The sequence below is a fragment of the Micromonospora sp. CPCC 206061 genome (assembly GCF_036906915.1).
Taxonomy (GTDB): Bacteria; Actinomycetota; Actinomycetes; order Mycobacteriales; family Micromonosporaceae; genus Phytohabitans.
This window is the reverse complement of record NZ_JBAKHX010000050.1, coordinates 1-57,671: the sequence shown is the minus strand read 5'-3', so window position 1 is coordinate 57,671 and position 57,671 is coordinate 1. Positions and strand designations below refer to the sequence as shown.

Genomic DNA, 57,671 nt, shown 5'->3' with positions numbered 1-57,671 from the left:
GTCCACCCGCCGGGTGGATTCCAGCACCTCCGGGCCCTTGATCAGGATACCGAGCTGTGCGCCGCGGCCGGTCCCGACCAGCAGCGCGGTGGGGGTAGCCAGACCCAGGGCGCACGGGCAGGCGATGATCAGCACGGCGACGGCGGCGGTGAAGGCGGCGCCGACCGCACCGCCGGTGCCGAGCCAGAAGCCGAGGGTGCCGACGGCGAGGGCGATGACGATGGGTACGAAGACGGCGGAGACCCGGTCGGCGAGGCGTTGTACGGCCGCCTTGCCGGTCTGGGCTTCCTCGACCAACTTCGCCATTTGCGCGAGCTGGGTATCGGCGCCGATCCGGGTGGCGCGCACGACCAGCCGGCCGCCGGCGTTGACGGTCGCGCCGATCACCGGGTCGCCGGATGCGACCTCGACCGGTACGGATTCGCCGGTGAGCATGCTGGCGTCCACCGCGGAGTTGCCCTCTTCGACGACGCCGTCGGTGGCGATCTTCTCGCCGGGACGGACGACGAACCGGTCGCCGACTGCGAGCCGGTCGGCCGGGATGCGTTCCTCCCGGCCGTCGCGCAGCACGGCGACGTCCTTGGCGCCCAACTCCAGCAGGGCGCGTAGGGCGGCGCCGGCGCGGCGTTTGGCGCGGGCTTCGAAGTAGCGGCCGGCCAGGATCGCGGCGGTGACCCCGGCGGCGACCTCCAGGTAGATGTTGTCGGTGCCGGCGGTGCGCTCGATGGTGAACCGGAACGAGTGCGTCATACCTGGCTCGCCGGCCGCGCCGAAAAACAGCGCGTACATCGACCAGGCGAACGCGGCCAGGGTGCCGATGGAGATCAGCGTGTCCATGGTGGCGGCGCCGTGGCGCAGGTTGGTCCAGGCCGCCTTGTGGAACGGCCATCCGGCGTACGCGACCACCGGAGCGGCGAGGATCGCGGTCAGCCACTGCCAGTTGGTGAACTGCAGCGCCGGGACCATCGACAGCGCGACGATCGGGACCGCGAGGGCGACGCTGATCCACAGTCGCAGGCGCAGCGCTCGCAGATGCTGTTCCTCGCCGTCCCCGGTAGTGGTCTGCGCCGCGGCGGTGGCCGGCGGTTCGGGGATCCGGGCGGTGTAGCCGGTCTTCTCCACGGTGGCGATCAGGTCCGCCGGCGACAAAGCAGCCGGGAACTCGACCCGGGCCTTCTCCGTGGCGTAGTTGACCGTGGCGGTCACGCCGTCAAGCTTGTTGAGCTTCTTCTCGATCCGCGCCGCGCACGAGGCACACGTCATCCCGCCGATCTGCAACTCGATGAGCCCCGTGGCCGTCGGCAGGGTCTGCCTGGGTGTCGGCGACGTCATGACATCTCCCGTCGAATGTTCGTTACGCGGCGGTGGCGGTGAAGGCGGCGGTGCGCACCACGCCGCCGTGCTGGAAGTCAAGGAAAAGCCGGTACGCCCCCGCCGTGGGGACCTCCACGTCGAAAGACACCTGCGGCCCGGCGCTGGTGCTCTCGTGCGGGTGGATGTGCAGGAAACCGAGGTCTCCGTCGCGCAGCGCGACGAGATGGCCGTAGGCGCCCAGATACGGCTGTAGGTCAGTCACCGCAACCCCGGCCTTCGACACGGTCAGGGTGAGTCTGCTGGTGTGCCCGGCACGCAGGTCACCGTGCACGGCGATCGTGTAGTCCTCGACCGTCACGGTGGTGGCCGGTGCGGGCAGCGGAGCCGGCTGGTAGAGCCCACCCACCGGCACGTCGACGCCGAGGATGACCTGCCGTTCGCGCCCGGTGGGCAGGAAGTCGGCGAACACCCGCCACTGTCCTGCCTGGGCCAGGGTCAGTGGGGTCCGCCAGGTGCCTTCCGGCGTCATCGTCGGGTGCAGGTGTTGGAAGCCGGTCAGGTCACGCCGCACCACGATCAGGTGCAGCTGCTTGTCGTGGCTGGTCTGGAAGCCGGTCACGGCGGCGTTGGAGGCGTCGAGGATGCGGAACGCGAACTCGCCGGACTGGCTGGCGACGGGACGCAATGTGTAGCCGTCCGCGGATACGGCGAGCCCACCCGGGCCAGAAGCCGACGCCTGGGCGGCGCTGCTGTCTGTCTCCTCGTGCTCCATGGTCGGCTCGGCGTCGGCCGTCTCGGTCGCGACCGGCCCGGCGAGGGCTCCGGCGGCATAGGTGCCGCCGAAGACCGCACCGAGCGTGAGCGCGAACGCGCTCAGCCTCACCGCTATGTTCACTGGGCCACGCCGGACAGCTCGTAGCCGGCCTCATCGACCGCGCCGCGCACCGCCTCGATGTCCAGCGGCTGCTCGCTGGTCACGGTGACCTGCCCGGTGGCCAGGTCGACCCGCACGTGGTTCACGCCCGCAAGCGCCCCGACCTCGGTTGAGACCGAGTTGGCGCAGTGTGCGCAGGTCATACCCGAAACCGTGTACGTGGTCGTGCTCATCACGTTTCCTCTCCTCGCGGCCGTCACGCTCAACACACTATACCCCCCTACGGTATGTCGTGGTGTGCGGTCCGCCACTCGGTGCATCCCTCAGGGCCGCTCGAGTCGTGCGGTGTAGCCGGCCTCTGCGATGGCCGCGATCACCTCTTCGGCGCCGCACCGAGACGGGTCCAGGTCGACCCTCGCCCTGCCGGTGCGCAGCGTGGTGGTCGACGCGGTCACGCCGTCGAGCTCTTCGAGCGCGTCGTCGATGAGCATGCCGCAGCTGGCACAATGCATGCCATCTACGGTGAACGTCAACGTGGCCACGGTCTGTCCCATGTAGATGCTCCTATGCGGTGATCGTGAGTTGGCCGCCGTACATGCCCATGGCGCAGGTGTAACTGAGCTTTCCCGGTTTGAGGACGCCGAGGTCGATGCTGGTGTCGCCGTTCTGCGGAAGGGTCCACTGCTTGTCCAGGGACGGAATGACAAACGCGCGGGTGCAGCCGTTGTTGTCCACCGAGCGCAGCACCAGTGTGGTGGGCACGCCAGCCTTGGCGGCGATGTTCTCCGGACTGTAGGAGTCGCTGCGGGCGGTGACGATGACTTCCTGCCGGCCGGCGGTGTCCTGGTGTACCACCGCGGGGTCGGCGACCGCCGGCGGCGGCTGGAAGCCCAAGGTCTGCGGCAGATTGCTGGCAGCCAGCGGCGAGTCGGCAAGTGTCAGGCCGCCATTGAAGGTGTAGACGCCCATGGCCAGCACGACCAGGCCGGTGGCCACCGCAAGCCGGCCGCGCCAGGCAGTGGCGGCCTTGCGGGCGGCATATCCGAGCACCGTGAACAGCGGACCGGTGCCGACGACGAACACGGCCATCACCGCGGCCCCGGACAGCGCCGATCCGGAACTCAGGGCGAGCGCCTCGACAGACAAGGTGATACCGCACGGCACCAAGAAGGTGAAGAAGCCAAGCACCGCGGGGGCGAAGGCGCCCCGGGAACGGGCTCGGCCACGCACGAAGCGCGACCAGGCCGCCGGCGGTTCGATCGCGAGGCGTTTGAACGGGCCAACCCCGAGTTGGGCGAGACCGAAGACGATGATCAAAGCTCCGGCCGCGAGCTGGGTCCACACCCGGACCGCGGGCGAGATCTGGACCGCCGCACCAACCGCACCCAGCAGGGCGCCGAGTAGGGCATGCGAAGCCAGCTTCCCCGCCAGAAACGCTCCTACGGGAGCCAGGTCGTCGGCGACCCGAGCGCGTCGGGACGCACTGGCCTGGACGGGCTCACCGGCGGGGGCCCGGTTGCCCTTGGCATGCGGCCCGCTGCTCGCCGTGCCGTGACGACGCGCCGCCGCGCCGGCCTTGACGACGGCCCGTTTCGGTGGGGCCGGTGCGGCTGCCCGTTGCCGGGTGATCAAGCCGGCCAGCAGACCGCCCTGCACGGCGGCGCACGAAACACCACCGGCGAACAGACCCGTCACGAGTACAGCACCGAGGTTCATCCACGATCCCTTCTGACGATGAGTAACGGCGAGCCGCAGTGCGACCGGTCCCGGCGGGTCAATCAAGCTGGGCCACGGTATCGCGAAGCTGCCGGGGAGGCTCGCGGCGGCGCTTGGGCGGCTCAGCGACCCGTTTGCGAGCAGCACAATGGGGAGGAGCATCAGCACCGCGGCACAGCGTCGACACCACACAGGCCCCTCTCGGCGCGGACGCTCGACATCTTACCTCCTAAGGTACTTAGGAGATTAGTTAGCCTGGCTCGTTCGTCCTGGAGTGTCGGCATCGCCAAGATGCGGTAACGCCACCGCGGCCGGTTCACGTCGGCAGCGGCGGACACATTCCCAACACCGGGTGGACAAACGTGGCCGCCACCAGAATTGCAGGGGCGATGGCCAGCGCCGCGATGACGCCCGCCAACGCCATTGCGTGAGCTCGGGCCAGTGGAGCGGGCGGCGTCAACAGCCGGTGCAGGCGCTCAGCGGCGTCGCCACCGACCGCCGCGACGCCCGCCAGCGCCGGGCTGGGCCGGGTGGCGGCGCTGGCCGTGGCCATCGCCACCAACGCGCGCGCCAGGCTGATCCGGGCGTGCTGCTGCGTGGCCACCTCATCCGCCCGGATCTCCACCAGCCTGGTCAGTTGGGCACGGGCCACCGCAAACAGCGACATCCGGGGAAAGGCCAGATTCAATAGGCGCACCCCGTCCAGCAACAGGTCGTGCCGCCCGGCCGCGTGCGCCCGTTCGTGGGCCAGCACCGCGGCCACCTCATCAGCGCGCAGCTGGTCCAGCGCACCGCTCGTGATCACCACAAGGCGCCCCGTCCCGGCGACCAGATAGGCAGCCGGCTGCGGATTCTCCACCACCGTGGCGCCCAACTCCGGCACCGTCCGGCCCGCCACGGCAAGCATCCGCCGGTGCGCGCCCCGCCGCACCGACGCCGCCCGCGTAAGGCGCACGCCCGTGATCACAAGCCGGGCCGCCATGGCAAGACCGACGACAAACGCCGCCATCCCGGCGATGCGGCCGATCACACCGAAGTCGCCGCGAGTGGCCTGTACGCACCACCGCCACACCGCGCAGATCGGCGCGTCTGCCGCCTGCCACGGTGCTACCACCGCCACCAGTGCGCCCGCCGCTGCTGTAAACACCGCCCCGACAACGGCGTACCACGCCGCGATCCCCAGGCGCGGAGACCGGTAGACCCACCCCGCATTTGCCAGCAACCGCGGTGCCATCGCCGAGACCGCTACGGCGAAAAGCAACAGGTGCGTCCCGGCCACTACGCCGCGCCCCGTTCATGCGCCTGCAGAGCCCGGCGCAGCGCCGCGGCCTCGTCCGCGGTCATCCGCCCCACGAACCTGACCAGGGCCTCGGCAGGATCACCCGCCTCGTCCAGAGCGTCACGCAACAGCCGTGCTCCGTACTCCTCCCGCGACGCGGTCGGCTGGAACCGGTGCGCCCGGCCGGCGCGCTCCCGGCGTAGCCAGCCCTTCTTGAACAAGTTGTCCACGACCGTCAGGACGGTGTTGTACGCCAGGTCCCGCTCCGGCCGCAGGTCATCGAGCACCTCCCGCACTGTTGTCGGCTCACCGCGCACCCACAACCGGTCCATGATCGCGGCCTCCAACTCGCCGAACCCCCGCATCCCCACCTCCCACCGCAACAACTAACCAGCATAGGAGCACGCCATCCGTGCCGTCACGCCGCCTGTACCTGTGGCTTACGCGCGGCCAGGCGCTCGACGATGCCGAGCTTGAACCGGTCATGCGCCTCCACGACCAGGCCCGCCTCCTGCACGTGCCGGATCGGACGGCGCCGGAAATGCTCGCCCCCCACCGGAACACTGACGACCTCGATCAGCCGCTGCACCGCACGGGCGAGCCGCGGACCCGCTTCGACGTGGTCAGCCAACAGCAGCAGGCCACCTGAGCGCAGCACCCTGACCATCTCCTGCACCGCACGCCGATCGTCGGGTATCGCGCACAGTCCGAACGTGCAGACCACCGCGTCGAAGGCGTCGTCCGGTAGCTCGAGCGCCTGCGCGTCGCCGAGGCGCAGGTCCGCCGGCCGGCGCAGGTCTTCCGCCCGCCGGCGCGCCCGGTCCAGCATCGCCGGGCTCCACTCCACCCCGGTCAGCCGCGCGGCGGCCGGGTAGTGCGGCAGGTTGAGGCCGGTCCCGATGGCCACCTCGAGTACGTCGCCCGTTGCCCGCGAGCACACCCACTCGCGGCTGTCGCCAAACAAGCGCCGGTCGAACATGGCGATCTGCCGGTCATAGGAAGGGGCGCTCTTGTCCCAGTAGCGACGCAGCCGTTCCTGCCGACCCGCCGACCCGGTCCCGCTCATCCCCGTCACCCCCGGCACCGCCGACTCCTATCCAGCTTAGGCGAAAGGACGAGCCGGCGGCGGATCCCGGGCAACGCACTGACCTGCGGATTCTCCACCAGGGTCACGCAACGCGCCTGTCCCGTAACGCCATTTGCCCTGATGGAGGGCTGGTCGGCCCATTCGATCTTGGGTAATCTGTCCCGCGGTCAATGACCCTCGGCGCATGGTTCGACATCGCCGGTGGTTCAGCTGCCTAATCGCCCGTTTCGCGGGTGAGCCGGGGAACCAGGTAAGTGGGGTGAATCCGCCAACGGCGGTAGGGGTTGTTCCGTCCCGAACCCGTCAGCTAAACCGGTCGGCACCGACGGGAGGAACACGTATGACGGCATCCCGCGCCGCTGGCGCATGTCTGCCGTTGCGCTGCTAACGGCTGCGGCCGTGCTGGCGGCACCGGTCACCCCGGCCTTCGCCCAACCAGGTGGCGGCTCCACCACCCCGCAAGAGGATGGCGACCCGCTGCTCGGCAAAGTCCTCGACGAGGCCGGCAAGGGCTATCTGAAGGCCAAGGCCGCCCTGCAGACCTCGCAACGCAAGCAACTACAGCTGCAGGTGGAGGCCAGTCAGGCGCAGGCTCGCATTGACGAACTCGCACCCGAGGTTGGGCAGATCGCCGCACAGGCGTACCGCAACGGCCGGGTCAGCGCCGCCGGCCTTCTGCTCAACAGCGCCTCCCCCGAGGCGTTTCCTGCGACGCGCCGCAGCGCTGGACGAGCTGAACATGGTCAACGACCAGAAACTCAAAGCGCTGTCCGAAGCGCGTGATCGGCTCACCCGCGCCCAGGGCGCCCTGACCGCCGAAGTGCGTCACCAGGAAAAGCACCTCGCCGTCATGGCCAAAGAAAAGCGAGAGGCAGAGAAAGCCCTCGCCGTGGTCGGCCGCCAAAGTCTCACCGGTGGCCTGGTGGCAGCGACCTCGCCGGTCGCGAAGGCAGCACCACGCACCGCCGACGGCGACTGGCCCGACGAGTCGTGCAGCAAGGACGACCCCACCACGTCCGGCTGCATCACCCCCCGCACTCCGAACGCCTACACCGAGGCCCGCAAAGCCGGGTTCACCCGGTACGTCTACTGCTACCGGCCCGGTGGCCCCTATGAGCACCCCAAGGGCCGCGCCTGCGACTGGTCGCTGCTCAACATTGGGTTCGCACCGGCCGCCAACCAGGACCAGAAGGTGTATGGCAACAACCTCTTCCTGGTCCGCAACGCCGACCGGCTCGGCATCCTCTACGTCATCTGGTATCGGCAGGTTTGGTTCCCCGCCGTTGGTTGGAGTGCCTACACCGGCCCGAAAAGCCACACCGACCACGTCCACATGTCGATGCTGTAGGCCGAGTGAGCGAGCGACCTCATGCTGTGGCGGACATTGTTTGCCGGCGGAGGCGCAGCAGCTGGGTCCTCGTCATCCTTCCGTATGCATCACGCGTGAATGCCAGACTGATCTACTCGGCGGTCTCATACTGGTCCTGCTGGCCAACGCGACGAGGGCCAACGCGCTTAAAGATTCTCGTGCGCGCCAGACGCGATCTCGAGCGTCAAGGAGGCGGCCGTGCGGTGTCGCAAAAACGTCAAGGACCTCACGCCGACGGAGATGGCAGAGTTCATCGCGGCGATCAACGGACTCAAGGCGCGCGACAGCGTCCTGCATCCGGGTGCGCAGAGCCGGTACGACGACTACGTCGAGATCCACCGGTCGGCGATGGATGAGGCGCAAATCAGCCCTACCGGCACGGTGCTCAATCCGGGCTGGGGACACTTCGACTCGGCGTTCTTCCCCTGGCACCGCGAGCTGCTGTATCGCTTCGAGGAGGACCTGCGCAGCATCCGGCCGAACGTGACCATCCCCTACTGGGATTGGACCCGCGCTCAGTCCGCCGGCTCGGTCGGCTGGCCGTTCATCCACGCCTTCATCGGCGTGGACGGCACCGACGCCTCCGGCGATCGTGTGCTACGCCAGTCCGGCGCGGCTACGCCGTATCCCCACCCGTTCGACCCGGAGGCATGGTCGATCGTCGTCACCGATACCCCGACCGAGCCGCGCGTCTTCCGGCGCGCCTTCGCCGAACGAACCGACGCGCCAGCACTACCCCAAAACAACACGGTCGTGACAGGCACCGGAACATCTTTCCGCCAAGCCCTCACCTCGGCCGCCTATACGACGCTGCGGGCACGCTCGGAGGACCTGCACAACCTCGTCCACCGATGGGCCGGCGGAAACATGATCACCGCCAGCTCGCCGAACGATCCGGTGTTCTGGATGCACCACGCCCAGATCGATCGCATGTGGACACTGTGGCAGGACATCAACCCAGCACTGCCGAAGTACGTACACAACAACGGCTTCGCCGGCCACGGCCCAAACGACACCCTCATCTACGCACGGCCCGGCGACCCAGCTCCATGGGTGGGCACCGCGACGCCGAACCAGCTCCTCAACGGGCACGCCATCCACGGCACCAGCGTCTGGTACCAGAGCGACCGGCCGGAAATCAGCCTCGCGACCGGCAGCGCCCTCGATTTCGGCAACGTGCCGCAAGGATTGACCCAGTACCGCGCCGTCCGCTTCGACATCCGCACCTGCCGGCAGGTCCGCTTCCGCGTCACCGCCCCACCGACCGGAAACTTCGGCCTCACACCATCCGGACCGCAACTGATCGTCGAGCCCGACCTGGTAGCCGACTCGGTCACCGGCCTGGTCTGGTTCCAGTTCGCCGCCAACGGCCCAGCCTCGCAAACCTCCAGCGCGACCATCGAGGCGTTCCTGATCGACCCAGAGGGCTACTACGCGCCGACCGAGGGCGGCGAGGTCATACTCGGCACCTGGACCATCTCGCTCACAGCCGCCGTCACCCCGCGCGACGAGAACACCGTGGTCCTCGTACTCGATCGGTCCGGAAGCATGATCGCCCCCGCTGGCGGCACCAGTACCCGCACCGGGCTACTCAAGGAAGCGGTGTCGGTGTTCCACAGCCTGCTGCGCCCGAGCGACGAGATCGGCGTCGTCAGCTTCGACGACGTCACCGAGATCCTGCTGCCATTGACCACCCAGTCCACTGGACTGGGAACGACCCTTACCGGCCCCGGCCTCGACCCACGCAACCTCACCGGTATCGGGCTCGGCATGCAAGACGGCGCAACGTTGCTCGCCGGCGCCTCCCATCCCAACCGCTCCCTGGTCGTGCTCACCGACGGCAACCAGAACGTGCATCCCTTTGTCGAGGAGTTGCCGGCGGGAACGATCACGAGCCGTACCTACGCGGTCGGCTTCGGCCTGCCCGGCCAGGTCAGCGACGAAACCCTGCTCGCGATCGCTCACAACACCCGCGGCTCGTTCGTCGTCACCGGCCTGCTCGGCAGTGCCCAGGAGCGCTACCTGCTGACGAAGTACTTCGTGCAGATCCTCGCGGGGGTGACAGCTGCCGACGTCATCCTGGATCCGCAGAACCTCCTGCTGATCGGCAGCGAAGACGTCACGCCGTTCCACGTCACTGAGGCCGACGTCTCGATCGACGTCATCATCCTCACGCCCATGTCCCCGTTCGTGGAAGTACTGGTGCGCACTCCCGACGGCACCGAGATCGACCCGGCGATGGCCGCCGCCGAGCCGAACATCGACTATCAGCTCCAGCCCTACGTCGCCTTCTACCGAATCGACCTACCGGCGCTGCCGGCCAGTCCGGACGGCTCGCACGCCGGTACGTGGCACATCATCACCCGCGTGCGCAGAGAGGAAGAGATCCGCAGGCTCCTGGCGCAACGCGAGGATCTCCTCGACGCCGAGGCCCTGGCGCTGCTCCACCAAACCAAGAAGCTGCCCTACTCCACCGTCGTCCACACCCGGTCAAACCTCCGCTTCGACGTCCTGACGAAGCAGGACTCCGCCGCTCCGGGCGCCCAGGTGTCGCTCGTGGCGCACCTTCGGGAGTACGACGTGCCCTTCGGCGGCAACGCCCGAGTCGGGGCCGACCTCACCCAACCCGACGGCACCACCGCCGTACTGTCCCTCTCAGACCAGGGCTCGGGCACATACGACGCCACGTTTGTCGCGTCGGACGCCGGCATCTACACCGCCCGGGTCCGGGCCGAAGGCGTCACGACCTACGGCTCGTACTTCACCCGAGAGAGCGTCCACACAGCCGGCACGTTCGTCGGACGCCCCTCCACCAACGAGGAAGAACCACGGCCGAAGGACGTCGACCGGGATAGGCTGCGTGGTATGGCAGCCGACCAGCCGGCGCCTGACGAATGGCGCCTGGACGACCTCGTGGAGCGGCGCCGTGACCCCGAGATCACCTGGCCCTCAGCGCAGGAGCGTGCGGACGCCGCCGCACGGGCCGAGCGGATGCGCCTGGAGATGACGGGCCACGACGACCCCGGCTGGATGATGTTCCCATCCATCGCCGACGACGGCCGCGTCATTCCCACCTCGCCCGCGGACGCACACGGGCCCGGACACGGGCACACGGACGAGCACCACGATGGCGACGAGCGCGAAGCCGAGGAACACGACCACGGCGGTGGCCGCGACTAGACCTTGAGGTCCACATCGGACAAGCTGTGGCGGGCCGCCGTTGGCGGCCCACAACGACAGCGCACTGCGTAGGTCTACCGCAACGAGAATGATTGGGTCTGCGGGTTTAGGTACGGCAACCGGATCGCGCTTGCCAGCGCACCGCTGCTGAACCGGTAGACGTTGACGCCTTCGGTGATCGAGCTTTCGTAGAGGAAGTTGTTGTACCAGTACGAGGACCAGGCACCACCCAAATCGGGTGGGGTAATGGCCGGCGGGTCAGACCAGCCGAGCGTTACCGGGCCGGCCGGATCGGTGAAGTCGGTAATCCATGTGCCGGCCTGGTAGTTGCCGCTTACCAGCACGTATCGGCCGCTGCGCAGCGGTACGACGTTGTAGTTGTGGATCGTGCAGTTCTCCGCTTCGCCGTCCTGCGGGCGAGGCAGGGTCCACTGGCCGAGCTTGGCGCCGGTGCGGGCGTCGTAGAAGAACGCGCTCTTGTCCACCGCCGGGTCGGTGCTCTGACACTCGGGCTCCGAGCCGCCGCCCGGCTCCCAGCCGGCGACGATGACCTTGCCATCCCAGGCGAACGACGCGGAATGCCACCGGCCATTGGTGCCCGCCTGGCCCACACCCGGTTCGCTGATCACATACAGGAAGCTCGGGTCGGCCAGGCTTCCACCAGGCGTCGCGTTGACGCCGACGTCGTACACGTTGATGGCGTCGGCGCTGGCGCAGGCCAGCAGGTTGACGCGGCCGAGGATCAGACCGGCGTCGTGGCAGCCGGTCCGCACATCCGTCAGCGGGCCGGCCAGGGGCTCGCGCCGCAGCAGGTTCGCAGCCGCCGGATTGACCAAAGGCACCTCAATGACGTCGATGAAGTCGCCGACCGGATCGTCGTTGGCGCGGGTGCCGTCCACACAGCCAGTGCTGCTGGAGTTGTTGCTGTAGACGATGAGCCGGCTGCCGTCGCGAGCGCCGGTGAGGGTGTGGGAGCCGCAGGGCAGGGACACCGCAGCGACCAGCTCCGGGTTCCTCAGGTTGCTGATGTCGAAGACATGGACCCCTTCCCAGCCGGCCGGGACGCTCTGCCCGTCGCAGTCCCGGGCGACGGTCTTCTTCGAGTTCCACGAGCGGACCAGGATGTCGTCCCACACGAAAATGTCGCCCTGGTCGCCGTTGCAGCGCTGGTGAACGATCTGCCATGGATGCCCTGGCAGGTTCTTGATGATGCGGAACCCGTCGTAGTTGCCGTGGAAAATCAGGTCACCCCAGAAGGCGAGATCGGAGTTGACGTGCCGCACACCGTCCGGCTCGCCGAGGAACGTGGCCGGGTGCGGGCTGTGGCCCAGGGCGTGCATGTTGCGGGTGTGCGGGTCGGTCGCGTGGTCGGCGTTCGCGGCCGGCGCTGCCGTAGCCACCAGGACGGCTGAAAACACCGCCGCGAGAACCGATCGGGACAGGAACCTCATGAGCGTCCTCCTTGGTTTGGGGATGCCCGGCCGCTGGGCTGGATCGCAGCCCCTGCAATGGGCGCCACCGCCCCGCAGTCTCACTCCACCCGATCATGACCAACGGCGAAAATGCGCAGCGACGCCGCAGCGCGGCACAGTAGGCGAACACCGGCACGGTACGCCCATCCTCCATAGCGAGAAAGACAAGTCGATCGTCGCCGACCGCCAGTATCAGCACGTTGCCGCAGTCGAGCAGGGATCGTATTTGTCCGTCGTGCCGAGGAACGATTGTTCAGTCTCCACCATGGACATTGGCCGCTGCCGGCGCCGCGTCTGGCACCGCAGACGGGCTGGCCGCCGCACCCGCGCCAGCTGGTCGCTGGTCAATTGCGGGGCCACACCCGGACCGGCATGCGGGGCAGGCAATAGTCAGGAAGTGTTCGGTGAGGCGGTCACGCAGGAGGCAGTCCGGCTAGGCGTCCAACGCGAGCCGCAGCGGGGGGTAACGGGGGTGACCTGCAGATTTCCTCTCACCATCGGCACGACGCGACTTCGGACCGAGGATCGTTGACACGCAATCAAGGGGTCCAGGTTGGTTTCGGCGGATCGGACGGCGGGCTGGGGGCGACAGCGGCATGCGGGCGGTGGCAGCCGTGCCGCGGTCAACCCGCTGCTGGCGGAACATCAACTGTTGGGTTGGCGAGTGGGTGTGGTTGGCCGGTCATAGCGGCCAGGGCGGTGGCCACGGCTTGCAGATCGGCCTTGATGTAGGTGGTGGTGGCGGGGCCGGTGCTGTCCGTGTGACCGGCGTAGGCGCGGGCGATGCCGTAGCCGAAGTGGCGTTCGACCCAGGTCAGCGTGGTGTGGCGCAGCCAGTGGGTACTGATCTGCTGGGCGGCGACCCACGGCAGGTGTGTGCCGATGCGCTGCCACAGGTGGTCGTAGCGTCGGTAGCTGATCGGTCGGCCGGTGCGATACCGCAGCAGGGCGTCGGTGGGCAGCACCGCGCCGCGCTGTCGGGCGTGGTCGGCCAGGCTGGCGGCCAGGTCCTGGGTGATCGGTTGCCAGCGCACCGTGCCACCCTTCTCGGTGAGCCGGACCAGGCCACGATCCGCGTCGAGGTCGATCAGCCGCAGGGCGAGCGCGCCGCCGCGGCGGCAGGCGGTCTCGGTGTGCAGCCGCAGCAGCAGCGCGTCGAGGACGACGTCGTTGCCGCTGCTGCGGGCCGCCACATTGATCTGTTCCAGCTCGTCGGGGGTCAGGGCGCGTCGGGTGCTGGGCAGCCGTCGGGGTTTGCCCACACGATGGGCAGGACTGTCGGCACGGTCGAGCAGACCGTCGGCGATGGCCCGGTTGTAGATCGCCCGAACCGCGGCAACGACGTGCTCGCCGGCATGTCGGCCGCCGCGAGCGTTGCGCCGTAGCCGTGCGGTGGCGGCGGCCTGATGTTGGAGCGCCTCGATGTCGCTGGCGGCGATGGCGTCCAGCGGCCGGTCGCCCCATAACGCCGCGATCCGGTCCCAGTAGCTGCCGTACGTACGGCGGGCGCCGGGCCCGGCCGCGGCCATCACCTGAGGCAGGTACTCCGCGACCGTCGGCACCGGTGGCCGCTGCGCGTCCCGCAGGTCCGCCACGCTGACGCCGAGATCGGCGAGCATCCGCAGCGCGACGGCGACGCGCTCCGGGTCAGCCATGATCGCCGTCGACGAGCTCGGTGTGGTACGCCGCAAGCAGTCCGGCCACGACTTTGACCGGGTGGATCACCAGCACGGCCTGGGCGGGCGAGGCCACCAGCAGCACCGGCACACCGCGTGGCAGGCCGCACATGCGGCGGGCCGCGGCTGGCACGCTCAGCTCGCCCCGGCCGCGTACGACGTGCAGTCCCGCGGTGGCTGAGGCGATCACCAACACGCCGGCAACCACGCCGATGTCGACCCGGTGACCCGGCCGCCAACCCAGCACGCCCAGCAGTTCCCGAGCGGACAGCCGCCCGGATCGGTCCAGCCGCGCCATCCCCAGCACCAAACCGTCCGGGTCGGTATCGGTCGGCAGGCTCAACCGCGGCAACGCCGGCAACGGCGCCGGAGCCCGGCCAGTCGGCCTCGTGACCTTCAGCGGTACCAGGGCGCCGATGAGCCGTTCACCCTCGGCTCTCGGCAACCCCGTCGAGCCCATGCCGTCATCGTTGCGGCCCGATCAGGACCGTGACACGGCTTCAAGAGAACATCCGCCACGGAAGGCCTGTCACGGGTATGGTGACCGGCCGCGTAAATGGTGAAGCTTCACCAAAAGTGGTGTCCGAGGGGGGACTTGAACCCCCACGCCCTATACGGGCACTAGCACCTCAAGCTAGCGCGTCTGCCATTCCGCCACCCGGACCTGTGCGTCCACTCTACCGGGACGCTCCGCGGCGGCGCACCGCTCGGTAGCTGCCCGGCGGGCCGCACGGGGCATCACTGTACACGCCTGCTGGCGGCCACGCACAGCAGGCCGGCGCGCGGCGCGCCCCGGCCCGAGGGTTGGCGGATGAAGCCCGGTCGGCAGACTGGCGAGCATGACGATCAGCCGGCTCAATCCGGACGGGCTGCACCATACTCCCGGATATCACCACGTCACCGTGGTCTCGGCGGGCCGTACCGCTTATCTGGCTGGCCAGTGTCCGCTCGACGCGGACGGCACGATCGTCGGATTGGGTGACTATGCGGCTCAGGTCGATCAGGTCGTGGCCAACACGGTGGCGGCGCTCGCCGCTGTCGATGCCGAGCCGGAGCATGTGGTGCGTACGGTGATTTACGTGGTCAGTCCGCGCCAGGAGGTGCTGTCGGCGGTGTGGGACCGGTTCCTGGTCTCGCCGCTGGCGCCGGCGTTCACTACGGCCAGCACGCTGCTGGGGGTGGCTCAACTCGGCTTTACGGGGCAGCTCGTGGAGCTGGACGTTACCGCGGCTCTACCCGACGAGACATAGCATGTCCGGCGTGTCCCAGCCGTCTCCCCTAGCCGCGGCGCAGCAGAAGGCCCATGAGCTGCGCGACGCCGGCGACCTCAACACCGGCCGCCTCATGCTCGACCACGCGCTCGAAACGTACAAGCCGGGGCTCGGTGATGATCATCCGGAGGTGCTGGCGACCGCGCAGGTGCTGGCTGGGCTGCATCGGGAGGCGGGTGATTCGGCGGCGGCGCGGCGGGTGCTGGAGGAGGCGTACGCCGCTGGGCAGTTGCGCTACGGGGATGGCGACCCGCTGATGCTGGCGATCTCGTTCGATCTGGGCGGGGTGGCGGAGGAGTTGGGGAACCGGCACGAGGCCAGGCGGGCGTTCGGCCGTGTCGCCAGCGGCGGGCCCGCCGTGCTCGGCGACGATCATTGGATGGTGCGGGCGGCGCGCGAGTATCTCGGTGACGCTCCGCAGTCGGCCGAGTTCACTGTGCCATCGGAGCCGATACATAATCCGCCGTCGATTACACATCTACAACTTTTCCAGTCGCCGGCGCCGCCCCAGCCGCAGCCGGTACCGCAGCCGGTCGCACCACCGCAGTACCAGAGCGCGCCGCCTCAATACCAGAGCGCGCCGCCCCAGTACCAGAGCGCCCCACCGCCGCCGCGGCCGCAACGGCGGGTCCGGGCCTCGACCGTCGCGGCGATGATCGCGTCCGCGGCGGCGGTGCTCGCCGCCGGCTTCGTGGGTATCCAGGTCTTCCTCGACAACAACGGTGGCACGCCGCGGGCCGAGCAGACCGAGGGGCCGAAGCTGGGTGGCGATCCCCCCACTGAACTGCGGCTTCGCGACGAAGGCAGCGCTATCACGATCACCTGGAAGGACCCGTCGGACGGCGCGGTGCCGTTCATCGTCGCGGGTGCGCAGGCGGGCAAGCCGCACCGTGCGATGGCCAACGTGAGCCCGGGTGAGACGTCCTACACGGTGAACGGATTGAACGCGCGGCTCGGCTACTGCTTCACGGTGGTCGCGTATTACAGCACCGACACGTTCGCCACTTCGGGCCAGGTGTGTACGGACCGGAGTTCTCCGACTCCGAAGTGAATCCATGGTCGCGAGAATCACTCGCACCTGGTGCCACCTGGGCGGATTCCTCGTTGGTGCGTTTATCCGCAGCTTGTCAGCAGCGGGTACCCGCATTGACAAGGAGGTCCTATGATGGCACGCGGTTCGGGCCTGTTGGTTGGCTGACAGGTCACAGGGGGATAAACGCCAACGACATCGCGGGCCGCCGGTCCGCGTACGGGGTGGGGAGGACGGCCGACTGTGGTCACCACAGGCAACGGCACGGCAGAGGTCGCAGCGACAAAACGGAGATCGCGGGGGCGCGGGGGGCTCGTCACGATCGGCACGGTCGTGACACTCGTGGCCGCGATGGGTCTCACGATTCTCGGCCTGGGGGCGGCCGACCACGCGGTGGCCAACTACGACGCGAGTTCCTGGCTGTGGAGCTCGCTGCGTAGTGAGATGGCCCGCGTCAACGGTGTGACCGGCAGGGTCGACACGCGGCTGCAGATCCCCAAGGGGCAGAACCACACGATGCAGGTCGCGCAGACCGACCGGTTCCTGATCCTGCGCGACCTCAACACGGGGCAGGTCAGCTCCCTCGACCTGGCCACCCTCCAGATCACCGCGACCACCAAGACCACTGCCGGCGTCGGCGTGAGCGTGGCGCTGCAGGAAGAGTCCGCGTTCGTGATCGACGCCGTCCAGGGCATCGTCCGCCAGCTCGACCCGCGCACGCTTGCCCCGATCGGCGAGCCGGTCAACTACCCGCCCGGCCTGACCGGCGGCCAGTTCGACGGCGACGGCAACCTGTGGCTCGCCGTGCCCAGCGAGGGCACGGTCTCGGCGGTCACGGCGGCGCCGCTGCCGGCTGAGCCGGTCGCGGCCGGTGGCCAGGGCGGCGGCGGGCTGAGCCCCAAGCGGGTGCGCACGGTCGACGTCGCCAACCCCAGCCACGACCTGACGATCTCCACGCTCGACCACGGCGTCGCGGTGCTCAACCGCACCATGAAGACGCTGACCACCATCGACGGCGACAAGCAGAGCAGCACCCCGCTGACCATGGACGGCCTGGGCTCGTTGCCGCCGCGCACCAACGGCTCGCAGGTGCCGGTCACCGTGCCCGAGCAGCGGCACGTCTGGGCAGTCGACAAGGGCCACGTCAAGGACTTCGGCGTACCGGGCAAGGGCTCCGGCCTGCAGCCGGCGGTGGCCTGGGCGGGCCGGTTCTACGCGGCCGACAACGACAGCGGCACGGTGTACGTGCTCGACGGCAACGGCCGCCACATCAGCGAGTTCCGGATCGAGGGCGCGCGCGGCCCGCTGGAGATGGAGGTGCGGGAGAACTACCTGTTCATCAACGCGCCCAACTCGCAGATGGCCACCGTGGTCGACGACAAGCACGACGTGCGCACCGTCGACAAGTACGCCAACGACGTGCTGGGCGGCGACCCGCCGCCGGTTCCCCCGCCGGCGAAGCGGGAGGACCCACCGGTCAGCAAGCCGGGCGCGCCGCGCACGGTCACGGCCACCGCTGGCAACACCGTCGCCCGCGTCAGCTGGTCGCCCGCGTCAGCCAACGGCTCGGCCATCACGCGATACGTGGTGGAGGGCGCCGGCAAGGAGGTCGAGGTGGGCGCCAACCAGCGCTCCATCGAGGTCACCGGGCTGACCAACGGCGAGGAGTACCGGTTCGCCGTGCACGCTGTCAACGCGAAGGGCGCCGGGCCGAAGAAGCAGAGCAACCCGGTCGTGCCCACGTCCGAGATCCCGGACGCGCCGGCGAGCGTGACCGCCGAGGCGCGGCCCGATGGCAGCGTGCTGGTCAAGTGGCCGGAGGCCAACGGGCAGGGCTACGACATCCGCAAGTACGCGGTGACCGCCGTCGCCGCCGGGGCCACCGCGCCGGCCGGCGAGTCGACCAAGACGGAGCTGGTCGTCCCGGCCGGGCAGCTGGAGTACGGCAACCAGTACGCGTTCCAGGTCGTGTCGGTGAACGAGAAGGGCGGGGCGTCGGAGCCCTCCCCGATCAGCAACAGCGTGGTGCCGTTCACCGCGCCGGGGCAGCCGCAGGGCTTGACCGCCACGACCGTGCAGAACAAGGCCGGCACCGTCAAGGCCGCGTGGGCGGCGGCGGTGGAGAACGGCCGGCCCATCACCAAGTACGTCGTGGACGCGAACGGCAAGAAGGTCGACGTCACCGACGGCACCAGTGTGGAGATCGGCGGCTTCGGCGAGGGTGAGACGATCACGGTCAAGGTGCGCGGCGTCAACGAGGCGGGCGAGGGCGAAGTGGCCACCAAGACGGCCCGCACCGTGGCGAAGCCGGGGGTTACCGTCACCGGCAAATCGGCCACCGCGACGGCCGTGACCGTCAACTTCAGGGTCGAAGACGGCGGCGGCAACGCGACCTGCAGCCTGACGGTGGGTGGGGAGAAGGACACCGGTAGCTGCACCTCGCTGACCGTCACCGGCCTGAAGCCGGGCACGGAATACGACTTCACGGTCACCGCGACCAACGCGGCCGGCAACGGCACGGCGAAGGGCAGCCAGACCACGGACTCCGTCTTCGGCATCGCGACCTGCGAGAACGGCACGAGCGGCGACCAGCGCACCTACTGCGACTCCGATCGCCCGAACGAGCGCAACGGCAACGAGATCTGGTCGGCTGCCAGCCAGAGCAGCACCCAGGTCGGCTGGGCGCGACCGGGCAACCGCCTCCAGGCCTACTGCAAAAAGGCCGGTGAGGAGATCTACGCCTACGTCTACAACAACCACAAGCGCAGCACGTGGTGGGTCCAGGTGAACTACAGCGGGAAGAACTACATCCCGTGGGTCTGGCTCAACCTCGAGGGCGGCGACAACATCAACATCCTTCCGAACTGCTGATATGACCGCGACCGTCAATCACGTCAACCAGCACGCGCCCGACGGGCTCACCCCTCAGCACGTGCAGGGGTTCGCGCAGCTCGCCGCCCGGCTCGCCGACAACATCGGTTCGATCGTGCTCGGCAAGCCGGAGGTGGTGCGGCTGGCGCTGACCGCGCTGTTCGCGCAGGGCCACATCCTGCTCGAAGACGTGCCCGGCGTCGGCAAGACCACGCTGGCCCGCGCGATGGCGGCGACCATCCGCGGGCAGTGGCGGCGCATCCAGTTCACGCCCGACCTGCTGCCCTCCGACGTCTCCGGCGTGACGATCTTCAACCAGGCGACCCGGGGGTTCGAGTTCCACCCCGGGCCGGTCTTCGCGAACGTCGTCATCGCCGACGAGATCAACCGCGCCTCCCCGAAGACGCAGTCCGCGCTGCTGGAGGTGATGGAGGAGCGCACCGTCACCATCGACGGCACCCGGCATCCGGTGCCGCGCCCGTTCCTGGTGGTGGCGACGCAGAACCCGGTCGAGATGGACGGCACCTACCGGCTGCCCGAGGCGCAGCTCGACCGGTTCCTGGTCAAGCTGTCGGTGGGATACCCGTCCGAGGCGGTCGAGATCGAGGTGCTGCGCGGCGCCACGATGCGCTCCCCCGAAAACCTGGAACCGGTCGCCGATACCAACACGATCGGCCAGATGGTCGCGATGGCGCAGCGGGTGCACATCGCCGAGCCGCTCTACGCGTACGCGGTCCGGCTCGCCGCCGCGACCCGCAAGCACACGCACGCGCGCATCGGGGTGAGCCCGCGCGGCGTGATCGCGCTGACCCGTGCGGCGTGCGCGTACGCGCTGATCGAGGGGCGCGGCTTCGTGCTGCCCGAAGACATCAAGACGCTGGTCGAGCCGGTGTTCGCGCACCGGCTGATGCTCACCTCCGACGCCCAGCTGCGCGGAGTGACGCCCGCCGACGTGATCCGCGACGCGGTGCAGGCGGTCCCGGTGCCGTTGCCGGCCGGCCACCAGGCCGCCCCGCCATCCTGACCGGGGCCGCACGATGAGGCTCACTGGCCGCGGTATCGGCCTGCTCGCGAGCGCGGGCGCCCTGCTGGTCGCCGGCTTCTGGTTCGGGTACCCGGAGCTGACGCTGCTGGGCAGCGCGGCGGCGATCGCGGGCGGCTGCGCGTTCACGCACGCGGCGTGGCGGCCCCGGCTCGACGTCAGCCGGGTCGCCGACCCTGACCGGGTGGCCCGCGGCGAGGCGGCCAAGATGACGCTGACCGTGCGCAACAGCGGGCGGGTCGGGTCCACCAGCCTGATCGCCGAAGACCGGTGCGGACCCCGGCCGGTGCCGGTGCCGCTGCTGCGGCTGCGCCCCGGCCACGACACGACGGTCAGCTACCCGGTGCCGACCGAACGCCGCGGCGTGATCCCGGTCGGGCCGCTTCGGGTCACCCGCCGCGACGCGCTGGGGCTGGTCTCGCTGGCCCGCTCGCACGGCGACACGGCGAAGGTGTGGGTGCACCCACGCATCCACCTGCTCACCGCGGTGCCGGCCGGGGTGGCGCGCAGCCTCGACGGCCGCGTCGACAAGGTGCCGCACGGCACCATCACGTTCGACTCGCTGCGCGAATACGTGGTCGGCGACGAGCTGCGCCGCGTGCACTGGCGCACCAGCGCCAAGGTCGGCGAGCTGATGGTGCGCGAAGATCTCGACACCAGCCTGCCGCGCATCGTCGTGCTCCTCGACGACCGGGCCGATGCCCACCCGAAGCTCATCGACGGCTCTGGCGGCACTGCGGAGACGTTCGAGTCCGCGTGCGAGGCCGCCGCGTCGATCGTCGCCGCGGCGGTACGCGAAGACATACCGGTCACGCTCCAGATGGCCAGCGGCGGCGGCAGCGGCGGCGGTGACTTCCTCGACCGGCTCGCCGAGGCCGAACTGCACGGCGATGGCGACCTGCGCGGCACCACCGACCGGCTGCGCCGCGACCGGCTCGGCGACACGCTGGTGTTCCTCACCGGCCCTGGCGGCCGCGCCGACCTGGGGCTCGTCGGGGCGCTGCGCGGGCCGTACCCGTCGGTGGTGGTCGGGATGTTCGGCGGCCAGGGTTCGCCGGCGGGCGGCGGCGACGGCGTGGTCGTGCTCGACGCCGCCGACGGGGTCGAGTTCGCCGCGCGCTGGGAGGGGGTGCAGCGCTGGTGAGGTTCGTCAAGGCGGCCGCGGTACCCGTGACGCTGGCCGTGCTCATCGCACTGACCGGCGTCGCCCTGGGCCGCATCTACGCCGGTTCCCTGCTCCCCCAGCTCGTGGCCGGCGCCGCCATCGGCTCGGTCGGCATCAGCGCCGCCACCCGCAGGCTCCCGTCGTGGCTGGTCGCGCCGCTGTCCGTGGTTGGCATGACCGCGTACACGCTGCTGGCCGTCCTGGTCGCGGCGCGGCGCGCGCAGCTGCCCGGCAGCCTCGCCGACGTGCTCACCGACGCCGCCCGCAACGGCATCCCCCGGCTGCTCACCGCCATGATCCCGGTCGAGCCGACGCCTGACACCGTGCTCGTGCCGGTCGTCGGCGCCTGGCTGGCCGGGCTGGCGGGCGCCGAGATCGCCCACCGCGCCGGCCGGGTGCTGTTCGGGTACGCGCCCGCCGCGCTTCTGTACGCCGGCGCGCTCTACGTCGTGGGCCCCAACGCGGCGGCCGCGCTCTGGCCGACGCTCGCGTTCGCTTCAGTCGCCGCGCTGGGCTTGGCGGCGACTGGTCGGGAACAGGCCGCCGCGACCGGCGCGCTCGCGACCGGTCGCACGACGGCCACCGCGCCCGACGAGCTCGCCGCGCCGGTCCAGGCGGCCATCCGGGTACGGGTGGCAGCCGGCGCCGCGGCCGGGCTGGCCGTGATCGTGGCGCTCGCGGCGGCGATCGGGCCGGTCGTGGCCGCCCAGGTGGCCACCAAGCCGGTCGACCCGCGGCAATACGTGGAGCCGCCGCAGGTCGACAGCCTCGACGAGAACCCGCTGATCCGGATCTCCGGCTGGGCGCTCAATCCCGACCAGCGCCTGTTCGACCTCGACTCGCAGCCCGGCGGCGACGTGCGGGTCCGGCTGGCGGTGCTCAGCGACTACGACGGGATCACGTGGCGGGTCGGCGCGACGTACCGCAACGCCGGCCGGATCCTGCCCACCCCGACCGTCGCACCCGGCTCGCAGGCCGACACCGTCACGCAGCAGATCACGATCGCCGACCTCACCGGCCGGCTGCTGCCCGCGGCGGCCACCCCGACGGCCGTCGACGGGGCCCGGGTGGCCTACGACCCGGCGACCGGCACGCTGATCCGCCCCGAAGGGCTCACCGCTGGCCTGCGATACACCGTCACGTCCACGCGCGAGCGCCCCGACGGCGGCCTGCTGACGGCGGCCGACGTGCCGTCCGGCGCGGCGGTGGCGCGGATGCTGACGGTCGGCGACGAGGTGCCCGAGCGCATCCAGAGCCTCGCCGACCAGATCGCCGACGAAAACGGGGCGCCGTACCAGCGGGCGGTCGCGATCGAGGAGTTCCTCGCCACGCACTACCGGGTGGTGGCCGACTCCCCGAGCGGCCACGCGTACCCGAACCTGAACTTCTTCCTCTTCGGCCCCAGCAACGGCGGCGGCCAGAAGGGCACCTCCGAGCAGTTCGCGGCCTCGTACGCGTTGCTGGCCCGGCTGATGGGCCTGCCGACCCGGGTGGTGGTCGGCTTCGAGGCGGCCACCGGCAGCGGCCCGGTACGCGGTGCCGACGCGCTCGCCTGGCCGGAGGTGCTCTTCGAGGGCGTGGGCTGGGTGCCGTTCGACCCGATGCCGAAGCCGAACACCACACCCCGCCCGGTCGAGGAAGACTTCAAGCCGCCCACCGAGGATCCCACCGAGCCGCCGACCGAGGCGCCGATCACCGACGCGCCGAGCGAGTCCGCCACGCCGGTCGCCTCCGGTGCGGGCAGCGGCGGCGGGATCACCGGCGCGATGGTCGCCGGTGGCGTCACCGGGCTGATGGTGCTGCTCGTGGGCGGTGCCGCGCTGGTCGTGCTCGTGATGCGGCGGTCGCTGCGGCGGCGCCGGTTGGAGCACGGCCCGCCGGCCGAGCGGATCGCCGGGGCCTGGCTGGAGGTCAACGACGCGCTGCGCCTGGCCGGGCGGCCGGCGGGCGCCCACCTGGACGCCACCGAGGTCGTCGCGCACGCCACAGTCGCCGCCGAGGGCCGGCGCGCGACGCGGATACGGTCAGCGGCGCCGCCCCTGGTCGATCTGGCCCAGGCGGTCAACGTGGCGACGTTCGCCCCGTTCTCCACCGACGAGGCGCAGGCCGAGCGGGCCGGCGCGCAGGCGGTGGCGTACGCGAGTGAGCTGCGGGCGCGGCGCTCGTGGTGGCGCCGGGTGCTGTGGTCGCTGCACCCGGGCCCGCTGCGCTGGCACCGCCGCCGCTAGCCGCCCTCTGCTCGCGCCGCCAGGCCGCGCATCGCCGCTAGCCAGGCGTCCGGGTCTGCCGCCTTTCTACGGGTGTAGGCGGCTACCTCGGGGTGCGGGAGGATCAGGAAGCGTTCGGCCGCCAGGCCGTCGATCACCGCTTCGGCCACCTCGTCGGGGCTCAGCACGGCGCCGGACGCGGCCGTCACCAGGGCGCCCACGTGCCCGGCGGCGAGCCCGTCGTCGAGCATCGGCGTGCGCACGCCCTGCGGACAAAGGGCGCTGACCCGGATGCCGCGGTCGCCGTACGTGATCGCGAGCCACTCGGCCAGGCCGAGCGCCGCGTGCTTGGTGACCGTGTACGGCGCGTCGCCGACCGCGGTGAGCAGGCCGGCCGCGGAGCAGGTGTGCAGCAGGTACCCCTCGCCGCGGGCCAGCATCGCGGGCAGCACGGCGCGGGCCGCGTACACGTGGGAGAGCACGTTGACCGCCCACGCCCGCGCCCACTCGGCGCCGGACGCCTCGATGCCGGTGCCCACCGTGATGCCGGCGTTGGCGCAGAACAGGTCGATCCGGCCGTACCGCGCCTCCGCGGTCGCCACGAGCGCCTGTACCCGGTCCTCGTCCGCGACGTCGACCTCGACGGCGATGGCGCGCTCGCCGAGCGGCCCGGCCACGGCGTCGGCCGCGGCGCCGTCGAGATCGGCGACCACGACGCCCTCGGCGCCCTCGGCGACGAACCGGCGGGCCAGCGCCGCGCCGATGCCGCCCGCCCCACCCGTGACCACCGCGACCCGTCCGGCCAAACGCATGTGGCGATCCTGCCATGGCACGGCCGCGTTGGTGCTCGCTCCGCTCGCGCGAGCCGCGGGGCGGGCGTGACGGAGCGGCAGCGCTAAGTTAGCCTGACCTAACTATGAAGGACGAGTCGCTCGCGGACCTGCTCGGCGGCCGGCGGGGCGCGGTGGACGCCACGCTGCCGCCGGTCGCGTTCGTGGCCGGGTGGCTCGTCACCGGCCCGTCGGTGTGGGGCGGCGTGATCGCCGCGCTCGTCGTGGGCCTGGCCGTCGCCGGCTGGCGGCTCCGTCGCGGCGACCGCCCCCGCGCGGTGCTCGTCGGGCTGCTCGCGGTGTGCCTCGCCGCCATGATCGCGGTACGCACCGGCCGGGCCGCCGACTTCTTCCTCGTCCAACTCGTGTCCAACGCGGCCAGCGCGCTCGTCTGGACGGTCAGCATCGTGCTGCGCTGGCCGCTGCTGGGCGTGGTCGTCGGCACCGTGCTCGGCCAGCGCACCCGGTGGCGTCGCGACGCGGCGCTCGTGCGCGCGTACAGCCGGGCGAGCTGGGTCTGGGTGCTGCAGTACGCGGTGCGGTTGGCGGTGTTCCTGCCGCTGTACGCCGCCGACCAGGTGGTGGCGCTCGGCGTGGCCCGTGCGGCGCTCACCTGGCCGCTGGTGGCCGCCTGCCTCGCCGTGAGCTGGTGGGTGCTGCGCCGGACCCTTCCCGAGGACCATCCCGGCATCCGCCACCCCGTCACCGATCCCGAGCCCGCAATGTCCACAGCCGACTAGGGCCGCGTCAAGTGGGTGACCAGGCCGCGGCGCCCCCACTTTGATACCGCCCTGGGACACGCCTTAGCGCGGAGGGTTGCGGATCGATTGCGGTCCGGTTACCGTCTGGCCGTCTCTGGGGGGAGGTGGTCGGTCTGCTGGCTCTGCACGAGGTCGTCGTCGGCGTGCCAGGAAGCAGCGCGCGCGTAAAGCTTTCGGGGCGGGTTTCCGCTGGTGAGCTGGCTGCCGTGCCGGCCGCACCCGAGGTCGCCACCGCCGTCGCCCGCACCGTCGCCGGTCTCGCCGCACCTGTCTCGGGCCGGTTGGTCGTCGGCGACCGCGACGTCACCGGCCAGCCACCCGCCGGGCGACAGATCGGGTACGTGCCCGCGGGCGGCGGCCTGCTGCCACACCTGACGGTACGGGCCAATGTGGAGTACGGGCTGCGGCGGCGGGAGACCGTGCGCGAACTGTCCCGCAACTGGGCCGCCACCCTGACGTCCCGCCTCGAGCTGGTGCCCACCCTCAACCTGCGCCCCCATCAGCTCTCGGACGGGCAGCGGCTGCGCGCGGCGGTCGCCCGTGCGGCGGTGTGCCTGCCCGAGGTGCTGGTCGTCGACCTGCCGCCGGGCGTCGAGACCGCGGTGGGGCTGCGCGACCTGCTCGCCCGGGCCAGCCTGCCGACCGCGCCCGCGATGGCGGTGCTGGTCTGCACCGCCGACGACGACGTGCCCGCCGGCGCCGACCGGACGGTAACGGTGGTGGCGTGAGAGATCGCCTCGTCGGGCGCCGGACGCTGCTGCGCGCGGCGGCGGCCAGTGCCGCGACCGCCACGACGGCCACGACCGCCGCGTGTGGTCGCGGCGGCCGCGCGCTGGAGGTCGCCGTGGTGTGGAGCGGCGGCGAGCTGGCGCGGTTCCGCGAGGTCGTGCGGGGGTACCCGGAACCGGTGCGCGTCATCAGCGCCGGCGACAACATCGACGCCCTGCTGCGGGCGCGCGACCGGGCCGGGGCCCGCCCCGACGTCGCCATCCTTCCCCGGCCGGGGCTCGTCGCCGGGTACGCCCGGGACGGCTGGCTGGAGCCGCTCGACGCCGCGCTGGGCGAGCGGTACGCGCCCGCGTGGACCGATTTGATCACAGTGGACGGTGTGCTCTACGGCGCCTGGGTGAAGGCCGCGCACAAGTCGCTGTTCTGGTACCTGCCCTCCGTGCTGACCGAGCCGCCAGGCAGCTGGCCGGACCTGCTCGCCATGGTCGAGTCGCGGGCCGCCGGTGGCGGTCCGGCGCCGCTGGCCATAGGTGCCGCCGACGGCTGGGTGCTCACCGACTGGCTGGAGAACCTGCTCGCCGGCTTCGACGACGAGCAGCTGTACCGAAACCTGGCCGCCGGCGAGCCGCTGTGGGACGCCTGGCAGGTGCGCACCGCCCTCGCCGCCCTCGCTCGCATGTGGAGCGTCCCGGGCGCCTTCCCGGGCGGCGGCCGGCGCGCGCTGCTGACCCAGAACGAGGAGTCGGTCATCCAGGTCGTGGCCAGCCGCAGCGCGTGCACCGTCTTCGAGGGCGACTTCGTGGCCGGGGTCGCGCGGCAGTTCCAGGACGAGGCGCCGCGCACGTTCCGGTTTCCGGCGTTCGCCGGGCGGCAGCCGCTGGTCGTGGGCGGCGACGCCGCGGTGGTGCTGCGTGACTCGGCCGGTGGTCGAGACCTGGTGCGGTGGCTGGCCGGGTCCGACGCGTTCCGGCCGTGGATCGCCAGCGGCGGGTACCTGTCGCCCAACCGGCTGGTGCCGCTCGGCCTCTATCCCGCCGGGCAGCCCCGCGAGCTGGCGGCCGAGATCCGGGAACCGGTCGACAGGCTGCGCTTCGACCTGTCCGACCAGTTGCCGGGCAGCTTCACCGGGTTCGACGGGCAGGGCGTGTGGAAGATCCTGCAGGACTTCTTCGCGGCGGTCACCACGCCGTCGGCCGACCTGCGGCGCGCCGTCGACGACACCGTCGAGCAGCTCAACACGACCGCGAAGAAGGCGACGGCATGAGCCCCGAACGCGGTGTGCTGCTGGGCGAGACCGTCGTCATCGACGACGTCGGTCCGGCGCGACGCGGCCGGGCGTACCCGACCATCGGGACCACGACGGCGCTGCTGCTGCCGGCGGCGCTGCTGCTCGGCGGCCTGGTGCTCTGGCCGGTGCTGCGCACCGGGCACGCGAGCGTGACCGCGGAGGGCGACTTCGTGGGCCTGGAGCACTTCCGCACCGCGCTGGCCGACGACGGTTGGAGTGTGCTCGGCCGGACGCTGCTGTGGGCGATGGTGGTGCCGACCGTGGTGACGGCGCTGGGTTTCGTGCTGGCGGCTGCGTCGCGGCGCTCGTCCGGCGGGCGGATCGTGACGCTGATCCTGGTCGCGCCGATCGCGCTGCCGCTGGTGGTGACGGGTGTGACGTTCCGGCTGCTGTACGACCCGGATCCGGAGCGGGGCACGGCCACCTGGCTGACCGGTGCGCTGTGGCTCGGGCCGGAGCTGATCACGATCGCGCTCATGTCCGCGTTCGTGTGGGCGTGGGTCGGGCTGGCGGTGCTGGTGTTCCGGGCGGCGTTCGACGCGCTACCGCTGGCGCTGGCCGACGCGGTCCGCGCGTACGGCGGCACCCGGCTCGACGTCTTCCGCGACGCGCGCTGGCGGCCCCTGCTGCGGCGCACGGTCGCGATCGTGTTCGCGCTGGTGGCGCTGGCGACCTCGCGCACGTTCGACCTGATACTGGTGATGGCGCCCGGATCGGTCATCGACGAGGCGATGGTGGCGCCGGTGCGGGTCTGGCAGACGTCCAGCGGCACGGTGACCGGGCCGTCGGCGGCGCTGGGCGTGCTGTGGCTCGCGGTCGTCCTATTGGGAATGCTGGCGGCCGCACTGTGGACCCGCCAGGCGTGGCCCCCGCCCGCACCTGGTGCTCCCGTGCGTGAAACCGGTTCGGAGTGGCGGGCACCGCGGCTGGTGCGGCGGCTTCTGCCGCCCGCGGCCGCAGTCTGGTGGGCGATCCCGTTCGTCGTGCTCGTGGCGACGTCGCTGCACGCGCCGCGGGACGCGGCCACCCGGGGCTGGTGGACCGGACCGATCGGCCTGGCCTCGTACCGCGAGCTTTTCGAGGGCGGCGGGTTGACCCGCTCGCTGGCGCTGACCGCCGCGCTCGCCGCCGTCGTCACGGTCACCGTGCTCGTCGTGGCGTTGCTGGCCGCGTACGCGCTGGCGTGGGTGTCCCCGCCCGGCGCGCAGGCCGCCGGGGTGGTGCTGCTCGGCGCGGCGGTGGTGCCGGTACAGGTCCTCGCCGGCCCGGTCACCGAGGTGCTCGACCGGGCGGGGCTGGCGGGCACGTTCGTGGGGCTCGCGCTGGTGCACGTGGCGCTCGGCGTGCCGTTCGCGGTGCTGGTGCTGCGCAACGCGCTCGCCGACGTGCCGCTGGCCCGGGTGCGGCGGGCACGCCTCGCCGGCCGTCGAGAGTGGAGCGTGCTCGCCAGGCTCGCGCCGGCAACGGTGCCGGCGGTCGTGGCGGTGTGCGTGCTGGAGTTCGTACAGGTGTGGAACGACTTCGTGGTCGGTCTCCACTTCGGAGGGCCGGACGCGGTGCCACTGGGGTTGGCGCTGTACGGGCAGACCCGGCAGTTCGTGTCCAACAGTGGGCTGGTCGCGGCCGGGTCGGTGGTCGCCTCGGTACTGCCGCTGTTGCTGGTCATCGCCTTCCGCAGGCAAGTCGTCGGCGGGCTCGTCTCGGGAGCGCTGCGGTGACACGGGAGCCGGCGCCACGCTGGCAGCGCGTCAGCGCCGCCGCCGTCGTCATCGGCTCGCTCAGCGGCGGTGTCGCCACCGACCTCATCGCCGACGCGGTCGGCAGCAACCTCGGCCCGGTGACCTGGTTGGTGGCCGGCGGGCTCGCGGCGGTCGCCGGGATCGTGCTGCTGGCGCTGGAGTTCCGCAAGCGCCGGGCCGCCGAGTGGGAGGAGCCGCCGCCCCCGGTGCCGCGCCAACGCGCCGGCGTGCCCACCGACCTGCCGTACACGTACGGGTTCGCGGGGCGGGACGCCGACGTCGACTGGGTGCGCGAGGCGCTGGAGACCGAACACGCGGTCGCGCTCGTCGGGCGGCGCGGCGTCGGCACTTCGGCGTGTGCGGTACAGGCTGCCAACATGGTGCGGGACCGCTTCCCCGACGGGCAGATGTACCTGGACCTGCGCGCGTACGGCCGGCCGATGCGCCCGAGGCAGGTGCTTTCGGCGGTCGCGCGCAAGCTCGGCGCCCGCCCGCCGCGCTCGCCGCGCGCGGCCGACCTCGCCGCGACCGGTGCCGAGCTGCGGGCACGGCTCGGCGAGCGCAAGGTTCTTCTGGTACTGGACAACGTCGCCGACCCCCTGCAGGTGCGCCACCTGCTGCCGCCCGCGCCGCAGGCCCGGCTGCTGATGGCCGGCGCACCCAGCCTGTCCACTGTCGATGGTGTCGCGGTGCGGTGGCTGGGCGAGCCCGATCGCACCGACGCGCTCAAACTGCTCGCCGACGCCCGCACCGCCGCCGGGCGGCGCACCGCCCCAACCGAGCCGTCCACAAAGGATCTTGTGGAGCTGTGCGGCCGGCAGCCGCACGCGATCCGCGCCCTCGGGCAGCAGATCGGGCACCGCGGCTGGCGCGCGGAGGAGGTACTGACGGCGCTGCGGCACGTGGTGGCCGCCCCGGTGCACCAGAAGGTGCCGCACGCCGAGGCGCTGCCGCTGCTCGCCGAACGCGACATCGCGTACCGGGCACTCAGCGGACCGGCCCGCCGCCTGTTCCGGCTGCTGTCGCTGGCGCCCGGGCCGCTCGACCGGCCCGCGATCGCCGCGCTGCGCCGCCACCCCGAGCAGGCGCTGGATGAACTGGCCAACGGCGGCTTCGTCAGCGCGGCCGAGGGCGGCCGGTACGAGGTACGGCCGCTGCTGTCCGGGTACGCCCGGCTGCACCTGCGCCACGACGAGCCCGCGCGGCGCCGGCTCTGGGCGTACGCGCGGCTGATGCGGCACCTGGCCCGCCAGGCCGAACGGCAGGACCCGGACTGGCTCGTCCTGCACCACGATTTGCTACGCGCACTGGTCACGTCCTCGCCGGACGGTCCGGCGACGGTCGTCGAGCCGTTGCCGCGGCGGGTGCGCCGGTGGTGGTTCCGGCTCGCGGTAGCGCTGTGCGCCTGGTACGCGGAACAGGACCGCACCGACGAATGGGAGCAGGTCTGCCATGCGGCGCTCGGCACCAGGCTGGGTGGCGACAGGATCGGCGGCGACCGGAGCCTGGTGGCCGGCTGGGCACACAACGAGCTCGGCGTGATCCGGCGCCGCCGCGGCGACCCGCACGGCGCGGCGGCGGTGCTGACGCTGGCGGTCACCGAACGCGGCCGGCGCGGGCAGGCGCAGGCCCGCACGAACCTGGGCCTGGCCCTGCTCGACCAGGGCGAGGTCGACGCGGCGATCGAGCACCTGCACCGCGCCCGCGAGCACCGCGCCCCCGGCGACCGCGCCGGCCAGGCGCTGACCCACCTCGGGCTCGGTGCCGCATACCTGGCCCGCGGCGAACCGACCAAGGCCCGCCACCACCTCGTGCAGGCAGCGAACGCCTTCGAGGCGGCCGGCGACCGGCGCGGCTACGCGGCCGCGCTGACCAACCTGGTGCTCGCCCAGTGGCGGCTCGGCGAGCACCTGGACGCCGCGCACGCGTGGGCGGCGGCGCTGGAGGTGTACGAACTGATCGACGACCCGGGCGGTCGGGCGGCGGCCCTGCTGAACGCCGGTGCCGCGCTGGTCAACACCGACCCGCCGCGCGGCGAGCCGGCCCGCGAGCTGCTCACCGAGGCCCTGCGGTTGCGGGCCGACCGCCGCCCCGACGCCGCGCTCGGCCGTACGCTGCTGCACCTCGGCGACGCGGAACTGGCCGTGGACCACCCGACCCGCGCCCGCGAACGCTGGCAGGAGGCCGCCGATGTCTGCGAGGAAGCAGGCGACGAGGAGGGCGCGGCGGAGGCCAACCACCGCCTGACCGACTGACGCCCGCCCCGTGAATCCGCTGACAGCGAACGGCTCGGCGTGCGCTGACAGCGAACGTGCGAGACCTGGCGGCCTGCGCGCGGCTAGCGTCACACGCATGACAACCCACGCCCGCGGCGGCGCCGGAGCGGCCGCATCCCTCGACGACTCGGTCTACAACCGGCTGCTCAAGGAGCGCATCGTCTTCCTCGGCAGCGAGGTCACCGACGACGTGGCCAACCGGATCTGCGCCCAGCTCCTGCTGCTCGCCGCCGAAGACGCCCAGCGCGACATCAGCCTCTGGATCAACTCGCCGGGCGGCTCCGTGTACGCGGGCATGGCCATCTACGACACGATGCAGTTCATCGGCAACGACGTGTCCACTGTGGCCATGGGCATGGCGGGCTCGATGGGCCAGTTCCTGCTCTGCGCCGGCACGCCCGGCAAGCGCTACGCGCTGCCGCACGCGCGGATCATCATGCACCAGCCCTCGGGCGGCATGGGCGGCACGGCAGCCGACATCGCCATCCAGGCCGAGCAGATGGTGTACACCAAGCGGATGCTGCTGGAGATGATCGCCCAGCACACGGGCCAGACGTACGAGCAGATCGTCACCGACGCCGACCGCGACCGCTGGTTCACCGCCGAAGAGGGCGTGCGCTACGGGTTCATCGACAAGGTGATCAGCGGCGCCCGCCAGGTGCCCGCCCTGCCCTGACGTCCTCGTGAGGTCGCACCCTCAGCCTCCATCCCGATAGCCTCGGGACACATCGACGGATGGGGAGGTTTCGTTGTGCGACGGCTATTCTCCAGCCCTGGGTTATTGAGCGCCGCCCTGGTCGGCGCGGCACTCGTCGTGACGGCGCCGGCCGCACCGGCACAGGCGGCGGGCGTGGTGATCAGCGGAGGCGTCACGCAGCCGGTCTTCGACTACACGCAGGCGATCCGCGAACGGGTGTTCATCGAGACCACGGTCGACAGCGACTTCGACGGGCGGCGTGACCGGGTCGAGGCGCGGATCATCCGGCCGAAGGAGACCGAGGGGCGCCTGAAGGTGCCCACGATCTTCGAGCCGAGCCCGTACTGGGCGGGCATCAACAACGTGCCCAACCACGACGACATCGACCGCGACGACCCGGGCGCGTCCGCGCGGCGTTCGAGCGCACGGTCCGAGGAAGACATCCTCTTCTACGGGTTCCTCGACAACTACTTCGTGCCCCGCGGGTACGCGGTGGTCGTCGCGGACAGCGTGGGCAGCGGCGGCTCCGACGGCTGCCCCACCTCCGGCGGGCGGAACGAGACCCTTGGCATGAAGGCCGTCGTCGACTGGCTGACCGGCCGGGCGCGCGGCTTCGACGAAGACGGGCGGCCGGCGGCCGCCCGATGGTCCAGCGGCCGCGTCGGCATGACCGGCGCGTCGTACAACGGCACGCTGCCCAACGCGGTCGCTTCCACCGGCGTCCACGGCTTGGAGACCATCGTGCCCATCGCGGCCATCTCCTCCTGGTACGACTACTACCGCGCCAACGGTGGCGTGGTGGCCCCGGGTGGCTACCAGGGTGAAGACACCGACATCCTCGCCAAGGCGGTGCTGACCCGGCAGAACCCGGAGGTGTGCGCCGGCGTCATGGCCGACCTGGAGCGCGAGCAGGATCGGGTGACCGGCGACTACAGCCGGTTCTGGCACGAGCGCAACTACGTGCCCGACGCGCACAAAGTGAAGGCGAGCGTGCTGCTCGTGCACGGCCTCACCGACTGGAACGTCAAGACGCAGCACTTCGGGCAGTGGTGGGACGCCCTGGCGGCGAACGGCGTGCCGCGCAAGATCTGGCTGCACCAGGGCGGGCACACCACCCCGTTCTACTTCCGGCGCGCGGAGTGGGTCGAAACCCTGCACAAGTGGTTCGACTACTGGTTGCACCGCGTCCAGAACGGCGTCATGTCCGAGCCGATGGCCGACGTCGAACTGACGCCGAACCAGTGGCAGGCGTACCGCAACTGGCCGGTGCCCGGCAGCAAGCCGGCGTCGTACTTCCTGGGGCCGGACGCGCTGACCCGCAAGCCGGCCGGCGTCGGGCAGACCGCCACGTTCGTCGACGCGCCCAGCCGCACCGCCGAGGAGCTGGTCGAAGACCCGTCCGGCGCCAATCGGCTGGCGTTCCTGACCGAGCCGCTGGCGGCGCCGGTGCACCTGTCCGGCACCCCCGAGCTCAGCGTGCGTGCCGGGCTCGACGGGCGCTCGCCGTACCTGACCGCCCTGCTCGTCGACTACGGCGAGGGCGAGCGCGTGTTCGGCGGCCGCCCGACCGGCGACGTCGACTGCCTCGGGCCGGGCATACCCGGAGACCCGGGCTGCTTCGAGCGGTACGTGCACGACACCGGCGTGACGCCGTACGAGATCGTCAGCCGCGGCTGGCTCGACGTGCGCAACCGCACGTCGATCTGGCGCAGCGAGCCGATCACGCCGGGCAAGCAGTACACATTCGAGTGGGGCATGCAGCCACAGGACCACGTGTTCCCCGCCGGGCACCGGATCGGCATCGTGCTGATCTCGACCGACCGCGACTACACACTGCGCTACCGGGCGGGCACCGAGGTCGATGTGGCGCTCGGCGTCAGCCGGGTGACGCTGCCACTGGCGCGCGGCGGCGCGGGCTGAGCAGCCGCATGCCGGGCACCTCGACGAAGCGGTGCAGTAGCCACGCGAGCACATAGGACGTGAGCAGCAGGCCGGCGGTCAGCCCGACCGCCGGCCACGCCCGCCACGGCCCACGCAGTTCGAAGAGCTCCACGACGGTCACGATGACGGTCAGGTGCACCAGGAAGAACGCGTACGAGACCTCGCCCAGGTGCACCGCGACCCGGTGCCGCCAGAACGAGCGCGCGCCGCGCAGGTCGGCCAGCGCCGCGGCCGGGATCAGCAGCGCCGTCCCGACGATCGTGGCAGCTGTGTCACGGGTCTGCGCCGGCAACAGACCGACCGCGAGATAGTTGGCGGCGTAGAGCACCATCGCCAGGCGCAGCCCCGGGCCGCGCCACGCGCCAGCCATGACCAGGCGGGCCAGCACGATGCCGATGACGAACTCGCACATCCGCGTCACCGGAAAGATGTACACGAACCAGCGCTCGCGGTCCGGCGACACGGCGACCGTCGCCAGCACGGGCATCAGCCACACCGCGGCCATGACCGCGACGCCGATCGGATACAGGGCGGCGGGGCGCAGCCGGCGCAGTCCCGCGTACAGCAGCGGGAAGCACAGGTAGAAGAACATCTCGCACGACAGCGACCAGGCCACCGGGTTGATGCCCAGATAGTAGAAGTCCTTGGTGTACCAGGCGTTGACCAGCGCGGCACCGGCGAACAAGGGCTCCCAGAACACCGGCGGTATCCGGTCGGTCACCACCAGCGAGCCGACGGCGAGCGCCATCGCAACCAGGTGCGCCGGATAGACCCGCGCGACCCGGCCCTGCCAGAACCGCAACGGACCGCGCCGCCCCACCGACCAGGTCAGCACGAAGCCAGACAGCACGAAGAAGAACGAGACACCCAGGTCACCGGCGTCGAAGAGCAGCCTCGCGGTCCAGCGGCCGGCCGGGTCGACCAGCGGCACGAACGAGTACGCGTGCAGGCCGAACACGCCCAGCGCGGCGGCGAACCGCAACCCGGTCAGCGAGGGCAGCCGGGCGGCGGTGGGTGACTCGGACAGGAGATCTCCCCGGTCAGGCGGCGGCACAAACGCCGTCCAGCCTAGCCCTGTGCGCAGATAGCGGGAGAGGCCGCCACGGGGGAAGCGGCCTCTCCACTCATCACGGTACCCCCAAATTCACATTCGCGGGAGAGCGCCGTGAGTCTCTGTCGTTCCGGCCGGTCGGGCGGCCCGGAGTGGCACAGCAGTGACTAGAGTGACGGCCGGTCCGCTTGATCGCCTTACGAGGAGGCCCGCGCCCGTGCCCGACGACGTCACCGCACCGTCCGATCGTCCGGTGACCCGAGTGCGGTTCCCACGGATGGTGCGCGAGTACGCCTGGCTGGCCGCCGCGGTCGGACTCGGCGTCGTGGTACTTCTGTGCTCGCTGCCGTTCGTGTCGGGTACCGGACTCACCTGGAACTCCGCCGAGCCGGTGGCGGTCGCGAGCAGCGCGCCCACCGCGACGGCCGACCCGACCACGCCCAGGCCGTCGCCGTCCGCGGCCACCGCGAAGCCCTCGCCGAGCCGGACCACCCAGGCTCCCCGCAAGCGCACCACCACCGCGCCGACGACGGCGGCCGCGCGCCCGTCCCCCTCGATCGCCGCCGCACGCACCTTGCTCGGCCCGGAGGCCGCCGACGGGTTGTGGCAACTCGTCGGCGGCTACTGCCAGCGCGGCGAGGCGTGGGCGAAGCCGGGCGAGAACGGCGACGGTAACTGGTGGTGCGTGCGCTGGAACCGGTCGCCGGAGGTCGCCGACATGAGCGCCGCCTGCCGCAACACGTACGGCCGCAGGGCGTTCGCCGAGACCTCGAACCGCCGCGACCCCTTCGCCTGGCGCTGCTACCGCCGCTGACCCCACGCATGGAGCCGGGCGGGGGCACCGTGGTGCACCCGCCCGGAGGCTTGTGGGTGGTGGGCCGGCCGAAACGCTGCGTTGGCCACTCCGGCCGACCCACCACTGGTTGGCCTGACCGTGGGAATCAGGCCGCTAGCCAGCCCGACCGTGGGAATCGGACTGTCTATTAAGGGCTCCGGGATGAGGGGGAAGGAGAGACCCCTCATCCCGGGGCGGCTACCGGAGTCAGTCCCCGATCAGCCGGTCGTAGTCGTGCAGTGCCATGGCGACGTCCACCTGCGCCCAGAACCGGTGGTAGTTGAACGTGGGTACGGCGCCGCCGTTCAGGTACGCCTCCACCTTCGGCCAGTCCGGGTCGTTGCGCAGGAACGAGCGGATGCTGAGGAAGGTGCTGTTGGAGTTGATCTGGTCACCGTTCGGCATGACACCCGTGTAGCCCGGCGGGATGTACAGGCCCTGGCCGGTGCTGGCGTTGTAGGTGTCGTCGAAGCGGTTGTAGTCGGCCTTGGTCTCCGGCACCGACACGCCCTTGTCGTCCTTGTGGAGCAGGACGGCGTCGAGGAGCGCCTTTGCGGTGGCCTGGGCCTGGGTGTTGCCGGACTTCGCCCCGTAGTAGGTGAGCGTCCGGGCGTACGCGCCGGCGACACCGACGTCCTGCGTGTGGTCGACGATCGAGACCCGCAGGCCGGCGTTGTTGACCGACGTGGTGCTGCTGGTCCAGTTGCCGCCGGGCTGGCCGGTCCAGCTCAGCGTCGACGGGATCTGGTAGTTGGCCCCGCTGACCGTGGTGTTGGCGATGGCCCACGCGACCCACTTGTCGAGCAGCGCCTTGGCCTGCGCGTTGCCGGTCTCGTGGTAGTACTCGGCGACCCGCTCCATGCTCCACGCCTGGAAGCCGAACCACTGGTTCGACGGCGGGTCGTGGTAGACCGGCTTGTCGTCGTACACCATGCCGTAGAAGGTCGGGCGGCCGGCCGGGCGGGCGCTGTAGTCGCCGTTCCAGCTGTTGGTCGCGCCACCGGCGATCGCGCCGTCAGCCGACTGGAGCCAGGTGTAGAACTGGATCTGCCGGTTGAGGCTGGTCGCCCAGTCGGTCTGCGCCGACGCGGACCGCGGGATCAGCTCCGGGGTGGTCGACAGCGCCCACGCCGCGAACGGGTTCTGGTAGCCGCCGTGGTTGTGGCTGGAGCCGATCCGCCACGCCCAGGTGTTGCTGCCCTGCGGGCCGCCCCAGGCGTAGTACCAGGAGAGAAGGTAGTTGGAGCTGCTCTTGCCGGTGCCCGCGGCACAGGTCGGCGAGGCGCAGCCGGGGTTCTTGTAGTACTTGTCGTACATCGAGTACCGCAGGTAGTCACCCATCTGGGCGGCCTTCTGGATGGTCGGCAGGATGGCCGACTGCTGGCCCTGCTCCTTGGCCCACTTCAGTGCCCAGTACGCGGCCTGGACGGCGCGCGCGTCGGCGTCGGGGGCGTTGGTGTAGCGCCACTGCTGGGTGTACGACGAGTCACCGAGGAAGATCGGCAGGAACCCGCCGTTGCCCTGGCGACCGAAGTTGAACGTCTCGCAGGAGGGGTGCGGCACGGTCTCGAAGACCGACTCCTGCGGGCCGCGCTGGTAGGTGTTGATGTACGCCGGGCGGGTGGTGCGGTCGCCGCACTTGCCGAAGCCGTACACGTTGTCCACATCGAGCAGCCAGTGCATGCCGTAGACCCGGTTGTTGCCGTAGGTCTGGGTCAGCTCGTTGTACAGCGGGTCCTGGCCCACCGACACCGTCGAGTCGAGCTTGCCGCCCTGCTGCGGGTACAGGTCGGGCCGGTTGGCCTCGGGCGCGTAGTCGGCCGGGTCGTTCGGGTTGTAGCCACCCTGCGTCTCGGACGGGATGATGTAGCGCTCCATGATCCCCCAGGCGTTGTTGAACGGCGTCCAGTTCTGCGTGGCACGGCCGTACATCGCTTCCAGGGAAAGCCAGTAGCTGAACGCCTCGGAGGTGGTCTCGTGACCGTGGTCGGGCGCCTCTACGAGCAGCGTCTCGACCGAGTGGTACGGGATGCCCTCGGGGCTGAAGTACCCGTTGGCCGGCGCCTTGAGCTTGTTGTACAGCTCCATGAACTCGTCGGCGTACCGTCCGGGCTGCTGGGTGTTCTCGTCGTCCTGGACCGTCACCTGGGTGACCGACGACGTGTAGTTGGTGGCGCTGGCGGTGATCGTCGCCGTGTCGTTGGTGGCGTCGGCGTCCTGCGCCGCGTTCACCGGGACGTTGACGCCGGTGCTCCAGTTGCCGGTGGTGATCGTCGCGCTGTTGGCGCCCAGGGTGATGTCAGCGTCGCCGGTCTTGGCGAGGTTGACGGTCACCGGGCCGGTGGGCGCGGCGCTGAGCTTGACGTTCAGGGCTGAACTGCTGCCCTCGGCGATGGACAGGGTTGGCGGCGTGACGACGTTGGCCTGGCCGGTGCCGGTGACCGTGAACGCGACCTCGTCGGTGCCGGTGAGTCCAGCGCTGTCGTACGCGCGGGCCTGCGCGGTGTACGAGCCGGCGGGCAGGCCGGTCATCGAGTACTCGTACGGCGCCGCGCTGTCGGTGTTGACCAGCATGCCGTTGCGGTAGAACTCGACGCGCGCGACCGGGCCCTCCAAGTCAGTCGCGGTGGCCGCAAGGTTGACCGTGGCCGGCGCGGTGAACGTGGCGCCGTCGGCCGGGCTGGTGATGTCGACGGTCGGCGCGGTGTTGACCGCCCCGTTGCACGTGACGCCGTTGATGGTGAACGCCGTGGGCTTGGCGTTGGTGCCGGAGTACGAGGCGTTGAAGCCGATCGTGAGCGACGCGCCGGTGGCGAGGTTGCCGTTCCAGGCGGTGTTCCTGGCGGTGACCTGGTTGCTGCCGGCGGCCTGGTTCCAGGTGGCCGACCAGCCCTGCGTGATCCGCTGGTTGCCGGGGAACGCGAAGCCGAGGGTCCAGCTCGTCAGCGGGTCACCGATGTTCTTGATCTGCACGTTCGCGGTGAAGCCGGTGCTCCAGTCGTTGGTCGTATAGACGACGTCGCAGGAGGTCGCGGCGTAGGCCATGCCGACTGGTACGCCGACCATCCCGCCCGCGACCAACGCACCAGCGGCCACCATGGCCACTCGGCGTTTTCTTGCGGTGAGCTTCATGTGGGGGTGTCTCCTCGCGGACCTGGCCGAGCCCGTGGGGCCTCGGCGGGCACCTTCTACGCGGTGGTGAGCAGCGCGTAGGGCGGAAGGCGCCGGTAACGTTGGTCAGCCCGTCCCGGACCGGGAGGCGAACGACGCACGTCGTTCACATTTGGGCGCCGTTCCCGATGGGGATGCCCTCGGCGACCCGCCGCTCGCGCAGTTCTTTGGCTCCCTTGCGCGGTGTTCGACAGTCTTGCATGGGAGCGCTCCCGCAGCAAGTGACGGCTTTTTCCCGCCCCACGTCGCATCGACACACGTGCCCTGACCTGCGATCTAGCGGCACAGTGGAGTTTCACGAGGGTTGGCGTGTTGTTTCGATCTTGTTTTGGGTCTTTCACAAACCCGTGACGCGGACTACAGTCCTCACCAACGTCGATGGGAGCGCTTCCATTGATGTCAATGCAAGACATGGGACTATACCGACACCGACGGTCTAGTCCCCAGCCATCTCAGCCGCAGAGCTGACGGCGGGCCAGCCCGGACTCCGCCGCCAGCGTCTCACCCCCCGGTCGAGAGGAGGTGGAACCAGAGCCACTCGCGTGGCCCGGCTCCCGCGCGACATGCGCGCCGAGGAGGCAGATTCCTTGGACGCCATGTATGTAACGATGGTGGGGACGGGGGTTGCCCTCCCCGTCCCCACGCTAAGCCCTCTTGATAATCGGGGGAATCGGTCGACTGCGCCTAACCGGTCGACCGAGTCGGCATTATCGGCAATCGGACGTGCCTCACCTCTCGCCACCGACCACCAGACAGCCACCCTGGTCGGTCAGCGCCGACCGACTTCTGCCACCTCTCTAGTTCGGCCAGGTTCCAACCCTGACGCACGGCGCCGCCGCCGCGCGCGCCAGGGCCGGTAGATGCCCGCCCTCATGCGGTCCAACCGGCCGAGCGATGTAACCAGAGCACCGGGAACATCGCTACCCGATCACCCCATTTCCATCTGCCACGATCCGGGTTAGCCTTGGGAGCGCTCCCAGACCATGGGGATGGGAACACCACCGAGGAGACCCGAAGATGTCCGTACCCACCAGGCGGCACGACGACCGCCGCGCCGTGCAGTCCGCGTCCGGTGTGTTACCGGCACCCGCGTCGAACGGCGCCGCCCACGAGGCCAGCCCCGGCGCCGCCGTCGACCCCGCGGCCACCCACGGCAGCTCACCGGCAGAACCCAACCAGCCCTTCCCGGGCCCCGAGCCGGACGCCCGGCTCGGTTTGGCGTTTCCGGAGGGATTCGGCTGGGGAGCCGCTACGTCCGCGTACCAGATCGAGGGCGCCACGAAGGACGACGGCCGCGGTGAGTCGGTGTGGGACACCTTCAGTCACACGCCCGGCAAGACCCGCAACGGCGACACCGGTGACATCGCCGTCGACCACTACCACCGGTACCCGCAAGACCTGGACCTGATGCGCGACCTCGGGTTGCGCTCCTACCGGTTCTCGATCTCCTGGCCGCGCATCCAGGCGGACGGCACCGGCGCGCCCAACCAGCGCGGCCTCGATTTCTACCGCCGACTGGTCGACGGGCTGCACGAGCGTGGCATCGAGCCCATGGCGACGCTCTTCCACTGGGACACGCCGCAGGCGCTGCAGGACAAGGGCGGCTGGGCATCGCGTGCGACGGCGTACCGGTTCGCCGACTACGCCGAGGCCGTCTACGCGGCCCTCGGCGACGCCGTGCCGGTATGGCTGACCATCAACGAGCCCAAGACCGTCGTCCAGAACGGGTACATCCAGGGTCACCACGCGCCCGGCCTGCACGAGGAGAGCCTGGCATACCAGGTCGCGCACCACCTCCAGCTCGCGCACGGCCTCGCGGTGCAACGGCTGCGCGGCATGGGCGGCAACATCCGGATCGGCCCGGCGTTCAACCTGCACCCGTGCTACCCCGCCGACGACACCCCGGAGGCGCTCGCCGCCACGCGGCTGTTCGACGGGTACGAGAACCGGCTGTACCTCGACTCCGCGCTGCGCGGTCACTACCCCGCCGACGTGCTCGCCGACCAGGGGCCCGACAGCCCCTTCGCGCGGTCCATCCAAGACGGTGACCTGGAGATCATCCACACGCCGATCGACCTGCTCGCCGTGCAGTACTACACGCCGCTCTACATCAAGGGCGACGGCAGCACCGAGCAGCGGCACGCCACCACCAAGGCGTTCTGGCAGCAGATCTACCCCGAGGGCATGTACGACATCCTCACCCGGGTACACCGCGACTACGGCCCGGTCTCGCTCACCGTCACCGAAAACGGCCTGCCCTGCCCAGACGTCCTCGGCCCCGAAAACGACATCGACGACGTCGAGCGGGTCGCGTTCCTGCGCGACCACTTCGCCGCCGCGCACCGAGCAATCGCCGACGGCGTGCCGCTGGAGAGCTACCATGTCTGGTCGCTGCTCGACAACTTCGAGTGGGACCAGGGATACGAGGAGCGCTGGGGGCTGGTCTACGTCGACTACACCACCCAACAGCGCATACTCAAGCGCAGCGCCCGCTGGTACCAGCGCGTGATCGCGGAAAACGCGGTTTGACGTCCTATGTAGGGGCGCGCGGCGCGCGCCCCTACATTTGCCAGGAGACGCTGTGGAAAGCCTAACCAAACGCCAGATCACCGAGGACGAGCTCGTCGCGCTCGTCCGCCGCGGCTTCGGCCCCACCGCGGCCATCGACGAATGGCGCGAGCTCACCGACGGCACCTACAACGCCGCGTACGCCCTCACCGTCGACGAACGCCCGCTGGTGCTCAAGGTCGCCCCGCCGCCCGGGCTCGACCTGCTCACGCACGAGGTCGACCTCATGCGCACCGAGGCCGAGTTCTACCGCCGCGCATCGGCCGCAGGCATCCCGGTGCCCGAGGTGGTGTTCGCCGACTTCGACCGCGCGCTGCTCAGCAGCGACTACGCGTTCCTCAGCCTGGTGCCGGGCACCGACCTGAACACCAGCAAAGACGGCCTGACGGCCGCCCAGGTCGCGGTGGCGCGCGCGGAGATCGCGGCACTCACCGCCCGCCTACACACGATCACCGGTCCAGGATACGGGTACCCGCTGCGCGAGAGCCGAAGTTGGCGACCGACCTGGCGTGCGGCGTTCGGCGCGATGGTCGACGACCTGCTGGCAGACGCGTCCCGGCTGAACAAGCCGCTGCCGACCTCGCCCGAACGCATCGGCGAGCTGCTGCGCCGCCACGCCGACGTCCTGGACGATGTGGACCGCCCGGCGCTGGTCCACTTCGACCTGTGGGACGGCAACGTCTTCATCGACACCGACGGCAGGGTCACCGGTCTGATCGACGGCGAACGGGCATTTTTCGGTGACCCGGTGGCCGAGTTCGTGTCGCTGGCGCTATTTCGCGACCTGTCCGACGCGCCCGAACTACTCGCTGGATACGCCGAGGGCAGCGGGGCGCCGTTCGCCCTGACCAGCAGCGTGCGGCGGCGGCTCAACCTGTACACCACATATCTCTACGTAATCATGGCGATCGAAGGCGCGACCCGCGGCTGGCAGGGCCCCGAACGCGACCGTTACGAGGCGTGGCTGGGTGAACGCCTTGAGGCACAGTTGGCGTTGCTCTGAACGTCGGAGACACTTAGCGGCATGACGTTCGCGCCCGGGCTGCTCCTGCACGACCGGTACGACATCGTCGAACAGATCGGCGTCGGCGGGATGTCCGAGGTCTGGCTGGCCATCGACCAGGTGCTCGACCGTCCGGTGGCAGTCAAGGCGCTCACCGCCACCCTCGAAGACGACCCCGATCTGATGGCCGCCACCTGGCGCGAGGCCAGAGCCACGGCCAAGCTCACCCACCCGCACGTCACGCAGGTGTACGACTACGGTGAGGAAACGCTGCGTAACGGCGCCATCGTGCCGTACCTGGTGATGGAACTGCTCGACGGGCGCAACCTCGCCGACCGGCTCACCGACGGCCCGCTGCCGTGGCCCGACGCCGTACGGATGGCCTCCCAGGTCGCGTCCGGGCTCGCCGCCGCCCACCGGATGGGCGTGGTGCACCGCGACGTCAAACCCGGCAACGTCATGCTGACCGACACCGGCGCGAAGGTGCTCGACTTCGGCATCGCCGCGTTTTCCGGCACCCGCCCCGACGTCGACGGCGCGTGGCTGGTCGGCACGCCCGCGTACGCCGCACCCGAGCGGCTCACCGCCGGCTCCCCCGACCCCGCCGCCGACGTGTACGCCCTCGGCGCCCTGCTCTACGAGTCGCTCACCGGCGAGCCGCCGCTGCCCGTGGTCACCTGGGACGAGGCCGAAGCCGCCCACCGGACGGCTCCCACCTTCGCCCCGCCCGCGGTGCCGGACCTCCCGCCCGCCGTGGCCGCGCTGTGCCTCGCCTGCCTGTCCCGTGACCCCAGCCGCCGTCCGCGCGCCCAACAGGTCGCCGACGCGCTCGAAGCCGCCGCCACGCCGGCCAAGGAGCGCCGCCCGGTCGACATCCGCCGCCCCACCGGCCCGACGTACCAGCGCGGCGTGGCCCGCGCGGCGGCGGCGCCCGGCGGCTCACCGTCCGGCGACGCGCGCTTCCCGTCCGGCGGCCGCGTGCCCTCCCCCGGGCCGCGCACCGCCATAGCCCGCGCGGTGCCGCCGTCCGGCCCGCCACCACGCCCCGGCGCCATGGTCGCGCCCCGGCGCCGCCTGCGCCCCTCGCTGATGCTGCTCACCGGCCTGCTCCTGGCCGGCGGCCTGACCGCGGCCGCGGTCGCGTCGTTCGTGCCGAGCCAGCAGCCCGGCACCGCCGGTCCGCCCCGCGCCACCGGTCCCGCCCGACCGACCACCGCCGCGCCGGACCCGACACCGACGTCGGCGGCCCAGGTGGTGGCCTTGGTCGAAGAAACCCTGGAAGCCGCGATCGCCGCCGGCCGGGTCGACGATGGCGCGGCGGACGATCTGCGCGACGGCGTCGACGACCTGCGCCAGACCCTCAACCGCGACCCCGACGACCTGCGCCGCGAGGCCGCCGAACTCCTCGAACAGATCAACGACTTCACCGAGGACTCGCTGGACCAGGAAGCCAGATTCGAACTGACCCTGGCCCTGAACCCCCTGCTCTCCAACACCACCAGCTGACCCACGCTCCACGCGGGCCGGAGGGGCTAGCGGGGGAGAGCGCCCTGGAGTTCGGCGCGGAGCGCCGGCGTCAGCATTTCGCCGGCCTGCTTGGCCAGTCGTGCCATCTCGTACCCGACCACGCCGATGTCCGCGTCACCGGCCGCCAGCGTCGCCAGGATCGAACCGTCCCGGATGGCCATCACCAGGAAGTATCCGCGGCCCAACTCGACCACGGTCTGCTTGACCACATCGTTGTCGAACATCGATGCGGCGCCCATGGTGATGCTCATCAGGCCGGACGTCACCGCGGCCAGCTTGTCGGCGTGGCCGCGCGGCAGGTGGTCGGACACGGCGACGAGCAGCCCGTCGGAGGAGACCACGATGGCGTGCGCCACGCCGGGCGTACGGTCGGCGAACGCGCTCACCAACCAGCTCAGATCTCGCGCGTCTTGACTGAGCTCACTCATCGTGCCTCCTGGTTCACGTGCCCCGCGACGAGCCTCGCGGCGGTGTCGGTCTCTTCCGCCTCCGCCCTACGCACTCCCCCGTAGAACCTGGCGAGCATGCTCCCGACCGCCTCCGGGTCCGGCTCCGGCAGCCCCTGGGGTGCTGACGGCGCCGGGGCCCCGGCCTGGTCGGGAAGTTGTGCCATCGGCACCCGCGCTGGCAGGCCGCTGGCGAGTACGCCGCCGGTGACCGGGGTCGCCGGTGGCGGTGTGGAGCCCAGTTCGGGCTCGGCTCCGGTTGGCGGCTCCCCCGACCACCATGTGCTGCCGGTGGCGGACGCGGTGGCGCCCGCCGACTTGAGCACGTCTTCGGCCCGGGTCGGCTGGGTCCGCCGCGCGACGGAAAGGCCTGCGGCGCTGCCCCCAGCACCAACCCCCGCCATAGACACGGCACCAGCCCCCACCGTCGCCGGACCCACGTTCAACCTCAGCTCCCGACTCACTGAATTGGGCACGCTCGCCACCGCGGTCAGCATCGGCCGGGCGGCCGGCTCGGGCAGTTCCCGCGGCGGCGGCGCCGGTGCCAGCAGGGCGGGCGCGAGCCGTACCGTCGCCACCAGCCCTCGGTTGGGCGCCGCGCTGAGCTGTACTCGAATGCCGTGCCGCGCGGCCAGGTGGCTGACCACGAAGTGGCCCATGCGCTCGGACGCCGCCACGTCAGCGGCCGGCGGCTCGGCGAGCAGCGCGTTGGCCTCACGCATCGACTTCTCGGTCATGCCCAGGCCCTCGTCGGTGATCTCGATGACCGCGCTGCGCCCGGGGGCGGACTGGGCCGTGATGTGCACCGGCACGAACGGCGGCGAGAAGTGCGTGGCGTTTTCCAGCAGCTCGGCGAGCAGGTGCACCAGGTCTGCGACGGCGTGGCCGACGACCCACACCTGGTCGAGGGCGTCCTGCCGGACCCGGGTGTACTCCTCGATCTCCGCGGCGGCGGCTAGCACGACCGTCGACAGGGCGACGGGCTCGTTCCACCGGCGGCGCGTCTCGGTGCCGGCGAGCACCAGCAGGCTCTCGTCGTTGCGTCGCATGCGCGCGGCGAGGTGGTCGAGCTTGAACAGGTTGGCGAGCTGGTCGGGGTCGACCTCGCTCTTCTCCAGCTCGTCGAGGAGTTCGAGCTGCCGTTCGACGAGGACCTGGCTGCGGCGGGCCAGGTTGACGAACATGGCGTTGACGTTGCGCCGCATGGCGGCCTGCTCGATGGCCAGGTTGACGGCGCTGCGATGTACGGCGACGAACGCGTCGGACACCTCGCCGACCTCGTCCATGGAGCTGACGGCCGACTGGGAGACCTCGATGTTGGGCACGCCGACGTTGACGGCGCGCAGCCGTTCTAGCGCGTCGGGCAGCTCCTGCTGGGCGACGTGTAGCGCGTGCCTGCGCAGCACCCGCAGGGACCGGGCGATCGACCGGCCGATGGCGACCGAGATGAGCAACGCGCTGACCAGCACGATCAGGACCGCGCCCGCGACCAGGATGGTGGTGCGCAGCTGGGCGCCGCTGCGCGAGTTGGCCTCGTCGACCGCGTCGCCGAGCACCCCGCGCTCGACCTCGCGCAGCAGGTCGTGCCGGTCCTCGCTGATCGACCACCAGCGGAACGGATCGAGTACGGCCACGCCGGTGCTGCTGGGGGTCGTGGTCTGCTCCATTGCCACGGCGGCGGCGAACTTGTCGTCGCGGGCAGTCCGCTCGTACCGCTGGAGCTGGTCGTCGGTGGCCGCGACCTGGAAGTCGGCGACCGCGGCGAGCTGCTGGGCCCGCAGGTCGGTCAGCTCGACCTGGTCGGTGGCGCCGTACCGGCCGGCGCTGGCGGCGGCGAAGAGCTTGGCGCGCAGCTGGGAGCTGATCTCCTTGATGCGGGCCAGCTCGACGTACCGCACCACGATCTCGTTGAGCTCGGGCCGCTCCACGCCGGGCGTGGGCTGGGCGAGCAGCGTGAGCAGCGCGTCGATGCTGCGCGTGTACGTGTCGAACACGGTCTGGGCGCTGACGGCGCCACTGGACACCGAGCCGCGCAGCGTGCCGAGGTCGTCGAGCGCGTCGGTGGCGCGGTTGTACGAGGTGCGCCAGGCGGCAGGCCCGTTGGCGAGCGGGTCGGCGGCCGAGCGGAACTCGCTGGCCGACCGGTCGGAGACCTCCTGGTACTGCTGGAGGTCGGCTTCGACCTGGGCGCTGGTCATCTTGTCGGCGACCAGCCCGGCCAGGTCACCGGCCGTGCGGTCACGCTCGGTCTGCAGGTCGTGCACCAGCGTGGTGATCTGCTGGCCGACCGCTACCTCGTCGGCGAACTCGTCGAGCACGGTCGCCTGGCCGATCAGCGAAAACGTCTGCACCCCCGCGACGACCATGAACGCCAGCGACGGGACGACCAGCACGGTGGCGAGCTTCGTGCGCATCCGCCAGTCGCGTACCCGTACGCGCGAACGTCGACGATGCGGGATAACCCGGACATCCAACTTTCGGCGATGGTTCGGAACCGTCCGGTCAGACGGTTCCGGGGCAGCACCTATCACGCCTCCCCCTTACATCCGCCGGCCGCTGGAATCCCCGGAGAGCCAGTCCATCCAATCAGCCGACCGCCCACTGTCAACGCCGCCACCGGGGCTGGGCTCACGAAGGATACTGCGGCTGACCGGATCTTGCCGATCCCGGTGAGCCACCCTCCCCCATCCGTACGATTTGCGGGAATCCACGCAACGCGACGAGCGCCGCGCCCGTGGCACCCACCTCAGGGTTGATCACGTGCCGCACGGCCCTCGGCGCGAGGGCCGTTTGGAAGGCCCGCCGCCACCATGCTGAAGCGGCGACAGCTCCGCCTCCGAGCACCACTTCGACTGTACTGTCGACAGTGGACTCGATCGTCGCCAGGTCACGCGCCACCATGCCGCACACACCGTCCATGAGCCCGGCGAATATCTCCACGGCGCTGGTGGCGAAGCCGATCCCGCCCAGCACACCGGACCCGGCCGGCGCCAGCCCGGGTGGCCGGTCGCCGCCCAGCCGCGGGTCGGCACGCACCTCCCCGCCGGGTTCGACGGCGGCGAGCGCCTCCTCCAGCGCCGCCCCCTCGGGCAGTCGCAGCTCGCGCCGCGCCCACTCGTAGAGGTTGCCGCCCGCCGAGTACGCGGTGCCGGTGACGACCCGCTCGTGGTCGACCCGGTACCGCCACAGCGTGTGCGGCAGCGGCGGCAACGGCGTACCTGGTGGGGCTGCCTGGACGAGCCGCACGGCCGCCGACGTGCCCACCGTGACCGCGGCCCGGGTCGGGTCTTCGCAGCCCGAGCCGACGTTCGAGGCGGCGCCGTCGCCGGTCGGCGGCGCCCACACCGCGTCGCGCAGCGCCGGCCACCGTTTCGCGTACTCCGGCCGCAACCGCCCCTGCCAGTCGCTGGGCGCGAGCGCGGGCAGCTCGCCGGGGCGGGCACCGGCCAGTGCGCACGCCTCGCCGTCCCAGTCGAGCGCGCCGATGTCGAGCAGCCCGGTGCCGGAGGCCTGCGAGACCGACATCGACGCGTCGCCGAGCAGCTCGCCGAGCGCGTACTCGGGCAGTCCCAGGAAGCGTGCCGGCGCGCTGCCGGAAGCCGCGCGCAGCCACGGCAGCTTGACCGTCCAGTAGAAGCGGTGCCACCACGCGCCGGTGCGCTGGTGGAACGCGTCGGCGTCGGCCGGGCCGGTCACGCCGGGCAGCGGGGCTGGCCGGGTGTCGAGCCACGTCACCAGCGGGCCAAGCGGAGCGCCGGCCGCATCGACAGGCAGCACCGAGTGCCACTGCGACGACGCCGCCACCAGCGTGACCCCGTCGAGCCGGCCGGCTGCCGCCAGCTCGTCCAGGCACTCGACCAGCGCGGCCAGGTAGGCCGGCGCGTCGATCGTCGCGGCGCCGTCGTCGTCGACGACGACCGCGACCTTCCGCCGCGCGAGCGCTTCGGACCGCGGCGCGGCGACACCGGGGCCGGCGTCGCCTGGACTGCCCGCCCACCTCCCCGACCACGGCCCGACGAAGTCGGTGCGCGGCGCGAGGGAAGGCGACGCATTGGAGGCCCCGGGGTCCGCGTGAGCGGAGCGAGCGCCAGCCAACTCAGCGTCCAGCACCAGTCCGCGTACCGACGACGTGCCGAGGTCAAGCGCGAGGATGCTCATCGTTCGCCACCCTAATCGGCGGCCTGCTACGCTGCTGCCCATGCTCGCGCGATTGCACTCCTGGTGGCCCGCCACACTGGCGGCCCATCCCACCCGCGCGTAGCACTTACCAACGCGGCCGCCCAGCGAGGCGGCCGCCGTTCATTTTGACGGACCGGCTGTCCGCCCCGAGCGGCCCCCCGGCCCCGAGGAATGGACGACATGGATCTGATCACCGAACTGATCACCGCACAAACCGCCGAATCGCAACCACGCCCTTTCGCGCTGCTGCGCCGCGAAGGCGCGGACCACATCGAGGTGTACACGGGCTCGGCCAGTACGGTCACGACCGTCGACCGGCTCGCCGATATCCCCCTCCCACCCGGCTCACCAGGGCCGCGGACGCTCGCGCTCGTCCCGTACCGGCAGATCATGGAGCGCGGCTTCGCGTGCGTCGACGACGGCGCCCCGCTGGAGTGCCTGCTGATCTCCTCCCGGGCGGAGGTGCCGCTCGACGCCGCCCTCGCCGCCCTGCCGTCTGACGAGGTGCGCGCGTACGGCGGCGCGTTCGACATCCCCGACGACGAGTACGCCGGCACAGTCGACACGGTGCTGCGGGACGAGATCGGGCGCGGGGAGGGTGCCAACTTCGTCATCCACCGCACGTACACGGCCCGCGTCGAGCAGCCGTTGCGGGCCGCCCTGGCCGCGTTCCGGCGGCTGCTGGTGGGCGAGAAGGGGGCCTACTGGACGTTCCTGGTGCACACCGGCGAGCGGACGATGGTCGGCGCCACCCCCGAACGGCACGTCAGCGTCGAAGACGGGCTCGTGATGATGAACCCGATCAGCGGCACGTTCCGCCACCCCGATGGGCCGCCCGACCGCGACGAACTGCTGCGGTTCCTCGCCGACCCCAAGGAGGTCGACGAGCTGTACATGGTGCTCGACGAGGAGCTGAAGATGATGGCCACGGTCGCGGAGCGCGGCGGCCAGGTGGTCGGGCCGTACCTGAAGGAGATGGCGCACCTGACGCACACGGAGTACCTGCTGGCCGGGCGGGGCTCGCTGGACGTACGGGACGTGCTGCGCGAGACCATGTTCGCGCCGACGGTGACCGGCAGCCCGATCGAAAACGCGTGCCGGGTGATCGCCCGCCACGAGCGGCGCGGCCGGCGGTACTACGCGGCGGTGCTGGCGCTGCTTGGCCACGACGAGGCCGGCCGGCAGACCTTGGACGCGCCGATCCTGATCCGCACGGCCGAGTTCACGCCCGACGGGGTGGTCCGGGTGCCGGTGGGCGCCACCCTGGTACGCCATTCGACGACCGCCGGCGAGGTGGCCGAGACGTACGCGAAGGCCGCTGGGGTCCTGGCCGCTCTGGGCCTGCGCCCGGCGTCGCCGCGCTCTCCCGCGGCCGTCGCGGGGCTGGCGCAGGACCCGCAGGTACGGGCGGCGCTGGCGGCCCGCAACGCGCACCTGGCGCGGTTCTGGCTGGAGGAGCGCCCGCCCTCCCCGCCGATCGCCGGGCCCCGGGTGCTGATCGTGGACGGTGAGGACACGTTCACGGGGATGCTGGCGCACCAGCTTCGGGCGCTGGGCCTGTCGGTGACGCTGCGTCCATGGTCTGTTGTCGAACCCCTCGATGAGTTCGACCTGGTCATCGTCGGTCCTGGGCCTGGCGACCCGACGCTTCACGACGACCCCAAGATGGCCGCTATGCGGCGGGTCATCGCCGACCGCCTCGACAGCGGCAAGGCGCTGCTCGCCGTCTGCCTCGGCCACCAGCTGTTGTGCGGGCTACTCGGCCTGACGCTGCACCGCCGCGACGCGCCCTACCAGGGCCTACAGCGGGAGATCGACCTGTTCGGCGCGCGCCGGCGGGTCGGGTTCTACTCTACGTTCACGGCGCTTTCTCTCGCGGACTCGGTCGACACGCCCTACGGGAAGGTGGAGATCGCGCGTGACCCGCTCGACGCGGCGGTACACGGGCTGCGCGGGCCGGCTTTCGCGGGACTCCAGTTCCACCCGGAGTCTGTGCTGAGCGAAGACGGTGTCGCCGTGCTCCAGGACCTGCTGGCTCACCTGGCCCTGGGGCCGGCGGCGCCTGGACTGCCCGCCCACCTCCCCGACCACGGCCCGACGAAGTCGGTGCGCGGCGCGAAGGAAGCAAGCACAGCTGCGACCCTCACCTCGGAGCTGGCTTAGCCGGGCCTTAAACCTGGTGAGAGTTTGAACTAGTCCAATCGACCGGGCCGTACCGCTGCACGACATCGCCCACCTGAGGAGGACCCGTGCGTCACGGCAGCGTCGATCTGGGACTGCTTCGTACAGGCGCGCACAGCCCGTCGGTGTTCGCTCTGAACAGGAGCATGGGCGACAGCGGTGCCCCGCTTGTCGACTTCTGTATCCCGTGCAACCCGTACTTCCCAACGCCGGAGATGTTCGCGCACCTGGCCCAGAACCTGGAGTCGATCCTCAAGTACTACCCGAGCGACTCCGGCTCGATCACCAACAAGCTGTGCAGCGTGCTCGGGCTGCACCCGCAGACGGTGGCGATGGCCAACGGCTCGACGGAGCTCATCACGTGGCTCGACCACCTGATGATCAAGGAGAGCATCGCGATCCCGATCCCGACGTTCGGTCGCTGGACCGACCAGCCGCTGGAGACCGGGAAGCGGGTCGACATGTACCCGTTGCAGGAGTCCGAGGGGTACGCGCTGGACCTGGAGGAGTACGTGGCGTTCATCCGCGCCCGCGGCTCCCGGGTGGCGGTCATCTGCAACCCGAACAACCCGGACGGCGGGTTCCTGCCGCGCCGGGAGGTGCTGCGCTTCGTCGACGCGCTCGGCGACCTGGACCTCGTGGTGGTGGACGAGTCGTTCATCGACTTCGTCGAGGCCGAGCGGCAGCCGTCGGTCGGCCCCGACGCGGCGATCCGCCCGAACGTCGTGGTTCTCAAGAGCCTGGGCAAGAACTTCGGGCTGCACGGCATCCGGTTCGGATACCTGGTGGCCAACCCCGGCATCGCAGGCAAGATCGCCAAGATCCTGCCGAAGTGGAACCTGAACTCGCTCGCCGAGACCGTCGTGCACATGATCCAGGACTACGACACCGAGTATCGGGAGAGCCTGCGCCTGCTCGCCCGGGACCGGTACCAGATGGCCGACGAACTGGCCCGCATTCCCGGCTTGACCGTCTTCCCCTCGCAGGGCAACTTCCTGCTGGTCAAGCTGCCCACCGGGTGGAGCGGGGTCGCCCTGCGCGACTTCCTGCTCACCCGGCACGGGCTCTTCGTCCGGGAGTGCGGCAACAAGCTCGGCATGACCAGCCAGTTCCTGCGGTTCGTGGTCCGCCCGATCGAAGACGTGCGGCTGCTGGTCGACGGGATGCTGAGCTACGGCCGCGTACTGCACGGCGAGAGCGCCCCCTCCCTCCCCTCCCCGACCGACAACCTGATCCCCTACCCGTCCTCCCGCACCACCCACCGCCTAGCCAGCGCCAACTAACCGCCCCCTCTCCCAACCCCCGCCCCGCCCCCTCCCCCGTCCCGCCCCTCGCCCCGTCGATCAAGGGCAAACGCACGTGGTTCGATCTCTTTTCCACGTGCGTTTGCCCTTGATCGTTGCTAATGCCCTTGATCGACGAGGCCAGCCGGGGGCGCGGCAGGCCGCGCCGCTACTCCGCCGCCACCCCCGCAGCGCGGCCCTCGTGCAGGGTCAGGTTCCGGCCGTTTGACGGGTCGAACAGGTGAATCTTCTCCAGGTTGACCCACACCCGCCAGTTCTCACCCTCCTTCACCGCCGACTCCGCCGACAGCCGCGTCACCAGGTTCGCCCCGCCGCCGGTCGGCAGGTCGGACGCGCCCGCGTCCGCCGCCAGCTCCTCCAGCTCAGCCGACGTGGCCCGCTCCCCCTCGACGGTGAAGTACACGTACTTGTCCGACCCCATCGACTCGACCAGTTCGACGGGAGCCTCGAACTGCGCACCCCGCGCCCGCGTCTCGTCGTCGACCAGCGCCGCGTCCTCGAAGTGCTCCGGCCGGATCCCGATGATCAAGTCCTCGGGCGCGTCCGACAGAAGACCACGTATCCGGGACCCGATAGGCAGGTCACCCAGGGCGGTACGCAGGCGGCCGTCCGCCACCGACGCGTGCAGGAAGTTCATCGACGGAGACCCGATGAACCCGGCCACGAACAGATTTTCCGGGTGGTCGTACAGCTGCTGCGGCTCGCCGACCTGCTGGATCGCGCCGGCCCGCACGATGACCACCCGGTCGCCGAGCGTCATCGCCTCGGTCTGGTCGTGGGTGACGTACACGGTGGTGGTGCCGAGCCGCCGCTGGAGCCGCGACACGACGGTACGCATCTGCACCCGCAGCTTCGCATCCAAGTTGGACAGTGGCTCGTCCATGAGGAACGCCTTGGGATTGCGCACGATCGCCCGTCCCATGGCGACGCGCTGCCGCTGCCCACCCGACAAGTTGGCGGGTTTGCGGTCGAGCAGCTGGTTTAGCTCCAGTACCTTGGCCGCGTCGCTCACCTTCTGGTCGATGGTGGCCTTGTCGAGCTTGGCCAGCCGCAGCGGAAACGCCATGTTCTCCCGCACGGTCATGTTGGGGTACAGGGCGTAGGACTGGAACACCATCGCGATGTCACGGTCGCGCGGCGCCTTGTCGTTGACGCGTTCGCCGTCGATGCGCAGGTCACCCGAGCTGATGTCCTCCAGCCCGGCGATCATGTTGAGGATCGTGGACTTACCGCAGCCCGACGGACCGACCAGGATCACGAACTCGCCGTCGGCGATCTCGAGGTCGACGTCGCGGACCGCGACGGTGCCGTCCGGGTACTTCTTGCTGACCTTCTCCAGCACGATGTCGGCCATGAGTCACCCCTTAACCGCGCCGGACGTCAGGCCCGCGACGATCCGGCGTTGGAAGAACAGTACGAACAGGATGATCGGGATCGTGATCACGACGGCGGCCGCCGAGATCGCGCCCGTGGGGTCCTCGAACTGGGACGCGCCGGTGAAGAACGACAGCGCCGCCGGCACGGTACGGGACCGTTCCGTCGAGGTCAGCGAGATGGCGAAGAGGAAGTCGTTCCAGCAGAAGATGAACACGAGGATCGCGCTGGTGAACACGCCCGGCGCGGCCAGTGGAGCGATCACCTTGCGGAACGCCTGTGCCTGGGTAGCACCGTCCATCTTGGCCGCCTTCTCCAGGTCCCACGGGATCTGCTTGAAGAAGGCCGACAGCGTGTAGATGGCCAGCGGTAGCGAGAACGTGATGTACGGCAGGATCAGCCCCGGCCACGTGTCGAAGATGCCAAGCTGCCGCTCGATGTCGAACAGCGGCGACACCAGTGACACCTGGGGAAACATCGCGATGAGCAGTGAGACGCCGACCAGCGTGCCCTTGCCCGGGAAGTCCAGCCGGGCCACCGCGTACGCCGCCATCGTGCCCAGTACCACCGCGATGGTGGTGGAGATGAGCGCGATGCCGATCGAGTTTACGAGCGCCCGCACGAACTGGTCGGTCTCGAATATGGTGCGGTAGTTCTCCAGTGTCCACTCGCGAGGGATGAAGTTGCCGTCGGTCAGCGTGGCCGTCGACTTGAACGACAGCGACACGATCCACAGCACCGGAAACAGCGCGAAAACCACCACGACCGCGTCCAGAAGTCCCCAACGCCACTTGGCGGTACGAGTCTCCATCTCAGCGCCTCCCCTCGTCGCGGCTGCCGGGAGCGGCCGTGCCAAACAGCTTCACGAAGATGAACGCCATGATTGCCACGGTGATGAAGATGAGTACCGACATCGTCGAGCCGATGCCGAGGTTCAACCCGCGCAACAGGTTGTTGTAGGCGAGCATGGACACCGACGACGTCTCGTTGGCGCCGGCGGTCAGCACGTAGATGTTGTCGAACACGCGGAACGCGTCGAGGGTGCGAAACAGCAGCGCCACCAGGATGGCCGGCTTCATCACCGGCAGCGTCACCTTGACAAAGCGCTGCCACGCGGTCGCGCCGTCCATCGACGCGGCCTTGAGCAGATCATCAGGCACCAGCGCCAGCCCGGCGAGCAGCAGCAGCGCCATGAACGGCGTGGTCTTCCAGATCTCGGCCAGGATGATGATGGCTAGCGAGCTTGCCCGCTCGGTCAGAGGGGCCCCATCGGTGAACAGGTTCGCCAGATACCCGGTGCCCGGCGTCCACGCGTACCGCCAGGAGAACGCCGCGACCACCGTCACGATGCCGTACGGGATCAGCGCCGATGTACGCACCAGGCCGCGCCCGACGAGCGTGCGGTGCATGACGACGGCGAGCCCCATGCCGAGCACGAGCTCGACCGCAACCGACACGACGGTGATGAGCATCGTGACGCCGAACGCGGTCCACCAGTACTCGTTGCTCAGCACCGTGATGTAGTTGGACAGCCCGACGAACTCCCGCTCGTCGGGGAACTTCAGGTCGAAACGCTGCATCGAGAGCCAGACCGAGTACAGGATCGGATACGCGGTGACCGCCACCATGACGATCGCGGCTGGCGCGCACAGCAGCCAGCCGAGCCGCCACTCGGCCCGCTTGCCTTCGGACGGCCGCACCGTCATGGGAGCACCCCCTTCGACTCCAGTGCGTCCTGAATGGACCCACGCAGCTCCTTGGCTGTCTTCTCCTCCTCGATCGACGCGGGCGGCGACAGCGTCGCCGACATCACTGTGGAGACGTTCTGATAGGCGGGCGTGAGTGGGCGGTTGGCCGCGTCGCGCAGCTCGGCCAGGATCTCGTCCTTCATCGGGTACGCCTTCGTCATCTCCGGGTCGTTGTAGACACTTTCGATGGTGGGCGGTACGCCGTCGTTGATGGCCGAGAACTTCTGGTGTTCCGCGTTGCGCAGGCACAGGGCGGCTTCGAAGGCGAGGTCCGGGTGCTTGGAGTACTTCGACACCGCCAGGTTGTATCCGCCGATGGTGACTTTGCTGGGGGTACCAGAATCGACGCCCGGGTAGCGCGCCCATCGCACCTTCGCGGCGAGGTCCGGCGCGCCCTCCTGCATGGCCGGGTAGACGAACGGCCAGTTGAGCTGGAACGCCCCCTCGCCGTTCTGGAACTGCAACCGCGCGTCGTCTTCGATGGTGTTCGTGAACGACGGATGTGTCACGCCCGCGGAGGCGAACCTCTGCAGGATCTCCAGCCCGCGCACCGCGCCCTCGTCAAAGACGGCCTTGGTGCCGTCGTCGTTGAGGATGTGGCCGCCGGCGCTCGCGACGAGCGTGTTGTAGAGCACGACCAGCCCCTCGTACTGGGCGCCCATCGTGATGACCTGGTACGGCTTGCCCTGCTGCTTGAGGTCCAGCGCCTGCTGGATCATCTCGTCCCACGTCGTTGGCGGCTGTGGCACCAGGTCCGTGCGGTACCAGAGCAACTGAACGTTGGTGTTTTTCGGCGCCGCGTACAGCTTCCCCTCATACTCGGCGCTTTCCAGCGGCCCGGCGAGCGTGCCCTGCTCGGCCTCGGACTTGTTGGCGCCGGTCCATTCGAGGATCCAGTCGGCGCTGGCGAACTCCTGCGTCCACGTGATGTCGAGCCCCAGCACGTCCATCCCGCTGTCTTCGGCCGCGAGCCGGCGCACCATCTGCACCCGCTGGTCGTCGGCGCCACGCGGCAGTACCTGGTACGAGATGCGGTACTTGCCGGCCGCTTCGGCATTGCAGTCGTCGACCACCTTCTGCAAGTTCTGTTCCTGTGCGTAATAGAAGTTGATGGTGGGTACGCCACTCTCGTCGGAACCGCACGCCGTCATCGGTCCTAACAAGAGGAGCGCGACCGCCGCCGCGGTCGCTCGCACCCACGTGCCTGTGTGTGTCACCACCGACTCCGCCTCCCTCCGGTCGGATGCCGATCACCTGTCTCCCCCACGAAGCCGGACACCAAACCTCGGCACGCTCGCATTAAGGACATAACACCCAGTCTCACAAACCTTGGTCGCGAACTGTGCACAAACGGCTGCTGTCCCCGGGGCGAACCGCGTCGGTACGGTCAAATCGCGGAGTCGCCGCCGACGTCGACACCTTTCGCGGAAAACCACGCCCCGCTCGACGATCCCGGGCATGATCGTCAGCGAAGAGGAGGTACACCGTGTCGGACATCGGGACACTCACGCTGTCGTTCGACGTCCCCGGGATGCCGCCGCTCAAGGACGGCGCTCTCTCCATTTTCTCGGCCGGCCACCGGCAGGCCGGTCGGGTCCGTGCCCTGTTACGCGCGGCCTGTACGGCGGCTCAGCACACCGGCTGGACCCCGCTCACCGACCCCGTCGCGCTCGAGGTCGTGCTGCGCCGCCCACCCGAGCACCACTCCGGCGATGCCACCAACTTCCTCGGCGGCATCGCCGACGTGCTCCAGGACAAGCGCTGGCAGTACGGCGTGCGGCTCGCACACCTCGGCGTGCTCGCCGACGTGGCCCTGTACGCCGACGACCGCCAGATCCGGCAGATCTCCTACCGCGAAGAGCCCGCCGAAACACCGTCGTACTCGGTCCGCGTGGTGGCGCTGCCCTAGGGCCGAAAAGACCACCGCGTGGGAGCGCGCATGTCGGGCTCCCACCCGAAGACGACGCGCGGCGCGACCCGGTACGCCGGCCCGGACGCGCCCGACGAATCCGCCACACCGTCAAGTGACGGCGCCATGTCCCACCCGTACTTGGCGTTGTAGTCGACGACGAACTCGCCCAGCCGCTCGGCGCCGCCGACCCGCTCCGCGACGCCTTCGACGATCACCACCTCGTCGCCGCTCTCCAGGTGCACGCTGATTTCCGGCACAGCCGCGAGATTGTGCCGCGCCAGCGACCCCGTGCTGAACCAGAACCCGCCCGCCAGCCACACACCCCACACCGGCCGGCAGTGCGGGCGTCCACCCGGTCGTGTGCTCGCGATCCAGTAGTTGCGAGCCGCCACCAGCCGCCGCTCCGCCCACTCCCACGGCAGCAGGTCACCCGGTGGCGCCGGTGCGCCGAACATGATGGGACGCTCCGCCGCCGGCATACCCCCAGCCTAGGCCCAATACCGGTGACTTAAGGTCGTGGTGTCCGTTTGACGCGTTTCGGTTTGGTGGCGCCTGTGA

The 57,671-nt window shown here is 70.6% G+C and carries 42 protein-coding genes, 1 tRNA gene, 2 pseudogenes and 1 riboswitch (1 of these 46 running past the window's edge); of the genes and pseudogenes, 22 read left to right on the top strand and 23 right to left on the bottom strand.

Annotated elements, in window-relative coordinates; genetic code table 11:
- The 8 genes and pseudogenes from V6V89_RS27595 to V6V89_RS27560 all read right to left on the bottom strand — a co-directional run.
- Positions 1 to 1,332: pseudogene (locus V6V89_RS27595) on the bottom strand (heavy metal translocating P-type ATPase); its annotated part reaches 471 nt to the left of the window's first position; the annotation flags it as partial.
- Between the two features lie 22 nt (positions 1,333 to 1,354).
- Positions 1,355 to 2,197 (bottom strand): hypothetical protein, encoded by an 843-nt coding sequence (locus V6V89_RS27590; RefSeq protein WP_334622356.1) that lies wholly within the window; start codon positions 2,195 to 2,197, stop codon positions 1,355 to 1,357.
- 8 nt (positions 2,198 to 2,205) lie between these two features.
- Entirely contained in the window at positions 2,206 to 2,421 is a 216-nt protein-coding gene (locus V6V89_RS27585) for a heavy-metal-associated domain-containing protein (RefSeq protein WP_334622355.1), read from the bottom strand.
- Positions 2,422 to 2,511: 90 nt separating this feature from the next.
- Positions 2,512 to 2,742, bottom strand: a complete 231-nt coding sequence (locus V6V89_RS27580) for a heavy-metal-associated domain-containing protein (RefSeq protein WP_334622354.1) — start codon at positions 2,740 to 2,742, stop codon at positions 2,512 to 2,514.
- A 10-nt stretch (positions 2,743 to 2,752) separates the two neighbouring features.
- Positions 2,753 to 3,904: a sulfite exporter TauE/SafE family protein gene (locus tag V6V89_RS27575; protein WP_334622353.1), complete on the bottom strand. Its 1,152-nt coding sequence runs from the start codon at positions 3,902 to 3,904 to the stop codon at positions 2,753 to 2,755.
- Positions 3,905 to 4,220: 316 nt separating this feature from the next.
- On the bottom strand, positions 4,221 to 5,138 hold the full coding sequence (locus tag V6V89_RS27570; RefSeq protein WP_334622351.1) for a M56 family metallopeptidase: 918 nt from the start codon (positions 5,136 to 5,138) through the stop codon (positions 4,221 to 4,223).
- A 44-nt stretch (positions 5,139 to 5,182) separates the two neighbouring features.
- Complete coding sequence (locus tag V6V89_RS27565; protein ID WP_334622350.1) at positions 5,183 to 5,548, bottom strand: BlaI/MecI/CopY family transcriptional regulator; 366 nt, start codon at positions 5,546 to 5,548, stop codon at positions 5,183 to 5,185.
- Positions 5,549 to 5,601: 53 nt separating this feature from the next.
- Positions 5,602 to 6,249, bottom strand: a complete 648-nt coding sequence (locus V6V89_RS27560) for a class I SAM-dependent methyltransferase (protein WP_334622349.1) — start codon at positions 6,247 to 6,249, stop codon at positions 5,602 to 5,604.
- A gap of 222 nt (positions 6,250 to 6,471) precedes the next feature.
- Positions 6,472 to 6,607, top strand: a riboswitch (cyclic di-AMP (ydaO/yuaA leader).
- A gap of 29 nt (positions 6,608 to 6,636) precedes the next feature.
- Between V6V89_RS27560 and V6V89_RS27555 the strand changes: the two are divergent.
- Together V6V89_RS27555 and V6V89_RS27550 are read left to right on the top strand one after the other, a co-directional pair.
- A pseudogene (locus tag V6V89_RS27555) lies at positions 6,637 to 7,618 on the top strand (coiled-coil domain-containing protein).
- A gap of 219 nt (positions 7,619 to 7,837) precedes the next feature.
- A complete protein-coding gene (locus V6V89_RS27550; protein ID WP_334622348.1) occupies positions 7,838 to 10,819 on the top strand; it encodes a tyrosinase family protein in 2,982 nt (993 codons plus the stop codon).
- A 74-nt stretch (positions 10,820 to 10,893) separates the two neighbouring features.
- Here V6V89_RS27550 and V6V89_RS27545 read toward each other — a convergent pair whose 3' ends face one another.
- From V6V89_RS27545 to V6V89_RS27530, 4 genes are all read right to left on the bottom strand, one after another.
- Positions 10,894 to 12,270, bottom strand: coding sequence for a hypothetical protein (locus V6V89_RS27545; protein WP_334622347.1), 1,377 nt, complete (start codon positions 12,268 to 12,270; stop codon positions 10,894 to 10,896).
- Between the two features lie 644 nt (positions 12,271 to 12,914).
- A complete protein-coding gene (locus V6V89_RS27540) occupies positions 12,915 to 13,946 on the bottom strand; it encodes a tyrosine-type recombinase/integrase (protein ID WP_334622346.1) in 1,032 nt (343 codons plus the stop codon).
- Positions 13,939 to 14,427 carry a hypothetical protein gene (locus tag V6V89_RS27535; protein ID WP_334622345.1) on the bottom strand — a complete coding sequence of 163 codons (489 nt, stop codon included), beginning with the start codon at positions 14,425 to 14,427 and terminating at the stop codon, positions 13,939 to 13,941. Before V6V89_RS27535 ends, V6V89_RS27540 begins: the two co-directional genes overlap by 8 nt.
- A gap of 117 nt (positions 14,428 to 14,544) precedes the next feature.
- Positions 14,545 to 14,631: transfer RNA gene (locus tag V6V89_RS27530), tRNA-Leu, on the bottom strand.
- A gap of 175 nt (positions 14,632 to 14,806) precedes the next feature.
- Between V6V89_RS27530 and V6V89_RS27525 the strand changes: the two genes are divergently transcribed.
- From V6V89_RS27525 to V6V89_RS27500, 6 genes are all read left to right on the top strand, one after another.
- A complete protein-coding gene (locus V6V89_RS27525; protein ID WP_334622344.1) occupies positions 14,807 to 15,217 on the top strand; it encodes a RidA family protein in 411 nt (136 codons plus the stop codon).
- 10 nt (positions 15,218 to 15,227) lie between these two features.
- Positions 15,228 to 16,289 (top strand): fibronectin type III domain-containing protein, encoded by a 1,062-nt coding sequence (locus V6V89_RS27520; RefSeq protein ID WP_334622343.1) that lies wholly within the window; start codon positions 15,228 to 15,230, stop codon positions 16,287 to 16,289.
- Positions 16,290 to 16,511: 222 nt separating this feature from the next.
- Positions 16,512 to 19,139 (top strand): fibronectin type III domain-containing protein, encoded by a 2,628-nt coding sequence (locus V6V89_RS27515; protein ID WP_334622342.1) that lies wholly within the window; start codon positions 16,512 to 16,514, stop codon positions 19,137 to 19,139.
- A gap of 1 nt (position 19,140) precedes the next feature.
- Entirely contained in the window at positions 19,141 to 20,163 is a 1,023-nt protein-coding gene (locus tag V6V89_RS27510; RefSeq protein ID WP_334622340.1) for an AAA family ATPase, read from the top strand.
- A gap of 13 nt (positions 20,164 to 20,176) precedes the next feature.
- Complete coding sequence (locus V6V89_RS27505; protein WP_334622339.1) at positions 20,177 to 21,325, top strand: DUF58 domain-containing protein; 1,149 nt, start codon at positions 20,177 to 20,179, stop codon at positions 21,323 to 21,325.
- On the top strand, positions 21,322 to 23,574 hold the full coding sequence (locus V6V89_RS27500; protein WP_334622338.1) for a transglutaminaseTgpA domain-containing protein: 2,253 nt from the start codon (positions 21,322 to 21,324) through the stop codon (positions 23,572 to 23,574). The genes V6V89_RS27505 and V6V89_RS27500 overlap by 4 nt, the downstream gene beginning before the upstream one ends.
- On the opposite strand, the gene V6V89_RS27495 is transcribed toward V6V89_RS27500, so the two are convergent.
- Positions 23,571 to 24,365 carry an SDR family oxidoreductase gene (locus tag V6V89_RS27495; protein ID WP_334622337.1) on the bottom strand — a complete coding sequence of 265 codons (795 nt, stop codon included), beginning with the start codon at positions 24,363 to 24,365 and terminating at the stop codon, positions 23,571 to 23,573. The genes V6V89_RS27500 and V6V89_RS27495 overlap by 4 nt on opposite strands.
- Before the next feature lie 104 nt (positions 24,366 to 24,469).
- Here V6V89_RS27495 and V6V89_RS27490 point away from each other — a divergent pair, with 104 nt between their 5' ends.
- The 7 genes from V6V89_RS27490 to V6V89_RS27460 all read left to right on the top strand — a co-directional run bounded on the left by V6V89_RS27490 (position 24,470) and on the right by V6V89_RS27460 (position 33,793).
- Entirely contained in the window at positions 24,470 to 25,123 is a 654-nt protein-coding gene (locus tag V6V89_RS27490) for a DUF3159 domain-containing protein (RefSeq protein ID WP_334622336.1), read from the top strand.
- A gap of 125 nt (positions 25,124 to 25,248) precedes the next feature.
- Positions 25,249 to 25,872 carry an ATP-binding cassette domain-containing protein gene (locus tag V6V89_RS27485; protein ID WP_334622335.1) on the top strand — a complete coding sequence of 208 codons (624 nt, stop codon included), beginning with the start codon at positions 25,249 to 25,251 and terminating at the stop codon, positions 25,870 to 25,872.
- On the top strand, positions 25,869 to 27,137 hold the full coding sequence (locus tag V6V89_RS27480; RefSeq protein ID WP_334622334.1) for an ABC transporter substrate-binding protein: 1,269 nt from the start codon (positions 25,869 to 25,871) through the stop codon (positions 27,135 to 27,137). Before V6V89_RS27485 ends, V6V89_RS27480 begins: the two co-directional genes overlap by 4 nt.
- Positions 27,134 to 28,879: an ABC transporter permease gene (locus tag V6V89_RS27475; protein ID WP_334622333.1), complete on the top strand. Its 1,746-nt coding sequence runs from the start codon at positions 27,134 to 27,136 to the stop codon at positions 28,877 to 28,879. The genes V6V89_RS27480 and V6V89_RS27475 overlap by 4 nt, the downstream gene beginning before the upstream one ends.
- The gene (locus tag V6V89_RS27470; RefSeq protein WP_334622332.1) at positions 28,876 to 31,155 is read left to right on the top strand and encodes a tetratricopeptide repeat protein; all 2,280 of its coding nucleotides are present in this window, start codon (positions 28,876 to 28,878) and stop codon (positions 31,153 to 31,155) included. Before V6V89_RS27475 ends, V6V89_RS27470 begins: the two co-directional genes overlap by 4 nt.
- Positions 31,156 to 31,252: 97 nt before the next feature.
- Complete coding sequence (locus V6V89_RS27465) at positions 31,253 to 31,852, top strand: ATP-dependent Clp protease proteolytic subunit (RefSeq protein WP_334622331.1); 600 nt, start codon at positions 31,253 to 31,255, stop codon at positions 31,850 to 31,852.
- Between the two features lie 75 nt (positions 31,853 to 31,927).
- Positions 31,928 to 33,793 carry a Xaa-Pro dipeptidyl-peptidase gene (locus V6V89_RS27460; protein WP_334622330.1) on the top strand — a complete coding sequence of 622 codons (1,866 nt, stop codon included), beginning with the start codon at positions 31,928 to 31,930 and terminating at the stop codon, positions 33,791 to 33,793.
- On the opposite strand, the gene V6V89_RS27455 is transcribed toward V6V89_RS27460, so the two are convergent.
- Complete coding sequence (locus V6V89_RS27455) at positions 33,750 to 34,868, bottom strand: acyltransferase family protein (RefSeq protein WP_334622329.1); 1,119 nt, start codon at positions 34,866 to 34,868, stop codon at positions 33,750 to 33,752. The two genes, V6V89_RS27460 and V6V89_RS27455, sit on opposite strands and share 44 nt — an antisense overlap.
- A gap of 214 nt (positions 34,869 to 35,082) precedes the next feature.
- Here V6V89_RS27455 and V6V89_RS27450 point away from each other — a divergent pair, with 214 nt between their 5' ends.
- The gene (locus V6V89_RS27450; RefSeq protein WP_334622328.1) at positions 35,083 to 35,679 is read left to right on the top strand and encodes a hypothetical protein; all 597 of its coding nucleotides are present in this window, start codon (positions 35,083 to 35,085) and stop codon (positions 35,677 to 35,679) included.
- Between the two features lie 228 nt (positions 35,680 to 35,907).
- Here the strand turns inward: V6V89_RS27450 and V6V89_RS27445 are convergent, their stop codons facing one another.
- Positions 35,908 to 38,832, bottom strand: coding sequence for a glycoside hydrolase family 48 protein (locus V6V89_RS27445; protein WP_442935227.1), 2,925 nt, complete (start codon positions 38,830 to 38,832; stop codon positions 35,908 to 35,910).
- Positions 38,833 to 39,888: 1,056 nt separating this feature from the next.
- Here V6V89_RS27445 and V6V89_RS27440 point away from each other — a divergent pair.
- The 3 genes from V6V89_RS27440 to V6V89_RS27430 are packed head-to-tail and all read left to right on the top strand — an operon-like array spanning position 39,889 to position 43,948.
- Positions 39,889 to 41,400, top strand: a complete 1,512-nt coding sequence (locus tag V6V89_RS27440) for a GH1 family beta-glucosidase (protein WP_334622327.1) — start codon at positions 39,889 to 39,891, stop codon at positions 41,398 to 41,400.
- Between the two features lie 52 nt (positions 41,401 to 41,452).
- Entirely contained in the window at positions 41,453 to 42,442 is a 990-nt protein-coding gene (locus tag V6V89_RS27435) for a phosphotransferase family protein (protein WP_334622326.1), read from the top strand.
- Positions 42,443 to 42,463: 21 nt separating this feature from the next.
- Complete coding sequence (locus tag V6V89_RS27430) at positions 42,464 to 43,948, top strand: protein kinase domain-containing protein (protein WP_334622325.1); 1,485 nt, start codon at positions 42,464 to 42,466, stop codon at positions 43,946 to 43,948.
- 26 nt (positions 43,949 to 43,974) lie between these two features.
- Here V6V89_RS27430 and V6V89_RS27425 read toward each other — a convergent pair whose 3' ends face one another.
- From V6V89_RS27425 to V6V89_RS27415, 3 genes are all read right to left on the bottom strand, one after another.
- Positions 43,975 to 44,397 carry a roadblock/LC7 domain-containing protein gene (locus V6V89_RS27425; RefSeq protein ID WP_334622324.1) on the bottom strand — a complete coding sequence of 141 codons (423 nt, stop codon included), beginning with the start codon at positions 44,395 to 44,397 and terminating at the stop codon, positions 43,975 to 43,977.
- Entirely contained in the window at positions 44,394 to 46,829 is a 2,436-nt protein-coding gene (locus tag V6V89_RS27420) for a sensor histidine kinase (protein ID WP_334622323.1), read from the bottom strand. Before V6V89_RS27420 ends, V6V89_RS27425 begins: the two co-directional genes overlap by 4 nt.
- A 214-nt stretch (positions 46,830 to 47,043) precedes the next feature.
- On the bottom strand, positions 47,044 to 48,573 hold the full coding sequence (locus tag V6V89_RS27415) for an FGGY family carbohydrate kinase (RefSeq protein WP_334622322.1): 1,530 nt from the start codon (positions 48,571 to 48,573) through the stop codon (positions 47,044 to 47,046).
- Positions 48,574 to 48,774: 201 nt separating this feature from the next.
- Between V6V89_RS27415 and V6V89_RS27410 the strand changes: the two genes are divergently transcribed.
- Positions 48,775 to 50,757, top strand: coding sequence for a chorismate-binding protein (locus V6V89_RS27410; RefSeq protein ID WP_334622321.1), 1,983 nt, complete (start codon positions 48,775 to 48,777; stop codon positions 50,755 to 50,757).
- 86 nt (positions 50,758 to 50,843) lie between these two features.
- Complete coding sequence (locus V6V89_RS27405; protein ID WP_334622320.1) at positions 50,844 to 52,058, top strand: pyridoxal phosphate-dependent aminotransferase; 1,215 nt, start codon at positions 50,844 to 50,846, stop codon at positions 52,056 to 52,058.
- A 169-nt stretch (positions 52,059 to 52,227) separates the two neighbouring features.
- Here the strand turns inward: V6V89_RS27405 and V6V89_RS27400 are convergent, their stop codons facing one another.
- Genes V6V89_RS27400 through V6V89_RS27385 form a run of 4 tightly spaced genes read right to left on the bottom strand, consistent with a single transcriptional unit; the run spans position 52,228 to position 56,421 of the window.
- Entirely contained in the window at positions 52,228 to 53,433 is a 1,206-nt protein-coding gene (locus V6V89_RS27400; protein WP_334622319.1) for an ABC transporter ATP-binding protein, read from the bottom strand.
- A gap of 3 nt (positions 53,434 to 53,436) precedes the next feature.
- Positions 53,437 to 54,264 (bottom strand): carbohydrate ABC transporter permease, encoded by an 828-nt coding sequence (locus tag V6V89_RS27395; protein ID WP_334622318.1) that lies wholly within the window; start codon positions 54,262 to 54,264, stop codon positions 53,437 to 53,439.
- Between the two features lies 1 nt (position 54,265).
- Positions 54,266 to 55,159 (bottom strand): carbohydrate ABC transporter permease, encoded by an 894-nt coding sequence (locus tag V6V89_RS27390; RefSeq protein WP_334622316.1) that lies wholly within the window; start codon positions 55,157 to 55,159, stop codon positions 54,266 to 54,268.
- Positions 55,156 to 56,421, bottom strand: a complete 1,266-nt coding sequence (locus V6V89_RS27385) for an ABC transporter substrate-binding protein (RefSeq protein WP_334622315.1) — start codon at positions 56,419 to 56,421, stop codon at positions 55,156 to 55,158. The genes V6V89_RS27390 and V6V89_RS27385 overlap by 4 nt, the downstream gene beginning before the upstream one ends.
- Positions 56,422 to 56,687: 266 nt before the next feature.
- On the opposite strand from V6V89_RS27385, the gene V6V89_RS27380 reads away from it, so the two are divergent.
- A complete protein-coding gene (locus tag V6V89_RS27380) occupies positions 56,688 to 57,110 on the top strand; it encodes a hypothetical protein (protein ID WP_442935226.1) in 423 nt (140 codons plus the stop codon).
- Here V6V89_RS27380 and V6V89_RS27375 read toward each other — a convergent pair.
- Positions 57,107 to 57,592 (bottom strand): pyridoxamine 5'-phosphate oxidase family protein, encoded by a 486-nt coding sequence (locus tag V6V89_RS27375; RefSeq protein ID WP_334622314.1) that lies wholly within the window; start codon positions 57,590 to 57,592, stop codon positions 57,107 to 57,109. The genes V6V89_RS27380 and V6V89_RS27375 overlap by 4 nt on opposite strands.
- Positions 57,593 to 57,671 lie beyond the last annotated feature (79 nt).

Coding starts and splice junctions, on each gene's coding strand:
- V6V89_RS27540 (WP_334622346.1), bottom strand. CDS start 13,946: ATGGCTGACCCGGAGCGCGTCGCCGTCGCGCTGCGGATGCTCGCCGAT.
- V6V89_RS27535 (WP_334622345.1), bottom strand. CDS start 14,427: ATGGGCTCGACGGGGTTGCCGAGAGCCGAGGGTGAACGGCTCATCGGC.
- V6V89_RS27465 (WP_334622331.1), top strand. CDS start 31,253: ATGACAACCCACGCCCGCGGCGGCGCCGGAGCGGCCGCATCCCTCGAC.
- V6V89_RS27440 (WP_334622327.1), top strand. CDS start 39,889: ATGTCCGTACCCACCAGGCGGCACGACGACCGCCGCGCCGTGCAGTCC.
- V6V89_RS27490 (WP_334622336.1), top strand. CDS start 24,470: ATGAAGGACGAGTCGCTCGCGGACCTGCTCGGCGGCCGGCGGGGCGCG.
- V6V89_RS27585 (WP_334622355.1), bottom strand. CDS start 2,421: ATGAGCACGACCACGTACACGGTTTCGGGTATGACCTGCGCACACTGC.
- V6V89_RS27410 (WP_334622321.1), top strand. CDS start 48,775: ATGGATCTGATCACCGAACTGATCACCGCACAAACCGCCGAATCGCAA.
- V6V89_RS27565 (WP_334622350.1), bottom strand. CDS start 5,548: ATGCGGGGGTTCGGCGAGTTGGAGGCCGCGATCATGGACCGGTTGTGG.
- V6V89_RS27505 (WP_334622339.1), top strand. CDS start 20,177: ATGAGGCTCACTGGCCGCGGTATCGGCCTGCTCGCGAGCGCGGGCGCC.
- V6V89_RS27575 (WP_334622353.1), bottom strand. CDS start 3,904: ATGAACCTCGGTGCTGTACTCGTGACGGGTCTGTTCGCCGGTGGTGTT.
- V6V89_RS27390 (WP_334622316.1), bottom strand. CDS start 55,159: ATGACGGTGCGGCCGTCCGAAGGCAAGCGGGCCGAGTGGCGGCTCGGC.
- V6V89_RS27415 (WP_334622322.1), bottom strand. CDS start 48,573: ATGAGCATCCTCGCGCTTGACCTCGGCACGTCGTCGGTACGCGGACTG.
- V6V89_RS27495 (WP_334622337.1), bottom strand. CDS start 24,365: ATGCGTTTGGCCGGACGGGTCGCGGTGGTCACGGGTGGGGCGGGCGGC.
- V6V89_RS27425 (WP_334622324.1), bottom strand. CDS start 44,397: ATGAGTGAGCTCAGTCAAGACGCGCGAGATCTGAGCTGGTTGGTGAGC.
- V6V89_RS27525 (WP_334622344.1), top strand. CDS start 14,807: ATGACGATCAGCCGGCTCAATCCGGACGGGCTGCACCATACTCCCGGA.
- V6V89_RS27430 (WP_334622325.1), top strand. CDS start 42,464: ATGACGTTCGCGCCCGGGCTGCTCCTGCACGACCGGTACGACATCGTC.
- V6V89_RS27475 (WP_334622333.1), top strand. CDS start 27,134: ATGAGCCCCGAACGCGGTGTGCTGCTGGGCGAGACCGTCGTCATCGAC.
- V6V89_RS27445 (WP_442935227.1), bottom strand. CDS start 38,832: ATGAAGCTCACCGCAAGAAAACGCCGAGTGGCCATGGTGGCCGCTGGT.
- V6V89_RS27545 (WP_334622347.1), bottom strand. CDS start 12,270: ATGAGGTTCCTGTCCCGATCGGTTCTCGCGGCGGTGTTTTCAGCCGTC.
- V6V89_RS27560 (WP_334622349.1), bottom strand. CDS start 6,249: ATGAGCGGGACCGGGTCGGCGGGTCGGCAGGAACGGCTGCGTCGCTAC.
- V6V89_RS27400 (WP_334622319.1), bottom strand. CDS start 53,433: ATGGCCGACATCGTGCTGGAGAAGGTCAGCAAGAAGTACCCGGACGGC.
- V6V89_RS27395 (WP_334622318.1), bottom strand. CDS start 54,264: ATGGAGACTCGTACCGCCAAGTGGCGTTGGGGACTTCTGGACGCGGTC.
- V6V89_RS27420 (WP_334622323.1), bottom strand. CDS start 46,829: ATGCGCACGAAGCTCGCCACCGTGCTGGTCGTCCCGTCGCTGGCGTTC.
- V6V89_RS27570 (WP_334622351.1), bottom strand. CDS start 5,138: ATGGCACCGCGGTTGCTGGCAAATGCGGGGTGGGTCTACCGGTCTCCG.
- V6V89_RS27580 (WP_334622354.1), bottom strand. CDS start 2,742: ATGGGACAGACCGTGGCCACGTTGACGTTCACCGTAGATGGCATGCAT.
- V6V89_RS27510 (WP_334622340.1), top strand. CDS start 19,141: ATGACCGCGACCGTCAATCACGTCAACCAGCACGCGCCCGACGGGCTC.
- V6V89_RS27375 (WP_334622314.1), bottom strand. CDS start 57,592: ATGCCGGCGGCGGAGCGTCCCATCATGTTCGGCGCACCGGCGCCACCG.